This is a genomic window from Nonomuraea sp. NPDC050404 (assembly GCF_040655495.1).
Lineage (GTDB): Bacteria > Actinomycetota > Actinomycetes > Streptosporangiales > Streptosporangiaceae > Nonomuraea.
The window spans coordinates 57,236-114,906 of sequence record NZ_JBFAKB010000027.1; the positions used below are offsets into that span (position 1 = coordinate 57,236).

47 protein-coding genes (2 of these 47 running past the window's edge) are annotated in these 57,671 nt (G+C 71.1%); 25 read left to right on the top strand and 22 right to left on the bottom strand.

Annotated elements, in window-relative coordinates; translation table 11 throughout:
• Positions 1 to 1,973: the 3' portion of a SpoIIE family protein phosphatase gene (locus AB0I81_RS49170; RefSeq protein WP_360673573.1), read on the top strand. 70 nt of this gene lie to the left of the window's left edge; the window shows 1,973 of its 2,043 coding nt (coding positions 71–2,043); the start codon falls outside the window, past its left edge; the stop codon is at positions 1,971 to 1,973.
• 142 nt (positions 1,974 to 2,115) lie between these two features.
• Here AB0I81_RS49170 and AB0I81_RS49175 read toward each other — a convergent pair whose 3' ends face one another.
• Positions 2,116 to 2,694, bottom strand: a complete 579-nt coding sequence (locus AB0I81_RS49175) for an XRE family transcriptional regulator (protein ID WP_360673575.1) — start codon at positions 2,692 to 2,694, stop codon at positions 2,116 to 2,118.
• A 296-nt stretch (positions 2,695 to 2,990) separates the two neighbouring features.
• On the opposite strand from AB0I81_RS49175, the gene AB0I81_RS49180 reads away from it, so the two are divergent.
• The 3 genes from AB0I81_RS49180 (at position 2,991) to AB0I81_RS49190 (ending at position 8,406) form a co-directional block, all read left to right on the top strand.
• A complete protein-coding gene (locus AB0I81_RS49180) occupies positions 2,991 to 6,779 on the top strand; it encodes an NB-ARC domain-containing protein (protein ID WP_360673578.1) in 3,789 nt (1,262 codons plus the stop codon).
• Between the two features lie 488 nt (positions 6,780 to 7,267).
• Complete coding sequence (locus AB0I81_RS49185) at positions 7,268 to 7,873, top strand: class I SAM-dependent methyltransferase (protein ID WP_360673581.1); 606 nt, start codon at positions 7,268 to 7,270, stop codon at positions 7,871 to 7,873.
• A gap of 35 nt (positions 7,874 to 7,908) precedes the next feature.
• A complete protein-coding gene (locus AB0I81_RS49190; protein ID WP_360673584.1) occupies positions 7,909 to 8,406 on the top strand; it encodes a DinB family protein in 498 nt (165 codons plus the stop codon).
• A gap of 19 nt (positions 8,407 to 8,425) precedes the next feature.
• Here AB0I81_RS49190 and AB0I81_RS49195 read toward each other — a convergent pair whose 3' ends face one another.
• A complete protein-coding gene (locus tag AB0I81_RS49195) occupies positions 8,426 to 8,611 on the bottom strand; it encodes a hypothetical protein (RefSeq protein WP_360673586.1) in 186 nt (61 codons plus the stop codon).
• Positions 8,612 to 9,185: 574 nt separating this feature from the next.
• On the opposite strand from AB0I81_RS49195, the gene AB0I81_RS49200 reads away from it, so the two are divergent.
• The gene (locus AB0I81_RS49200) at positions 9,186 to 10,031 is read left to right on the top strand and encodes an NAD(P)H-binding protein (protein WP_360673589.1); all 846 of its coding nucleotides are present in this window, start codon (positions 9,186 to 9,188) and stop codon (positions 10,029 to 10,031) included.
• A 135-nt stretch (positions 10,032 to 10,166) separates the two neighbouring features.
• Here the strand turns inward: AB0I81_RS49200 and AB0I81_RS49205 are convergent, their stop codons facing one another.
• On the bottom strand, positions 10,167 to 11,075 hold the full coding sequence (locus AB0I81_RS49205) for an NADP-dependent oxidoreductase (RefSeq protein WP_360673592.1): 909 nt from the start codon (positions 11,073 to 11,075) through the stop codon (positions 10,167 to 10,169).
• A gap of 114 nt (positions 11,076 to 11,189) precedes the next feature.
• Between AB0I81_RS49205 and AB0I81_RS49210 the strand changes: the two genes are divergently transcribed.
• Both AB0I81_RS49210 and AB0I81_RS49215 read left to right on the top strand, forming a co-directional pair.
• Positions 11,190 to 11,630 (top strand): helix-turn-helix domain-containing protein, encoded by a 441-nt coding sequence (locus AB0I81_RS49210; protein WP_360673595.1) that lies wholly within the window; start codon positions 11,190 to 11,192, stop codon positions 11,628 to 11,630.
• An 88-nt stretch (positions 11,631 to 11,718) separates the two neighbouring features.
• On the top strand, positions 11,719 to 12,540 hold the full coding sequence (locus AB0I81_RS49215; RefSeq protein WP_360673598.1) for a MurR/RpiR family transcriptional regulator: 822 nt from the start codon (positions 11,719 to 11,721) through the stop codon (positions 12,538 to 12,540).
• 27 nt (positions 12,541 to 12,567) lie between these two features.
• Here AB0I81_RS49215 and AB0I81_RS49220 read toward each other — a convergent pair whose 3' ends face one another.
• The 13 genes from AB0I81_RS49220 to AB0I81_RS49280 form a co-directional block, all read right to left on the bottom strand.
• Positions 12,568 to 13,776, bottom strand: a complete 1,209-nt coding sequence (locus AB0I81_RS49220; protein WP_360673601.1) for an alpha-D-ribose 1-methylphosphonate 5-triphosphate diphosphatase — start codon at positions 13,774 to 13,776, stop codon at positions 12,568 to 12,570.
• On the bottom strand, positions 13,773 to 14,534 hold the full coding sequence (locus AB0I81_RS49225) for an ATP-binding cassette domain-containing protein (protein ID WP_360673604.1): 762 nt from the start codon (positions 14,532 to 14,534) through the stop codon (positions 13,773 to 13,775). Before AB0I81_RS49225 ends, AB0I81_RS49220 begins: the two co-directional genes overlap by 4 nt.
• Positions 14,535 to 14,543: 9 nt before the next feature.
• Positions 14,544 to 16,337 carry an alpha-D-ribose 1-methylphosphonate 5-phosphate C-P-lyase PhnJ gene (locus tag AB0I81_RS49230; RefSeq protein ID WP_360673607.1) on the bottom strand — a complete coding sequence of 598 codons (1,794 nt, stop codon included), beginning with the start codon at positions 16,335 to 16,337 and terminating at the stop codon, positions 14,544 to 14,546.
• The gene (locus tag AB0I81_RS49235; RefSeq protein ID WP_360673609.1) at positions 16,334 to 17,449 is read right to left on the bottom strand and encodes a carbon-phosphorus lyase complex subunit PhnI; all 1,116 of its coding nucleotides are present in this window, start codon (positions 17,447 to 17,449) and stop codon (positions 16,334 to 16,336) included. The genes AB0I81_RS49230 and AB0I81_RS49235 overlap by 4 nt, the downstream gene beginning before the upstream one ends.
• Entirely contained in the window at positions 17,449 to 18,084 is a 636-nt protein-coding gene (gene phnH, locus AB0I81_RS49240; protein ID WP_360673612.1) for a phosphonate C-P lyase system protein PhnH, read from the bottom strand. Before phnH ends, AB0I81_RS49235 begins: the two co-directional genes overlap by 1 nt.
• Positions 18,081 to 18,527, bottom strand: coding sequence for a phosphonate C-P lyase system protein PhnG (locus AB0I81_RS49245; RefSeq protein WP_360673615.1), 447 nt, complete (start codon positions 18,525 to 18,527; stop codon positions 18,081 to 18,083). Before AB0I81_RS49245 ends, phnH begins: the two co-directional genes overlap by 4 nt.
• A 47-nt stretch (positions 18,528 to 18,574) precedes the next feature.
• A complete protein-coding gene (phnE, locus tag AB0I81_RS49250) occupies positions 18,575 to 20,290 on the bottom strand; it encodes a phosphonate ABC transporter, permease protein PhnE (RefSeq protein ID WP_360673800.1) in 1,716 nt (571 codons plus the stop codon).
• 10 nt (positions 20,291 to 20,300) lie between these two features.
• Complete coding sequence (locus AB0I81_RS49255) at positions 20,301 to 21,107, bottom strand: phosphonate ABC transporter ATP-binding protein (RefSeq protein ID WP_360673616.1); 807 nt, start codon at positions 21,105 to 21,107, stop codon at positions 20,301 to 20,303.
• A gap of 7 nt (positions 21,108 to 21,114) precedes the next feature.
• Complete coding sequence (locus AB0I81_RS49260; RefSeq protein ID WP_360673618.1) at positions 21,115 to 22,056, bottom strand: phosphate/phosphite/phosphonate ABC transporter substrate-binding protein; 942 nt, start codon at positions 22,054 to 22,056, stop codon at positions 21,115 to 21,117.
• Between the two features lie 190 nt (positions 22,057 to 22,246).
• On the bottom strand, positions 22,247 to 24,772 hold the full coding sequence (locus tag AB0I81_RS49265; protein ID WP_360673621.1) for a family 78 glycoside hydrolase catalytic domain: 2,526 nt from the start codon (positions 24,770 to 24,772) through the stop codon (positions 22,247 to 22,249).
• 8 nt (positions 24,773 to 24,780) lie between these two features.
• Positions 24,781 to 25,608 (bottom strand): carbohydrate ABC transporter permease, encoded by an 828-nt coding sequence (locus AB0I81_RS49270; protein ID WP_360673624.1) that lies wholly within the window; start codon positions 25,606 to 25,608, stop codon positions 24,781 to 24,783.
• Positions 25,605 to 26,540: a sugar ABC transporter permease gene (locus AB0I81_RS49275; RefSeq protein ID WP_360673627.1), complete on the bottom strand. Its 936-nt coding sequence runs from the start codon at positions 26,538 to 26,540 to the stop codon at positions 25,605 to 25,607. The genes AB0I81_RS49270 and AB0I81_RS49275 overlap by 4 nt, the downstream gene beginning before the upstream one ends.
• Positions 26,534 to 27,847, bottom strand: a complete 1,314-nt coding sequence (locus AB0I81_RS49280; RefSeq protein ID WP_360673630.1) for an extracellular solute-binding protein — start codon at positions 27,845 to 27,847, stop codon at positions 26,534 to 26,536. Before AB0I81_RS49280 ends, AB0I81_RS49275 begins: the two co-directional genes overlap by 7 nt.
• Before the next feature lie 221 nt (positions 27,848 to 28,068).
• Between AB0I81_RS49280 and AB0I81_RS49285 the strand changes: the two genes are divergently transcribed.
• Together AB0I81_RS49285 and AB0I81_RS49290 are read left to right on the top strand one after the other, a co-directional pair.
• Positions 28,069 to 29,097, top strand: coding sequence for a LacI family DNA-binding transcriptional regulator (locus tag AB0I81_RS49285; RefSeq protein ID WP_360673633.1), 1,029 nt, complete (start codon positions 28,069 to 28,071; stop codon positions 29,095 to 29,097).
• Positions 29,098 to 29,209: 112 nt separating this feature from the next.
• Positions 29,210 to 31,477, top strand: a complete 2,268-nt coding sequence (locus AB0I81_RS49290; RefSeq protein WP_360673636.1) for a glycoside hydrolase family 3 C-terminal domain-containing protein — start codon at positions 29,210 to 29,212, stop codon at positions 31,475 to 31,477.
• Between the two features lies 1 nt (position 31,478).
• Here the strand turns inward: AB0I81_RS49290 and AB0I81_RS49295 are convergent, their stop codons facing one another.
• Positions 31,479 to 32,366 carry an AraC family transcriptional regulator gene (locus AB0I81_RS49295; protein WP_360673639.1) on the bottom strand — a complete coding sequence of 296 codons (888 nt, stop codon included), beginning with the start codon at positions 32,364 to 32,366 and terminating at the stop codon, positions 31,479 to 31,481.
• A gap of 246 nt (positions 32,367 to 32,612) precedes the next feature.
• Between AB0I81_RS49295 and AB0I81_RS49300 the strand changes: the two genes are divergently transcribed.
• The 3 genes from AB0I81_RS49300 to AB0I81_RS49310 all read left to right on the top strand — a co-directional run bounded on the left by AB0I81_RS49300 (position 32,613) and on the right by AB0I81_RS49310 (position 36,919).
• The gene (locus AB0I81_RS49300; RefSeq protein WP_360673642.1) at positions 32,613 to 35,417 is read left to right on the top strand and encodes a hypothetical protein; all 2,805 of its coding nucleotides are present in this window, start codon (positions 32,613 to 32,615) and stop codon (positions 35,415 to 35,417) included.
• Positions 35,418 to 35,422: 5 nt separating this feature from the next.
• A complete protein-coding gene (locus tag AB0I81_RS49305; RefSeq protein WP_360673645.1) occupies positions 35,423 to 36,310 on the top strand; it encodes a hypothetical protein in 888 nt (295 codons plus the stop codon).
• 147 nt (positions 36,311 to 36,457) lie between these two features.
• Positions 36,458 to 36,919: a hypothetical protein gene (locus tag AB0I81_RS49310; RefSeq protein WP_360673648.1), complete on the top strand. Its 462-nt coding sequence runs from the start codon at positions 36,458 to 36,460 to the stop codon at positions 36,917 to 36,919.
• A gap of 140 nt (positions 36,920 to 37,059) precedes the next feature.
• Here AB0I81_RS49310 and AB0I81_RS49315 read toward each other — a convergent pair whose 3' ends face one another.
• From AB0I81_RS49315 to AB0I81_RS49325, 3 genes are read right to left on the bottom strand one after another with little or no spacing between them, the layout of a single operon-like run.
• Positions 37,060 to 38,280, bottom strand: a complete 1,221-nt coding sequence (locus tag AB0I81_RS49315; protein ID WP_360673651.1) for a cytochrome P450 — start codon at positions 38,278 to 38,280, stop codon at positions 37,060 to 37,062.
• On the bottom strand, positions 38,277 to 39,509 hold the full coding sequence (locus tag AB0I81_RS49320; RefSeq protein WP_360673654.1) for a cytochrome P450: 1,233 nt from the start codon (positions 39,507 to 39,509) through the stop codon (positions 38,277 to 38,279). Before AB0I81_RS49320 ends, AB0I81_RS49315 begins: the two co-directional genes overlap by 4 nt.
• Positions 39,506 to 40,798: an FAD-binding monooxygenase gene (locus tag AB0I81_RS49325; RefSeq protein WP_360673657.1), complete on the bottom strand. Its 1,293-nt coding sequence runs from the start codon at positions 40,796 to 40,798 to the stop codon at positions 39,506 to 39,508. The genes AB0I81_RS49320 and AB0I81_RS49325 overlap by 4 nt, the downstream gene beginning before the upstream one ends.
• A 376-nt stretch (positions 40,799 to 41,174) precedes the next feature.
• On the opposite strand from AB0I81_RS49325, the gene AB0I81_RS49330 reads away from it, so the two are divergent.
• From AB0I81_RS49330 to AB0I81_RS49360, 7 genes are read left to right on the top strand one after another with little or no spacing between them, the layout of a single operon-like run.
• Entirely contained in the window at positions 41,175 to 42,395 is a 1,221-nt protein-coding gene (locus tag AB0I81_RS49330; protein ID WP_360673660.1) for a cytochrome P450, read from the top strand.
• Entirely contained in the window at positions 42,392 to 44,083 is a 1,692-nt protein-coding gene (locus tag AB0I81_RS49335; protein ID WP_360673662.1) for a fatty acyl-AMP ligase, read from the top strand. Before AB0I81_RS49330 ends, AB0I81_RS49335 begins: the two co-directional genes overlap by 4 nt.
• A gap of 16 nt (positions 44,084 to 44,099) precedes the next feature.
• On the top strand, positions 44,100 to 44,888 hold the full coding sequence (locus AB0I81_RS49340; protein ID WP_360673665.1) for a ferritin-like domain-containing protein: 789 nt from the start codon (positions 44,100 to 44,102) through the stop codon (positions 44,886 to 44,888).
• On the top strand, positions 44,888 to 45,370 hold the full coding sequence (locus AB0I81_RS49345; RefSeq protein ID WP_360673668.1) for a hotdog fold domain-containing protein: 483 nt from the start codon (positions 44,888 to 44,890) through the stop codon (positions 45,368 to 45,370). Before AB0I81_RS49340 ends, AB0I81_RS49345 begins: the two co-directional genes overlap by 1 nt.
• Positions 45,367 to 45,627 carry an acyl carrier protein gene (locus AB0I81_RS49350; RefSeq protein WP_360673671.1) on the top strand — a complete coding sequence of 87 codons (261 nt, stop codon included), beginning with the start codon at positions 45,367 to 45,369 and terminating at the stop codon, positions 45,625 to 45,627. The genes AB0I81_RS49345 and AB0I81_RS49350 overlap by 4 nt, the downstream gene beginning before the upstream one ends.
• Entirely contained in the window at positions 45,624 to 46,454 is an 831-nt protein-coding gene (locus AB0I81_RS49355; protein WP_360673674.1) for a class I SAM-dependent methyltransferase, read from the top strand. Before AB0I81_RS49350 ends, AB0I81_RS49355 begins: the two co-directional genes overlap by 4 nt.
• Entirely contained in the window at positions 46,451 to 47,290 is an 840-nt protein-coding gene (locus AB0I81_RS49360; RefSeq protein WP_360673677.1) for an acyl-ACP desaturase, read from the top strand. Before AB0I81_RS49355 ends, AB0I81_RS49360 begins: the two co-directional genes overlap by 4 nt.
• Before the next feature lie 48 nt (positions 47,291 to 47,338).
• Here AB0I81_RS49360 and AB0I81_RS49365 read toward each other — a convergent pair whose 3' ends face one another.
• A complete protein-coding gene (locus AB0I81_RS49365; protein WP_360673680.1) occupies positions 47,339 to 47,821 on the bottom strand; it encodes a PaaI family thioesterase in 483 nt (160 codons plus the stop codon).
• 180 nt (positions 47,822 to 48,001) lie between these two features.
• Between AB0I81_RS49365 and AB0I81_RS49370 the strand changes: the two genes are divergently transcribed.
• The 3 genes from AB0I81_RS49370 to AB0I81_RS49380 all read left to right on the top strand — a co-directional run bounded on the left by AB0I81_RS49370 (position 48,002) and on the right by AB0I81_RS49380 (position 51,575).
• Positions 48,002 to 48,904, top strand: a complete 903-nt coding sequence (locus AB0I81_RS49370) for a LysR family transcriptional regulator (RefSeq protein WP_360673681.1) — start codon at positions 48,002 to 48,004, stop codon at positions 48,902 to 48,904.
• 16 nt (positions 48,905 to 48,920) lie between these two features.
• A complete protein-coding gene (locus AB0I81_RS49375) occupies positions 48,921 to 49,826 on the top strand; it encodes a LysR family transcriptional regulator (protein ID WP_360673684.1) in 906 nt (301 codons plus the stop codon).
• 72 nt (positions 49,827 to 49,898) lie between these two features.
• Complete coding sequence (locus AB0I81_RS49380) at positions 49,899 to 51,575, top strand: AMP-dependent synthetase/ligase (protein ID WP_360673687.1); 1,677 nt, start codon at positions 49,899 to 49,901, stop codon at positions 51,573 to 51,575.
• A 48-nt stretch (positions 51,576 to 51,623) separates the two neighbouring features.
• Here AB0I81_RS49380 and AB0I81_RS49385 read toward each other — a convergent pair whose 3' ends face one another.
• Positions 51,624 to 52,154, bottom strand: a complete 531-nt coding sequence (locus AB0I81_RS49385; RefSeq protein WP_360673690.1) for a DUF4442 domain-containing protein — start codon at positions 52,152 to 52,154, stop codon at positions 51,624 to 51,626.
• 179 nt (positions 52,155 to 52,333) lie between these two features.
• Between AB0I81_RS49385 and AB0I81_RS49390 the strand changes: the two genes are divergently transcribed.
• The 3 genes in view from AB0I81_RS49390 to AB0I81_RS49400 are tightly spaced (at most 13 nt apart) and all read left to right on the top strand, a layout consistent with a single transcriptional unit that may run on beyond the window.
• Positions 52,334 to 53,512 (top strand): NAD(P)/FAD-dependent oxidoreductase, encoded by a 1,179-nt coding sequence (locus AB0I81_RS49390; protein ID WP_360673693.1) that lies wholly within the window; start codon positions 52,334 to 52,336, stop codon positions 53,510 to 53,512.
• Entirely contained in the window at positions 53,512 to 54,111 is a 600-nt protein-coding gene (locus tag AB0I81_RS49395) for an SGNH/GDSL hydrolase family protein (RefSeq protein ID WP_360673696.1), read from the top strand. The genes AB0I81_RS49390 and AB0I81_RS49395 overlap by 1 nt, the downstream gene beginning before the upstream one ends.
• Before the next feature lie 13 nt (positions 54,112 to 54,124).
• A protein-coding gene (locus tag AB0I81_RS49400) for an SDR family NAD(P)-dependent oxidoreductase (RefSeq protein WP_360673699.1) crosses the window boundary here: on the top strand, positions 54,125 to 57,671 show its 5' portion. Its footprint extends 3,203 nt past the window's final position; 3,547 of the gene's 6,750 nt are visible here — the first part of the coding sequence; its start codon is at positions 54,125 to 54,127; the stop codon falls past the right edge of the window.

Here is a 57,671-nt window from a genome sequence, read left to right on the forward strand (position 1 = left end):
TGGCGGTGACGCGGGGCCCTGAGCACCGGCTGATCTACACCAATGCCGTCTACCGCGCCAAGTTCAGCAGCCCGGGCGGTGAGGTGCCGCTGGAGGAGGCGTTCGCCGACTTCGTACAGCGGCATTATTCGCGGCAGTTCGATCGCGTGCACTCCACCGGCGAGCCGATCGTGACCACGGCGGAGCCGGAGCTGCCCATGAAGGGCAGGCCGAGCGAGGAGCGGTTCTTCACCTCCAGCCTGTCGCGGATCACCTTCGGGCCGGGCGACTACGGCGTGCTGGTGGTGGTGACGGAGACGACCGACCAGGTCACCGCCGTGAGCCGGGTGGCGCAGATCGCCGAGGAGCGCCGCCGCATCCTGCGGCGCTACGAGAGCCTGATGCAGGTCAGCGCGGAGATCTTCTGGGTGACCACCAGCGAGGGCTACGTGAACGAGCCGAGCCGGAGCTGGGGGCGGGTCACGGGCCAGTCGTGGGAGGAGTTCCGGGGTCAGGGCTGGTTGTCGATGGTGCATCCCGACGACCGCGCGGCGACGATGGAGTCCTGGTCGCGGGCGGTCAGCGACGTGACGGACATGTGGGAGCACATCTACCGGCTGCACACCGTGGACGGCGGCTACCGGCACTTCCTGCTCCGAGCCGTGCCGATCTGCGAGGACGGCCGGGTGCTGGAGTGGGTGGGCTCGTGCACCGACATCGAGCAGCAGTGGCAGGAACAGCGGCGTCAGACCCTGCTGGAACGTGCCGCCACCGCCACGGCGCAGCTCAGGAGCCCGCAGGAGATGCTCGGCGCGCTGGCCGACGTGATCGTGCCGGAACTGGCCGACGGCTGCGGCGTCTACCTCGTCACCGACCTCACCGACGAGCGGCACGGCGGCGCCCCGTTCGTCGTGGAGCGGCTGGCCACGGCCGCGCGTCCCGGCGTGGTGCGGCTGCCGCCCTACAGCGAGGAACGCCTCTCCGCCGGCAACGCCTTCGTCAAGGCCGTACGCCGCCGGCGGCCCGTGCTCAAGAAGTTCCCTCCCGGGTCGCCACCGCCCGACTCCTGTCCCGCGGGCACGCGGCCGTGGCTGGTCGCCAACGACGCCAACAGCATGCTGATCCTGCCGGTCATCGTGGACGGAACCGTGCCCGCCGTGGTCAACGTCGTGACGTGCGGCGACCGTGCGCCGATCAGCCAGGCCGACGTCAACCTGCTCAACCGCATGTTCGACCACGCCCACGACGCCCTCAGCAGGGCCATCCGCTACCAGCGCGCGCAGCAGATCGCGCTGGCCCTGCAGTACAGCCTGCTCGCCGAACCGCCGTCGCTGCCCGACCTGCAGATCGTCGCCCGCTACCGGGCCAGCCCGACCGCGGCGGAGGTGGGCGGGGACTGGTACGACTCCTTCATCCTGTCCGACGGCGTCCCGGTCCTGGCCATCGGCGACGTGGCCGGCCACGACCTGAGCGCGGCCGTGGGCATGAGCCAGCTGCGCAACATGTTGCGCGCCCTGGCCATGGACCGCTGCGAGCCGCCGGGGGAGATCCTCACCCGGCTCAACGGCGCGATGGACTCCCTGTCCGGGGAGGTCACGGCGACGTGCGTGTTCGCGCGGGTGGAGGCATCAGGTGACGGTTACCGGCTCTACTACGCGCTGGCCGGGCATCCACCGCCGCTGCTGGTCACCTGCGAGGGACAGGGCCGTTTCCTGAGCGACGGCATCAGCCCGCTGCTCGGCTCGCCCTACGACGGGCCACGCCTGTCGCACACGGAGCCGCTGCCGCCGCGCAGCACGCTCCTGCTCTACACCGACGGTCTCGTCGAGCGGGCGGGCGAGCACCTGGACCGGGGTCTCGAACGGCTGCGTGAGATGGCGGAGTCGCTGGCCGAACAGCCCCTGGACCGCTTCTGCGACCAGCTCCTGGCGGAGTTGCCCACCACCGGCCTGGACGACATCGCCGTAATAGCCCTGCGCCTTCCGGCGGGCTGATCCGTCCCGCTGCGCCCGCTGCGACCTCAGCGCCCGCTGTAACTTCAGCGCCCGCTGCGATTTCAGCGCCCGCTGAGCCTGCGCGGGACGGCTGCGCGGGTCCTCCGTGCTCGCTGTGCCGACTGGCGGGCCGCGCCGGGCCTCAGTGTCCGCCCGGTGCCACGTGGGCGCGCTCGCCCTGGGGTCCGAACAGGGCGAGCAGTTCCGCGGACCGGTCGTCGGCGCTGCCGATGCAGTGCGGGATGCGGGTGTCGAACTCCGCGGCCTCGCCGACGCCGAGCAGGAACTCCTGCTCCCCGAGCACGAACCTGACGTTGCCGTTGAGCACGTAGAACCACTCATATCCCTCATGGGTCTGCATCTTCATCGCGGCCGCCTCGCCGGCGGGCGGATAGATCACCTTGTAGGCCTGGACGCCGCCGGGCCGCCTGGTCAGTGGCACCAGCACCAGCCCGGATCGCCGTACCGGGCGCAGGTGGATGCGCGGGTCACCGGTGGGCGGCGCCGCCACGAGATCATCCAGCGGGACACCGTACGCCCGGGCCAGCGGCAGCAGTTGCTCCAGGGTGGGGCGGAGCTTGCCGTTCTCCAGCCGGGACAGGGTGCTCGCGGTGAGGCCGGTCTCGTTCGCCAGCGCCGCCAGCGTGGCGTTACGCGTCCGGCGCAGGGCACGCAGCCGCGGCCCCACTCCGGCCAGAACGTCTTCTGCGGGATTGTCCATGAGACCGATGATGCAGATCCGCAACTTTCCTTGCAAGTGGGAAAGGTCCCCCGTCGGTGGCGATCACCGGCGGAATGGGTGCTTACGTGTGCGCATGGAATTTGCGTCGCATATCTGGATTATTCAATCATGAAAAAAAGAGAGTGCGGAGATTCGCGTCTAAGATGATCGGCATGGTCCCTGATTGCTCATGTTCGCTGCGACCGCGGACACGCTAATATCGGCATTTCTGGGCCCGGCGTCAACCTTCCCCCTCGGGTTACGTCACACTTGATCTCTTGCTCACGGGAATGGTCATGTCGAATAAAAATTTCCGGCGGTGCGGAAACCTGCAGTCCGAATCCTCCACTTTCGTCGGGCGGGCCCGGCTGCTCGCCACTCTCGAAAAACGGCTCCACGACTCACGACTGGTGACAGTGACCGGCGTTGGAGGGGTGGGCAAGTCGCGCACCGTCCTGCGACTGGCGCACATGGTGCGTGCCCAGTACCCGGACGGCGTGTGGTGCGTCGACGTGGCCCGGCTGAAGGACGCGAGCGCGGTCGAGCAGGCGATCGCGGCAGCGCTCGGCCTCACTGATGGGTCCTCGCGGGCCGAGTCACCGTCTTTGCGGGAGTGGGTGGGCGAGCGCCACCTGCTGCTCGTCCTCGACACGTGCGAGCACCTGGTGCGGGGCTGCGCCCAGCTGGTGCACGAACTGTTGAAGGCGGCTCCCAAGATCAAGGTGCTGGTCACCTCGCGGCAACCGCTGCACCTCCCGTACGAACGAGTCGTGCCCGTGCCGCCGCTGGAAGTGCCCGGCAGGCACCCGGTGTTCGCCAACGAGTCGGTGCAACTGTTCGCGGCCAAGGCCGAGGACAGCGCGACCGGCTTCGTGCTCGACGAGGGCAACCTCGGGGCCGTGGCGGAGTTGTGCCGCCGGCTCGACGGCATCCCGCTGGCGATCGAACTGGCCGCGGCACGGCTGCGGGGATCGTCGGTCGAGCAGTTGCTGGCCGACCGCCGCAGCCTGCTGACCGGCGCCGACCGTGCCGAGCTGCCGCGCCACCAGACGCTGCGCGCCGCGATCGCCTGGAGCCACGAGCTGTGTGAGCCGGCCGAGCGGCTGTTGTGGGCCCGGTTGTCCGTGTTCGCCCGCGATTTCGAGCTGGACGCCGTCAGCTGCGTCTGCGCCGATGAGCGGCTGCCGGCGGAGTCGATCCCCGAGTTGCTGAGCGCTCTGGTGGACAAGTCGATCCTGATCTTCAGGAACGATCGGGCGGGCGGACGCTACCGGCTGCTCGACAGCCTGGCCGAATACGGCGGCGAATGTCTCGACGAACTCCGCCAGTCCGACGAGCTGCGCCGCCGCCACCTGGAGTACTACCTGAGCCTGGCCCGGCGCAGCGAGGACGCCTGGTCGGGGCCGCGCCAGATCTACTGGTTCGTGCGCATGCGCCAGGAGCACGGCAACGTCCGGGCGGCGATCGAGTACGCGCTCGGGTCGGCGGGCAAGGAGGTGCTGGCGCTTCGGCTGCTGTCCTCGTTGTGGTTCATGTGGGTGTGCTGCGGTTTCGCCCGCGATGGACAGCAGTACATCGAACAGGCATTGGCTGCCAACCCCGAGCTGAGCGAGGAACGCTGCAACGCCCTGTGGGTGCTGTCCTACGTCTACAGCGCTCAGGGCAACAGCGAGGGAGCGCAGAGCATGGCCGAGACCTGCAAGGCCGAGGCGGGTGAGATCGGCGACGCACGGGCGGCGACCCTGGCCGTCAAGATGCTGGGCACCGCGGCGTTGCTCCGTGGCGACCTGCGGGAGGCCCTCGAACTGCTGCGAACGGCGGTCGCGTTCACCCCCGACCTTTCCGAGCTCAATCCCGGCCTGGCGCCGGCCATTGTCGAACAGGCGCTGGTGCTGACGGCGCAGGGCGATCCGGCCGAGGCGGAGGCAGTGCTGCGGGACTGCCTGCGGACGTGCGAGGAGCGCGGCGAGTTGTGGGTCAGTTCCCACGCGTACTGGGCGCTGGCCGGCAGCGCGCTGGCGACCTCGCGGGTCGACGAGGCGCTGATGAACGTCCGGGCGAGCCTGCGTATCAAGCAGCGCTTCCATGACACGCTCGGAACCCTGCTGGCACTGGAGACGGCGGCACGGATCTTCCTGGCGCTCGGGCAACCGCCCCTGGCCGCCCGGCTCCTGGGAGCCCTGGAGGAGAACTGGCGTACGAACGGACCGCCGCAGATGGGCGCGCCGTGGATGACCGGGGAGCACGAGGCGTGCAGACAGGAGTGCCGGCGGCAACTGGGCGATCCGCTCTACGAGGCCACCTTCGAGGAAGGCAGGTCGCTCGGCCTTGACGAGGCCTCCGCGCTCGCGCTCGGCGAGTGGGACGTGCCCGAGTCCACCGCGCTGGAGATCAGGGTCACGGACGGCGACGATGGCGCGTTCGCCAAGGTCGAGGACGCTGTCGTGCAGGTCGCCGGCGCGTTCGGCTTCGAGGTGCCCACCGCGCACCGATCCCCCAACCAGCGCTATGCCATGAAATTTCGGGCCGCTGCCACGGAGGGGACGGTGGACGAGCAACTAGAGGAGATGGATCGAGCGCTGCGCGACGAAGCCCCGCGGGGCGGAATGGCCCAGTCCGGCGCCGTTGAGGCACTGATCACGGCCATGGAGGGTGTGGACCGCGCGGTGGTGCTGGTTGAGCAGACGCTCCTCGTCGCGGTGAGGGGCAAGATCGTGCGCAGAAGACTGCCGGCGGCCGAGCAGGCGTACCTGGACAACCATCGCTATCTCTTCAACGACCCGGACGACCTCCTGCATGAGCTCGATCAGCTGGAAGCCGACGGAAAAACGGATGAGCTCCGTCAGACGAGGCCCAAGCACCGTGAGACCATCGTGCGGGAGCTGGGGGAGCCGGCCGCACGGGCCCTGGACGACATGGCTGCCGCGCTGAACTACGAAATATCGGTGAGCACACCGCAGTGGGCGAAAAGCGGCCATACGGAGAGCCGGCTGCTCGCCTTGGTCGTGACGCCTCCGCCCAATGACGATGAGCCCGTGTGTAAAGTCGTTGCGAAGGTGTGTCCTCCCGGTCCTGCGTCACATGAACCCGCGCGGCATCACTCGGCGTTGACGGAGAGCCCGGAGAACTTCTGCAAGAACCATCTGGTCGGCCTCAAGCGGTATTCACCGGCCATTGGCGGTGCGGGAGGTTATGTCCTCCTCCAGGATGTCGCCGGCGGAAGTTTCACGGAAATGTGCCAGATGGCCGAGCTGGAGTCACCCCGAGAGATCATCAGTGCGTTCGAGGCGGTGTTTCGGGGGCTGATCTGCGAGTGGAACGGAAACCGGCCGAAACTCCATGCGGATATCGGCTCGGACAACTATCTGCGGAGCGAACTTCGCGAGAAGTTCCAGGAGCGGGGAAAGCTCCGCCTATGGGCGCAGGAGAAGGGGCTCCTCCGCCCGGACCGTCGCTGGATCGTGTTCATGGGCGAAAGAACCCCGCAACTCCTGCCGAATCCTCTGGCCATGGTCTCGGGGGATGTCGTGGCCCGGCACAACGTTCAGCACCTGCGCGGGCTGACGCACGGGGACCTGCATACGGGCAACATCCTGATTCCGCGCACGTGGAAGGGAGAACTCCTGCCCGAGCACTTCAGGCTCGTCGATCTGACCACCTTCGACAAGAGCGCGCCCCTGACCAGAGACCCGGCCATGCTCGTGCTCTCCATCGTCGCCAGGCACATACCGCAGGACCCACGCGCCGAGGAGGAGTTGTTCGACCAGATCGTTCGAGGCGGAGAGAACCATGACCTCTTCACGCCGCTGATGCTGCTCGCACGTGACGTCGGCGGCGAACTGATCACGCACGGTTTCCGTGATGACTGGCGCAACCAGATGTTGCTGTCGCTACAGGCGGCCGCGCTCCTGCACTGCACATTCGCGAATCTGGACCGGCACGCGCGCTGGTGGTTCTTCCGGCTGGCCGCCCGCTGCGGGGCGGAGTATCTCCGTTCCACCGATTCGTGGCAGTCGCCCAACGAGCAGCCGGGCCTGCTGCGGCTGGAGGACATGGGAGATTTCCACATGCCGCCCCGCTCATGACCGCGTAATTAAGGCGTCTTCGCCACGGTGGCGGCATGTGATCAGTGGCTATGAATGCGTGGCGAATTCCGTCGTCACCCTGCTCGCCGTCCTGGTAAAGCCGCCCCCTTTGCCGCTGCTGGGGCGCCGTGACACGGTGGAAGCGGCCGGCCGGTCTGGCGGTGGAAGTACATGAGGAGGAGACAGTGTCTTCCATCTTCGTGCCGGCACAACAGTAAGAACTACGGCTCCTCCGGGTGGCGCGCGGCCAGATCGCATGTCACCTGACAATGGACTCCGGAACCGCCTGCCCGCCCCCGCCGGTGAGTGCGAGGAGACACGGTGACGATCCCTGAGCAGTGGCTGCCGTAGCCCGATGATGCGGATCCGCAACTTTTCTTGCATGCGGGAATGAGTGGTGGCGATGCTGTCCGTACGCAGACCCGGACCGCGAAAGGGCCGATCAGATGCATCCCACCCATCACCAGCCACCCACTGACGATGCCGAAATGTTCTGGGAGCGGCACCATCGCGCCCGGCGCACCTGGGACGCGGGCGTCAACCCGCTGCTCGCCGAGACCGCCGCGCCGCTGCGCCCCGGCACCGCCCTGGACCTGGGCTGCGGCGCCGGCGGCGACGCCATCTGGCTCGCCCGGCACGGCTGGCACGTCACCGCCGTGGACATCTCCGCCACCGCCGTCGAACGGGTACGCGAACGCGCCCGCGACCTCGGCCTCGCGGACCTGGTCACCACCGAACGGCACGACCTGGCCAGAAGCTTCCCGGCCGGCCGCTACGACCTCGTCTCCGCCCAGTACTTCCACACCCCGTTCCCGCTGCTCCGCGCCCAGGTCCTGCGTACCGCCGCCCAGGCCCTGCACCCCGGCGGCCTGCTGCTGATCGTCGACCACGGCTCCACCGCGCCCTGGTCATGGAACCAGGACCCGGACGCTCACTACCCCACGCCCGCCGAGATCGCCGCCGAACTGGACCTCGACCCCGCACACTGGTCCGTCACCCGCGCCGACATGCCCCACCGCCGTGCCACCGGGCCCGCCGGCCAGACCGCCACCGTCATCGACAACGTCCTGCTCGTCCGGCGAGCCACCGGATGACCGTAATCAACCACACCTCGGAACGGAGCGACCCGATGACAGCCCACCCCAGAACGCGGGCGAAGGACAGCCCGCCCCCACGGACCGGCGCCGACGAGAAGGCCACCCTGCGAGGCTTCCTCGACTACCTGCGCAACTCGATCGCGGACAAGGTCGCGGGAGCACCGGAACCACAGGTCCGTACGGGCGGCGTACCCTCGGGCACGAACCTGCTCGGGCTGCTCAAGCACCTGGCCTTCGTCGAACGGTTCTACTTCCTCGGCGAGGACGTCGGCGACTGGCCCGCGACCATGCGCCCGACCGCGCAGGACACCATCGACGGCGTGCTCGCCGACTACCGCAAGACCGTCGAACGGGCGAACCAGGTCATCGACGCCTGCCCCGACCTGACCCTCCCCGCCCCGCGACCCCCGCGCCGAGGCCCGGCGCCGTCGATGCGCTGGGTCCTGGTGCACATGATCGAGGAGACCGGCCGGCACGCCGGTCACGCCGACATCCTCCGCGAGCAGATCGACGGTTCGACCGGCCGCTGATCCTGCCGGGGGAGCGGGGCTATCGGCTCGCTGGAGGCTTGATCGAGACCTTGGTGCCCCACGCGCTGTAACGGGTGTCGAAGCGGAGAATCGTGTCCTTGTCCCTGGCCGGGTAGATCGCGGTGGCCGGAATGGTGGAGACCGGACGAGTGGGCAGACCTTTCGCGTCCGTGCTCAACTTCCAAGTGATGGCGATCTTCGACATTTCGGACCTCGGAGGCCGTTCCATCTGCCGTGTCCGGAACGAATCTGCCGTGTCCGGAACGAAGGGGAGACCGCGTACAGCCGGCCCAGCGTGATTTTGCCGGTCGCCGGCTCCGGCCCTCGATGAGCGTGGTCCGCTCGACGAACTTGACCCCGTTGCCGGCCGCCATCTGCTTCTTGACGGCGGCGATCGGGTTCTTCGGTGCGGCTGCCCGGGCGGGGGCGAGTGTGGGTAACGCCATGGCCGTCGCCAGCGCCGTTCCGGTGGCAAGTCCTCTCACGATGGGTTCCTTTGCTTCGCGCTCGGTTCAGACGATGGGCGGGCCGGTGCCGCGCCTGGTCGCACGCCGGCGACCTTTCCCGCTCCGGCGGATCCGCCCAGGAGAACGGCCGGAAATTCGATGTACGGGCGATTGTTGACCGGCGTATTTCCGCAGGTCAGAGCAAATGTGAACGTGATGTTCACGTTTGCCGGGAGGCGCGCGGAAGAGTAAGAATGGGGCCAATTCCGCCGGGCTCCCCGAACAGGGGTCTGCCTCGGCGTGCGCGAATTCAACGGAAAGGGGCGGGAGACGATGACGATTCTGGTCACGGGAGCCACCGGGACTGTGGGGCGTAGCCTCGTACGGCAACTCCTGCAGGCAGGGCAGCAGGTGCGGGCGCTGACCCGCTCACCCGAACGGGCGGCGCTGCCACCGGAGGTCGAGACCGTGAAGGGGGACTTCAACGACCCCGCCGGCCTGGCCCGCGCGTTGCGCGGGATCGAACGCATGCATCTGGTGGCCATCGACGGCTACGGGCCGCTCACCACCGGCGCCGAGATCATCGAACTGGCCGTGCAGGCCGGGGTGCGGCGGCTCACCCACCTCGGCCACAACGATCCGAGCGCACCCGACGATGACCCGATGGAGGCCGACCACCGCGCACTGCACCGCGTCATCGAAGGCTCCGGCCTGGAATGGACGCATGTGTTCCCCGGCGAGTTCATGGCCAACACCCTGGAATGGGCGCCGTCCATCAAGGCTGGGAGCGAGGTGCGGGCGCCGTTCGGGGGCTGGACGAACGCCATGGTGCACGAGGCGGACATCGCCGCCGTGCTGAAAGTCGCGCTGCTGGAGGAGGGCCACGCCGGCCACACCTACTGGCCCACCGGCCCCGAGCCCGTACGGCGGGCGGACGCGGTACGCCTCATCGGCGAGGCGATCGGGCGGCCGGTCCGCTTCGTCGAGCTGACCCCCGAACAGGCCCGCGAGGAGTGGCGCGACGTCTATCCGCCCGAGGTGATCGAGTGGTTCCTGCAGCTGGGCGATTACCTGGACGACGCCGACGTGCCGATCTCGCCGGACGTGGAGAAGGTGACAGGCGCCCCCGGCCACACCTTCGCCCAGTGGGCCGCCGACCACGCCGCCGACTTCCGCTGACCCGCCCGACCACCCTGTCCGCCCTGTCCGCCCTGCCGCTTCGCTGACGCGTCCCCGCTGCACCCGCCGCCCCCGCCACCCCACGCCGCAACGCCCCCGCCGCCCCGCTGTCCTGTCGTCGCGCCGCTCCGCTGATCAGGGCTGCAGGACGTATCGCCCGCGTACGCCGCCCTTAGCGACGGCCCGATGGGCGGAGGCGACCTGGTCCAGTGGCACGACGGCGTGCACCCGCGCCGGCAGGTGCCCGCTCGCGGTGGCGTCGAGGAGTTGCGCGAGCCGGGCCCCGTCGGGCCGCGTCAGCACCACGTGGACGGTGATGCCGCGCTCCGCCGCCGGCGCCGCGCCCGGTTGCACGCCGGCGAACAGGCCGCCGTCCCGGACGAGGGCGAGCCCCTGCTCCTGGAGCACGCCGCCGTCGGCCACCGCGTCCCAGCCCGGCGTGGCCCGGGTGGTGAAGCCGGCGCCGAGGCCGCGTACGAACTCCTCGTCCCGGGCCCTGGCCAGGCCGGTGACCTGCCAGCCGCGATCCTGGGCGAGCGTGACGACATACCCGCCGACCGCGCCCGCGGCCCCGGTCACCAGCAGCCGCCGGCCGTCGCCGTCGCCGAGCAGGTCGAGCAGCTGGGCCGCGGCCAGCCCGTTGGTCGGTACGGTGGCCGCCGCGATCAGATCGAGCCCGGCGGGCACGAGCGCGATGTCGGCCGCCGCCACGACGAGCTGTTCGGCGTAGGTGCCGAAGTCGCGGTCGAACCCATCGACGAGCCCGGCGACCCGGCTGCCGACCGGCAGGTCCACGCCGGGCCCGGCCGCGACGACGGTGCCGGCGAAGTCCCAGCCCAGACCGGTGTGGTGCGGCTGGTCGACCAGCCCGCGCCCGTGGAACACCCCGGCGGCGACGGCCAGGTCGACGGGGTTGACCGCGGCCCCGGCGATCTCGACCCGCACCTGGCCGGGCCCAGGCTCGACGACGGGCACGTCGATGATCTCGATGGAGTCGGGGCCGCCGGGGGTGCGGACGACGGCGGTGCGGAATGTGGTGGACATGGTGCCTCCTGTGGAGAAATCGTTACCGATGCACCACAATGGAGGGGTAACTCTCCAATAGGAAGTACGCACTTGGAAGTGCGTATGCCACCGAGCGGTAAGAAGGAGCTCCGGATGCCGACGACGACGGCGGCCCAGCAACGGGCCCAGGAGAAGCTGGCGTACGACGCCTTCCTGGCGGGCTGCCCCAGCCGCCGCCTGCTGGACCGCATCTCCGACAAGTGGGTGTCCCTGATCCTGGCCGCGCTCGGCGGCGACGGCCCGCACCCGGGCGGGGAGTGCGGCGGCGGCAGCCCCGGGTCGATGCGCTACTCGGAGCTGTCGCGCAAGCTGGCCGGAGTCAGCCAGAAGATGCTCACCCAGACGCTGCGCGCCCTCGAACGCGACGGCCTGCTCACCCGCACGGTGACCCCGACCGTGCCGGTCACGGTGACCTACGAGCTGACCGACCTCGGACGGTCGCTGCACGACCTCATGCGCGGCATCAAGGCGTGGGCGGAGACACACATGGACGAGGTGCTCACCAACCAGGAGAAGTACGACACTCGCGGGTGACCTGGAAGGAAATTCCGTCACCGGCTGCTCACTTGAACGCCCATTCCGCTTCCGCGGGGCTTCGCGGGCTCCGCCTACCGTCCGCACCATGGAACTCTCAAAGCCCGCAGCCGGGGACGTGCTCGAATCCGTCAGGTCCCGGCTTCCCGGGTTCTCCCGGGCGGAGCGGCGGGTGGCGGAGGCCGTACTCGAAGCGCCGTGGGAGGTCGTGCACATGTCGGCCGCCCGGCTCGCGGAGGTCTCGGGGAGTTCGGTCGGGTCGGTGGTGCGCTTCTGCCACGCGCTCGGCGTTCCCGGCTACCAGGATCTCAAGATCCGGCTCGCCCAGCGCCACAATCCGGCATGGAGCTCGCCGGCCGTCAGATCGGTGGACGGCGGCCCGCCCGACGCCGGGCAGCAGGTGTTCGCGGACATGGCCGACGCCCTGTTCGACACCGCGCGCGTACTGGATGCCGCGCTGCTGGAGCGGGCCGTCGGCCTGCTGATCAACGCGCAGCGCACGCTGATCGTCGCCACCGGGACGTCCTCGCCGTTCGCGGCGGACCTCGCCTACCGGCTGACCGCCATCGGCCTGCCGGTGTCCTACCCCACCGAGGTGGAGACCCAGCAGGCCGCCGCGCGGCGGCTCGGGCCGCAGGACGTCTGTTTCGCGATCAGCAACTCCGGGACGACCTCCTTCACCATCGAGTCCATCCGGGCCGCGAACGGCAACGGGGCGCCCACCGTCGCCCTGACCAGCTTCGCGAACTCCCCGCTGAGCAAGCTCGCGGACGTGGTGCTGGTCGCCGGCAGCCGGCAGGGCGCGTACCGCTCGGAGGAGATGGCCAGCCGTCTCGTGCATCTGGCCGTCCTGCACACGCTCTGCGTCCTGATCGTACGGCGACGGCAGAACCCCGCCCGGAGCGGCTGAAACCGCTCCGGGCAGGGTTCAACCAGGTCAGCGGGCTGATTTCATGGTCGCCACCACGCGAGGCCAGCGCGTGCGGTCGTCCACGAGCGCGAAGTCCGCGGCCAGCCCGGGCGCGATCCGGCCCCGGTCACCGAGCCCGGCCACGGCGGCCGGACCGGCGGTGACCAGGCCGACCGCCTCCGGGAGGGAGGCCAGACCGCGCCGGACGAGCACGGCGACGCTGCCCAGCAGCCCCGCCGGGAGATAGTCCGAGGCCAGCGCGTCGACCAGACCGTGGGAGATCAGCTCGGTGGCGGCGACGTTGCCCGAGTGCGACTCGCCGCGCAGCACGTTCGGCGCGCCGGCGACGATCAGCAGCCCGGCCTCACGGGCGCGCCGTGCCGCCTCGACCGTGGTGGGGAACTCCGCGACGCTGCCGCCGCGCCCGGCCAGCGCGTCGATGGCCTCGGCGGAGTCGGGGTCGTGGCCGAGCAGGCGGACCCGGCCCTCGCGCGCCAGCTCCTCGACCCAGGCGAGGTTGGCCGCCCGGACCTCATCGGTCAGGTGGGCCTCGGCCATGCGCCGCTCGACGTGCGCCGTCGCCTCCGCACGATCCTGCCCACCGGCCACCAGGGTGTCGATGAAGTGCCCGACGTCCGCGTACTGGCCCTGGCCGGGGGTGTGGTCCTCATGCGAGAGCAGCAGCGGCCCGGCGTCCTGGGCGCGCGCCCGCAGCCGTTCGCGGAGCAGGTTCGCGCCGTCCGCCGAGCGGATGGTGAAGCGGTGCAGGACCCGGTGGTCGACCTGGACGCTCTGATGCCGGTCGATCGTCTCGCAGACGTCCAGGGCGGTGGCGGGGGTGCGGGTCACGCCGTGGCCGCTCTTGGTCTGGAACGCGGCCCCGTGGAAGACCGTCGTCACCCCGGCGCCGACGAGCTTGCCCTCCAGCGAGGCCAGCGCGAAGTCCCACGGAAGCACCGCGCTGGGCCGTGGCGCCCGCTCCTTCTCCAGGGCGTCGCTGTGGACGTCGATCAGCCCCGGCATCAGCAGCAGGCCGCCACCGTCGGCGTCGCCGACCGGCGGGTGCGGCCGCTCGACGACCTCGGCGATGACGCCCCGCTCCACGGCGACGCTCGCCGGATCGCTCACCCGGTCGCCGAGGACGACGCGGACGTTGGACAGCACGTACGACTCCGGGGCGGGGCCCAGCGTCCACGGCAGGTGGTCCTGGGACGGCAACGACAACGTGCCGCTCACGCGTACACCTCCTCCAGGCCCCGATGCCCGCCGCCGAGCACCTCGTCAGGCGTGCCGTCGGCGACGATCGCGCCCCGGTCCATCAGCAGCACCCGGCCGGCGACGCGGCGGATGATCGCCAGGTCGTGGTAGATCGCCAGCACGCTCACGTCCTGGTGCCGCAGGTCCTCGATGACGGTCAGCGCGAGTGCCCGGTTAGCCGGATCGAGCGCCGACACCGGCTCGTCGAGGAGCAGGAGACGGGGCGGGCTGACGGTGCCGGCGGCGAGGTTGACCCGCTGGCGTTCGCCACCGGACAACACGCCGCAGTCCACGTCCCACAGCCGCTCCTCCAGGCCGAGCTTGGTCAGCGAGGCGGCGGCGGCCTCGGCGGCCCGCGCCGGCGACAGCCCGCGCCGTCTGGCGGCGTTGGTGACCAGCTTCAGCGGCCCCTGGCGCGGGGGCGCGTCGAGGAACTGGGAGACATAGCCGAAGTCGCGGCCACGGAGCCGGACCATCGTGCGGTCGTCGAGCGCGGTCAGGTCGGTGGTCCGGTCGCCGTCGTGCAACAACACGGTGCCCTCGTCCGGCAGGTAGTTGCGGTAGATGCAACGCAGCAGGCTCGACTTGCCGGCCCCGCTGGATCCGACGAGCGCCAGGTGCTCGCCGGCGTGCAGGGTGAGCGACACCGACCGGAGCGAGACCACCTCCCGGCCGATCGCGTGCAGGGTGAAGGTCTTGCTCAGGTCGCGTACGGTCAGAACTGGGGTGTCGGTCATGGTCGCCTCTCAGCCGCGCGCCGCGGCGACGAGCTGCTGGGTGTAAGGGTGGTGGGGGTCGGCGAAGAGCTGGTCGGTGAGCCCGGCCTCGACGATGCGGCCGTCGCGCATGACGATGGCCCGGCCGGTCAGGGCGCTGATCACGGAGAAGTCGTGACTGACCACGACGACGGCGATCTCCCGCTCGGCGAGCAGCTCACGCAGCAGGTCGAGTACGCCGGCGGCCACGGAGGCGTCCAGCCCGGTCGTCGGCTCGTCCAGGAGCAGCACCTGGGGATCGGTGGCCAGGGCCTTGGCGATCTGCACGCGCTGCCGCATGCCGCCGGAGAACTGGCCCGCCACGTCGTCCATCCGGTGCCGGGGCACCTCGACGCGCTCCAGCAGCTCCGTGGCCCGCCGTCGGATGGCGTGGTAGGACCGCCAGCCCGCGGCGGTCAGCCGGTCGGCGATGTTGCCGCCCGCGGAGATCCGCAGATCCAGACCGGCGGCCGGATCCTGGTAGACCACGCCGATCGTGTCCGTGCGCAGCCTCCTGCGCTCGGAGGCCGTCAGGTCCAGCAGGTTGATCCGGCCCTGGCCGACGGCGCCCACGTAGACCTCGCCGGAGGAGGCCGCCTCGTCGCCGATGAGGCAGCGCAGCACGGTCGACTTGCCGGATCCTGATTCCCCGATGACGCCGAGCGCCTCGCCGGGCGCGACGTCGAAGCCGATGTCCGTGGCCGCGCGCACCTGCGACGATCCCCTGCGGCCCGGGTAGGTCTTGCTCAGTCCGGCCACCTTGAGCGACCAGTCCCGGCCGGGCGCGGTGACGCCGCGCGCCGGGGCCGGGGCGAGGTCCGGCTGCTCGCTGCGCGCGCGGGCGCGGACCCGCCTGGCCGGATCGGGCAGGTACGCCAGCGGCGCCAGCTCCCGGTGCCTGCCGAGATCGGCCCGCCCGGCCCGGACCTTCAGGCACCACTGCACGTCGGAGCAGATGAAGTCGCCGGCCGACGTCTCGACCATGAAGGTGTCGGCGCTGCCGCACTGCGCGCAGCGGGCGCCTTCGGCGTACTCCACCTCGAACGGGACGTCGGTGAACGTGAGCGGCTCCACCTCGGTGTACGGCGGCACCGCGTAGATCTTCTTGTCCCGGCCGTGGCTGAGGATCGTCAGGTGGTCGCTGTCGTGCAGCCGGGGGATGTCCCAGCGCGGGATCGGGCTCGGCGCCATCAGGTAGCGGCCGTTGACCATCACCGGATGACCGGCCCCGCTGTTCGACACGCCGTTCTGCGCCAGGTCCTCGTACAGCTTGACCCACATCTTGGCGTAGTCGGCCTCGGCATGCCGGCGCTTGCACTCGTGGACCGACTTCTCCACGGCACGCAGCGGCTCCGACTGCGGCACCTGAAGAACGAGCAGCTGATCCTCCCGCAGCTCCTCCTCGGGCACGCGGTGCCGCGACTGGACGATGGTCGACTCCTCGGTGTCCGCCGTGGCCGCGCAGCCGAGCGTGTCCTTGATCAGCCGGCGGAGGTTGACCGCGTTCACGCCTTCCTCGTCGCCCTGGTCGATCACCTTGACGGTGTCGTCGGGGCCGCCGATCGCGAGCGTGACCTGCAGCCCGCCGGATCCCCAGCCGCGCGCGACCGGCATCTCGCGGGAGCCGAACGGGACGATGTAGCCGGGCACGCACACGCCGGACAGGACGGCGCGGCGCACCTCCCGCTTGGCCAGCTCGTCCATGACGACGGGCCGCCCGGCGTTCTCCTCGGGCTCCAGGAACCTGCCGAGCACGGTCTCGGCCTGCTGTTGGTGCGTGGTCATGCGGTCGTGTCCACCTTCTCGTTCTCGGTCAGCAGGCGTTCCAGCTCGTTCTCCTGCTCCTGGCGTGCGGCGACGGCCCGGTCGAGCTGGGAGCGGAACGTCACGTAGTGGGGGAGTTTGAGATGCTCCAGGAAGCCGCACGAGGCCAGCCCGTCGGTGGTGTGCAGCAGGATCTGCTCCAGCCGCCGGCCTTCCTCAGTGCCCTTGAACCGGTGGGCGGCCAGGTCCAGGCACGCCGTGGCGATGGTCTTGCGCTCGTTCTGGCCCAGGGCCATCCCGTAGCCGACGTCGAACCTGGACGCGTCCTCCCCGCGCGCCCCGAGGTGGGTGATCGCCTCGGTCTCGGAGACCCGCAGCCGCCCGATCTGGACGGGCTCGCCGCTGTGCGGGTGGGCGACCCGCAGCGGCACCCGGCCGTGCCGGACCTCGCCGAGGGTGACCGACTCGCCGGCGTGGCCGTCGGGGCCGAGGATCGAGTGGTACCAGATGTTGATCAGGCCGCCCGTCTCGGCCAGCGCCATCGCCGACAGCAGCGCGGAACGGTGCGCGGGCAGCTGGGGCGCGACCATGGCCAGGTCGAACGGCTCCTCATCCGTGGCGGGCCCACGCCCGGCGAGCACGTCACGTCCGGCCAGGTAGTCGCGGTAGCGCTGGAACGGCTCGTCCGCCGGGTGCTCCAGCGGGCGGTCGTCGTCCACCTCGATGGGCAGCGCCGCGGAACCGTCGTGCAGCAGCCGGGCGGTGTAGTCGACGGTCTCGCCGAGCAGTTGCGGGCCGTCGGGCCGGCGGTGCGCGGGCACGATCCTGCGCAGGATCTGCATCTCCCGTGGCCGTACGGGCTCGCTGAAGGCCAGCCGGGGCAGCGTGGAGCGGTGCGCGCGCAGCAGGTGGACCGCCTCCGCGGGATCGCCGTTGGCCTGCAGGAACGCGGCCGCCGCGGTGGGCGGGTCCCACAGCCCGCCCTCGCCCATGATCCGGTCGAGGGCGAGAGGGAAGCTCTCGATGACCGACTCGGCGCTGATCGCGCCGTCCAGCAGTGCCCGCCGTTCGAGTACGAGCTTCTCAGCGGCGACGATGGCCTCGGTGCCGCCCTTGTTGGTGCCCGCGTACATCAGCCCACCTCAATCCGGGTCGTACGGGGCAGCCCCGCGACGTCCCCGTCATCGGTGACCAGCAGGATGTCGACGCCCGCGGGGAAATCGGCGGTCAGCCCGGCACGGAGCTCGAAGAAACGCGGCGTCGGCCCGGCGACCGTGAGTTCCGCACTGTCCTTCACGCCGGGGCCGGTCAGGCGCAGCCGCAGCGGGTGTGCCCCGGCGTCGGAGAGCCCGGCGACCCGCCGGCACAGCAGCGCGCCGCGTTCCGGCGACCAGTGGGAGCCGGGCGACAGGTCGGCCAGCTCCTCCGACTCTCCGAAGGCCAGCGCGAACCGGGCGCGGCCCGGCTCGGCGTACTTCGCGCCGGTCACCCTGCCGACGAGGTCGGCGGCCTCACGCGCGCCGGGGGCGTCGGCGGACTCCAGGCCGGTCAGCGGGGTCATCAGGTCGGTGAGGGCGAGCATGGGCGCGACGACCGCCGGGACCTGCTCCGGCAGGCAGCCGGCGGGCAGCCGGGTGATCGTGCCCGGCCGGGACAGGGCCGTCAGGCAGGCCCGGAAGATCCGCTGGGACGTGGCGCCGGGCAGGGCGCGCAGCGCCGGCCAGCCGCCCGGCGCGGTGAAGGGTGGTGTGGCGGCCGTGATGGTCACGGGATCTCCTCGAACTCGACGATGGTGGGAGAGAGCCGCTCCCACTCGGCGGCGCGCTCGTCCTCGCGGCGTCGCCGGCCGGCCCGGCACAGCGCGACGACCTCGGTGGCGAGGGGGCCGTCGCCCTCGTACTCGGCGGCGCAGATGGCGGCGGCGAGCGTGGCCAGCCGGTCCGAGCCCATCCGCATCGCCCAGCCCTGGTGCCCGCGCAGGGTCACCTCGGCCTGGCAGGCCAGTACGTCGGCGAGGATGAAGCGCTGCTCGGCGACCGGCTCGCGCACCTGGGTGACCACGGTGCCGACCGTGGGCGGCCGGGTGACCACGAGGTCGCCCCCGTCGCCCACGCAGGCCGCGGCCAGCGCGATCACCTCGGCGGATTCGAGCTGGTTCAGCTCGGAACAGACGTCTTCGCGGGTCATCCCGCCGGACATGGGCGCGGACATGCGCACCTTCCTTCTGAATGGGCAATGGGGAAGTTTGAGGGGGCGGGTCACTTGACCTCGCGGCGCGTCCACAGCGCCAGCCCTTCGACCAGCAGGACGACGGCCAGGATCAGCAACAGGCAGGTCGTGACGACGCCGAACTCCAGCACCCTGGCCGCGTTGAGCAGGTAGAAGCCGATGCCGCCCGCGCCGATGACGCCCAGGCCGGTCGCGCCGCGCAGGTCGTTGTCCAGCTGGTGCATGGTGTGCGCGGCGAGGGACGGCGCCACCTGCCGCAGGGTCGCGGCCACGAAGACCTGCCTGCCCCGGGCGCCGGTGGCCCTGATCGCCTCCTGGACCCGGACGTCGGTGTCCTCGATCGAGTCGGCGATGATCTTGCTGAAGAAGCCGATCGCGCCGATCGACAACGCCAGGGCGCCGGCGGTGGCGCCCAGGCCGGTGATCACGACGAAGCAGATGCCGATGATGATCCCGGGGATCGCGCGTACGCAGACCATGAAGATCCGGAAACCCGCCGCGACCCGGGGCGGCGCCACGTTCCTGGCCGCCAGGACGCCGATGGGAGTTGCCAGGATCAGGCCGAGCAGCGTACCGGCCAGGGCCATCTGAACCGTCTCCGCCATGGCGGCGAGCAGCTTGTCGCCGATCTGCGCCGTCTCCGGCGGGAAGTACAGGCCCAGCGTGTGCAGTGCCTTGCCCAGCCCGCCTTCGAGCTGCGCGACCGTGACCTGCGCGCCGATCACGGACGCCACCAGGATCGCGAGCGCGGCCCCGGCCCAGAGCGTGCGCCGGATCCGCGCGCCGTTCCACGGCGGCGAGACCCGATCCGGGTCGTACGCCGGCCGCCGCGTCGCGCCGGTTCGCCGTGGCGTGAGCCGCCGCCCCAGCCGCGACATCAGGGTCGCGTGCGCGGGCGCGTAGTCCCTGCCGAGCAGCGCGGTTCTGATGACGCCGGACAACAACTCGGTGACCAGGCAGAGCAGGAGCAGGATCGCGGTGAGCCCGAGCCCCAGCCGGTAGTTCAGGGTGGTCAGCGCCGAGGAGATCTCCAGCCCGATGCCGCCGACCCCGACGAAGCCGAGGATCACCGAGCCGCGCAGGTTGATGTCGAAGCGGTGCAGCGTGGTCGCGACCATCGCCGGTCTCAGCGCGGGGATGACCGCGCCGGCGATCTGCTGCAGGTCGCCCGCCCCCGCCGCCCGCAGCGCCTCGCGTGGACCGGGGTCGAGCTCCTCGATGGCGTCGGTGAACAGCTTGGCCATCATGCCGATCGAGCCCAGGCCCAGCGCCAGGATGCCGGGCAGCGCGCCGAGCCCGAAGACCCGCAGGAAGAACATCGCCATGATGAGCTCGGGCATGGCCCTGGCCACCACGATGAACACGCGGGCCACCATCCGCACGCCCCGGTTGACCGTGGTGTTCTCCGCGGCGAGCAGCGCGACGGGAACGCTGAGCACGAAGGCGAGCACGGTGCCGAGGACCACGATCGCCAGCGTCTGCCCGACCATCGACCAGATCTCGTCGAGCGGCGGGAAGCGCAGCGGGACCGTACGTCCCAGGAAGTCCACGGCGTTGTCGTAGCCGTCGATGAACGTGGCCGCGTTGATCCGCAGCTCCATCACCGACCAGACGGCGGCGGCGGCCAGCGCCAGCAGGACGGCGGTGTTGCCGATCTTGCTCAGTGACGGCGACGGCCGAGGGGGGAACCGGAGTCCCGCGGGCAGTTCGCCGGCTGCCCGCGGTTCGCTCCCGAGCGCGGTGATGAGGTCCTCCTTACGGGACGAGGGTGGGGGCGGGGGCGGCCGTCGCGTCCGTGTCGCCGCCGGCCCCGTACACCGTCATGGCCTGGGCGCGGCTGATCCTGTCCGCGAGGTCGTCCAGGACGACCCGGCCGTGCCGGAGGCCGACGATCCGCTCGGCGAAGCCGAGCGCCAGGTCCACCTGGTGCAGGCTGCACAGGACGGTGAGGTGGTCCTCGACGCTGATCTTCGTGATCAGCTCCAGCACCTGGGCGCTGGACTCCGGGTCGAGCGAGGCCACCGGCTCGTCGGCGAGCAGCACCGACGGCCGCTGGATCAGCGCGCGGGCGATCGCCACCCGCTGCTGCTGGCCGCCGGAGAGCGTGTCGGTGCGCTGGAACGCCCGGTCGGCCAGGCCGACGCGGTCGAGTTGCACCAAAGCCTGACGCCGGTACGACCTGGGGTACATCCACAGGCCCAGGCGCGGCCCGCGCAACGAGCCGAGCAGGCCGGTGCACACGTTCTCCAGGGCCGTGATGCTGCCGACGAGATGGAAGTTCTGGAAGATGAAACCGACGTGGCGCCGCAGGTCACGTACGCCGCGTCCGGTCAGGCCCCCCACGTCCCGCCCGAGCACCTCGATCGTGCCGCTGGTCGGCCGCTGCAGCCCGTTGACGTGCCGCAACATCGTCGACTTCCCCGATCCGGAGAGCCCGAGCAGCACGACCCGCTGGCTCCTCGGCACGGTGAGGGTGACGTCGTCCAGGCCGAGCACGCTCTCGTTGAAGCGCTTGGTGACGCGGGCGAAGGCGATCGCGGGGGTGTCCCCGAGTGTGGTCATCACGGGCTCAGGCGTTACAGGAGTCGGACTTCGTGGTCTCGCAGACCACGCGGATGCCGCTATAGGCCGAGTCCTCGATCGGCTTGTAGCCCCACTCCACGGGCAGGCCGCAGTGCTCCTTGGCCGTGTCGCAGCCGCCGCTCTTCTTCAGCGCGTCGACGTTCAGCTTGGTCAGGAAGATGTCCTTGATCTGCTTGCGCAGCTCCGGCGACAGGCTCGTGCTCATCGCCAGCGGCGAGGGCGGGATCAGCTCCGACTTCCAGACGACCTTGACGTCGCCCTTCTTGAGCTGGCCGGTCTCGATCAGATCCTGCGTGGCCATCGCCTCGGTGCTGAACCCTCCCTCGCACTGCCCGTCGGCGACGGCCAGGACCGAGGCGTCGTGGCCGCCGGCGAAGACCGGCGTGAGGCCGTCCTTGGGGTCGATCCCCTCCTTGAGCAGGCCGGCCGACGGGAACAGGTAACCCGAGGTCGAGGTCGGGTCCACGAAGCAGATCTTCTTGCCCTTGAAGCCCTTCAGGTCGGCGATGGCCGAGTTCTTCGGGACGCTGGCGACGGACTGGTAGCCGCCCGGGCTGTCGGCGCTCTCCGCCCCGAAACCGATCAGTTCGATCGGCACGCCGCTGTCCTTGGCGACGACGTAGGAGAAGGGGCCGTACGCCGCGATCTGCACCTTCCCGGCCCGCTGCGCCTCGATCACCGCCGCATAGCTGGTGACCTGCTGGAAGGCGACCTTCTTGCCGGTGTCCCGCTGGATGACCTCCGCGATCTTCGCGTAGGTCTCGTCGAGTTCGGTGCGCTCCTCGCTGGGAATGTGCGCGATGGTGATGGTGTCGGGCCCGGCGCCTCCGGCGTCGTTTCGCTGGGCCGCGCTCTCGCCGCAGCCGGTGACGGCCAGCGTGCCGGCCAACAGGGTGAGACCGACCATCTTGATCGGGTTACGTGCCACGGTGTCGGGTTCCTCTCCTCGCGGATGAGCGTCGTGAGGCGGCTGAGCACTCGCAAGGACGCTAGGAAAAGCTCGCGAACAGGGACGAAACCGAAACAAGATGGAATGGACGTTCCAGTAAATACTCGGTGCTGGAAGAATCTTCCACACTGGGCCCCGCCCGGCGGCCATGGCCGGACGGGGCCGTTTCTCACATGCGGGTGGTGAACTCGTGCGTGCCCGGCCCCACCTCCCGGGGGGCGTCCCGGGGCAGGTCCACCAGCGCCGTCGTGCCCGGCGGCACGGTGGCGCGGACCGTGAGGGTCTCCTCGGCGATGCTCCAGGAGACCGCGGCCTCTCCGTACGGGGTGTCGAGGCGGGCCGAGGCGTGGGTGAGGTCGCCGCCGGGGCGGGGGGCGATGTGCAGGCGGCGGTAACCGGGTTCCGCGGGGGCCAGGCCGGCCACGGTGCGGTGCAGGAAGTCGGCCACCGCGCCGAGGGCGTAGTGGTTGAAGGAGGTCATCTCTCCTGGGTTGATCGTGCCGTCGGGGAGCATGCTGTCCCAGCGTTCCCAGATGGTGGTGGCGCCCATGGTCACCGGGTACAGCCAGGACGGGCAGTTGCGCTGGGTGAGGAGCTGGTAGGCGGTGTCGTGGGCGCCGACCGAGCAGAGGGCGTCGCAGATGAGCGGGGTGCCGACGAAACCGGTGCCGATGCGGTGGTCGTCGGCCTCGACGAGTTCGACCAGGCGGCGGCCGGCGCGTTCGCGCTGCTCGGGGGTGTCGAGCAGGTCGAAGGTGAGGGCCAGGGCGTAGGCGGTCTGGGTGTCGCAGGCCAGGCGCCCTGATGGGGTGACGAACTCGCGGCGGAACGCCTGCCGCACGTGCGCGGCCAGGTCGGCGTAGCGGGCCGCGTCCCCGGAGTGGCCGAGCAACTCCGCCGTCTCGGCCAGGACGCGGGCGGACCAGGCGTGGTAGGCGGTGGCGACCAGCGCGTGGTCGGTGCGGGCCTTGCGCGGGTCGTCCGGGGGCGCGGCCGGGTCGAGCCAGTCGCCGAACTGGAAGCCCTCGTCCCACAGGTGATCTCTGGTGAGCGAGCCGACCTGATCCACCCACGCGGTCATGCTCGCGTACTGGGTACGCAGCAGCCCGAGGTCCCCGGTGCGCTGGTAGAGCGTCCACGGCACGAGCACGGCGGCGTCGCCCCACGCGGCGGTGGCCGAGACGTCGAACCCCAGCGACACCCACGGCACGTAGTGCGGCACCGTGCCCACCTCGGCCTGTTCGGCGCCCAGGTCGGCGAGCCAGGAGGACAGTGGTCCCACGCAGTCGTACAGGAAGGCGGCGGTGGCGGCGAAGACCTGGATGTCGCCGGTCCAGCCGAGCCGCTCGTCGCGTTGCGGGCAGTCGGTGGGCAGGTCCACGTAGTTGCCCCGCATGCTCCATCGCACGTTCTCGTGCAGCCGGTTCAGCAGCGGGTCGGAGCACTCGAACGTGCCGATCGGGCGCAGGTCGGTGTGGCAGACGACGGCCTGGACGTCGGCCGGGTCGAGAACGCCGGGCCAGTCGTCGATCTGGGCGTAGCGGAAGCCGTGCGTGGTGAAGCGCGGCTCGTAGGTCTCGCCGCCGCCGCGCAGGGTGTACTGGTCGAGGGCGGCGGCGTGGCGCAGGGGGCGCAGGGCCAGTTCGCCGTGTTCCAGCACTTCGGCGTGGCGCAGGGTGACGGTGTGCCCGGCGGGGCCATGGACGCGGATACGCAGGCGGCCGGCGATGTTCTGGCCGAAGTCGAGGATGGTCTTGCCGGACGGGCTGGTCAGCACTTCGACCGGGCTCAGGGTCTCGGTGCGGCGCACGGGCGGGCCGGTCGGGGCGACGAGCAGGGCCGGGTCGTGGGGGAGCGCGTCGGCGGGCAGCCATTCCCGATCGCCGAAGCCGGGCTCGGACCAGCCGTCCGGGTGCAGGCGGGCGTCGTGCTTCTCGCCGTCGTACAGGCCGGCCGCGGTGACGGGGCCGGAGGAGCAGCGCCAGGTCTGGTCGGTGACGACGGTGTCGGTGGTGCCGTCGGCGTAGGTGATCTCCAGCTGGGCGATCAGGGCGGTGCGGTCGCCGTACAGGTCGGTCTTGCCGCCGAGGAAGCCGAGTCGGCCTCGGTACCAGCCGTCGGCCAGGGTGGCGCCGATGGCGTTCGAGCCCTCACGCAGCAGCCCGGTGACGTCGTGGGTGCGGTAACGCAGGCGGTGACGGTAACTGCTCCAGCCGGGGGCGAGCACGTCGTCGCCCACGACCCGGCCGTTGATCTCGGCCTCGTACGTGCCGTGCGCGGTGACGTACAGGCGGGCCTTGGTGATCGGGCCGCGCACGGTGAAGTCGCGGCGCAGCAGCAGCGCGGGACCGTCGGGCACGCCCAGCAGCTCCAGCGGCGGCGCGGCGGCGGAGGCCCGCCAGTCGGCCGGTTCCAGCAACCCGGCCTCCACGTAAGACCAGGGACTCCAGTCGCCCCCGTGCACGCGCACCCGCGCGCCGCGCCGCTCCCGGGAGGTCAGCGGGGCGCCCGGCCAGGGCACGAGGACCGAGTCGGTCGATTCGACGCGGCCGGTGGTGGTGCCGTCGCTGAGCTCGATCTCGTAGGCGGTCTGCTGCGAGCCGGTGGTCACGGTCCAGGACAGGCGGGGTTCGGGTTCGCCGATGCCGAGGGGGTCGCGGTGGTGTTCGAACGTGGGCGCGGTGACGTGTGGCAAGGTGCTCCTTAGCCCTTGATGGCGCCGGCGGTCATGCCGGCGACGATCTTGCGGTTGAAGAAGACGAACAGCAGCAGCGGCGGGATCGTGATCAGCACGATGTCCATGAACAGCAGGTTCCACTGGGTGTTGTACTGGCTCTGGAAGTTGTAGAGGGTGACCTGGACGGTGGCGTTCTCGTCGCCGGGCAGCAGGTAGAGCGGGTTGACGAAGTCGTTGAAGATGTTGACCGAGCTGACCAGGATGACCGTGATGGTGACCGGCCGCAGCAGCGGGAAGATCACCCGGAAGAACAGCCGGAAGCCGTTGCAGCCGTCGATCTGGGCGGCCTCGTCCAGCTCGCGCGGGATGGCCGCGATGAACGCGCGGAAGAGCAACATCGCGAACGACAGGTGGAAGGCGACCTCGGCCAGGATCATCCCCGGCAACGTCTTGAACAGGCCGATCGCCTGCAGCAGCCAGATCGTCGGCACCACCGCGGGCGGGATGATCAGCCCGGACAACACCAGGAAGTCGGCCAGCTTGGCGATCTTGCCGGGCCGGCGTTGCAGGACGAAGGCGGCCATCGCGCCGAACACCACGAGCAGCGCGACCGAGCCGACGGTGATGATGGTGCTGTTGACGTAGGCACGCAGCAGGATGTAGTCGCGGGCCTCGATGACCGCCATGAAGTTCGCGACGACCGGCCAGTTGGTGGGCCAGGCGAAGTCGAGGTCGGTGGCCTGGGTCTGGTCCTTGACGGCGGTCAGCAGCATGAGCGCGAACGGGACCAGGAAGATCACGGTGGCCAGGACCAGCGCGACGACCTCACCGCCGGCCCTGCGAAGTGCTGTCATGCGGCGACCGACCTCCTGCCGAGGAAGTAGTTGAGCGGCACGGCGATGGCCGTGACGATGAGGAACAGCAGCACGTTCCCGGCGGTGGACAGACCGAAGAAGCCGGCCTGGTACTGCTTGTAGATGATCGAGGCGATGGTGTCGCTGGTGAAGCCGGGGCCGCCGCGGGTCATCGTCCAGATCAGGTCGAACGAGCGCAGGCCCCCGATGAACGACAGGATGATCACGGAGTAGGTGGCGGGCCAGGACAGGGGGAGGGTGATGTGCCGGAAGCGGTGCCAGGCGCCGCCGCCGTCCACGGCCACCGCCCCGTAGTACTCCTGCGGGATCGACGCGATGCCGGCGATGTAGATGACGGTGGCCAGGCCCACGCCCTTCCACACGTCCACCAGGGCCACCGACAGCAGCGCGGTGGTGGCGTCGCCGAGCCAGTCGCGGCCGTCGATCCCGACCAGCGCGAGGGCCTGGTTGACCAGGCCGGTGTCGGGTTTGAGCAACATGCTGAAGGTGATGCCGACGGCGACCGTGGAGACGAGCGTCGGGAAGAAGACCACCGAGCGCAGGAAGCCGCGCAGCCGCAGCTTCGAGGTGAGCAGCACGCCGAGCAGCAGCCCGAGCACGACCTTCAGGCCGCTGGTGACCACCGCGTAGATGATGGTGTTCTGGAAGCCGATGCGCAGGTTCTGCTCGGCCAGGAAGTCGCGGAAGTTGTCCAGGCCGACGAAGGTGCTGTCGAACAGGGTCCAGCGGGTGAGGGCGAAGTAGAAGGCCATGACCGTCGGGACCAGGAAGATGACCACGAACACGACGGCGGCGGGCAGGTACAGCGCGTACGGGTAGGCCGCGTTGCGCCTGCGGCGGGCGGCGCGGGCGTGCGCCGGTGCCGGGCCGGGCCCCGTGCGGGGCCCGGTGTCCTGCCTGGTCGTCACCATCCGGTGAGTCCCAGCTGCTTGGCCTGCTTCTCCACGTCCTTGTCGTACTGGGCGGCGCCCTCGGCGGCCGGCGTCAGCCCGGAGCCGACGGCGACCGTGATCTGCTCAAGGGACGGGCCTTTCACCGGCGAGACGAACTCCAGCGCCGGCGCCGTGGCGCCCTCGTCCACGTAGGTCTGAATGTCCTTGGCGGCCTGGATGGCGTCCTCGGGCAGCTTGGCCCCGGTGATCCGGTACGGCCCCGTCGGCGGCACGGCCTTGCTGACCGCGTCCGCCGCGGCCGGCGTGGCGATGAAGGCCAGGAACTTCTTGGCCGCCTCCACGTTCTGGCTGGTCTTGGCGATGTAGACGCCCGGCGGCTCCCAGACGGTGGCTCCGTGCTTGGCCGCGTCGGTGCCCGGGATGCCGAAGAAGCCCACGTCGGTGGCCGCCTGCGGCTGGGTGGCGATCACCGGCGGCAACGATCCGCTGAGCATCGCGTAGTGCGCGCCCTTGCCCTCGGCCAGCATCTTGATGCCCTGGTCGTTGGTGGCCGAGCCGAAGCCCTCGTTGAGGTAGCCCTTGGCGTGCACCTCGGCCAGGTGGTCGAACCCGGCCTTCGCGGCGGGCGTGGTGGCGAACTTGGCCTTGTTGGCGGTGTAGTCCTGTGCGAAGGCCGGCGTCGCCGCCTGGACGTTGTAGAAGTCGCCCAGCACGAACAACTGCGAGGTCCAGGTGTCCTTGAACGTCGAGATCACCGGCGTGATCCCGGCCGCCTTGATCTTGTCGTTGTTGGCCATGAACTCGGCCCAGGTCTTCGGCACCTCCAGCTTGAGCCGCTCGTAGACCTTGCGGTTGTACAGGATGCCGCCGCCGGTCAGCGTGCCCGCCGGGACGCCGTACGCCTTGCCGTCCTGGCTCACCACCGGCAGGTAGTCCTTGGCCACGTTGGCCAGCACAGGGTCGCCGGTCAGATCGACCATGGTCTGCGCCGGGTTGAGCGCCTGCAGCAGCGATCCGGAGTTGTACCAGAACACATCCGACATGTCGCCCGTAGAAAGCCGGGTCTTGACGATGTTGTCGCCCTCGCTGCCGCCCGGCCGCGTCTCCGTCTCGATCTTGATCTTGGGATTGGCCTGCATGAACGCGTCCACGAGCGCCTTGGCCGTGCCCGTCGTCCCGAGGCTGTTGTCGATGAGGAATTTCAAGGTGGCCGAGCCGTCGGCGGCCGGTTCGGAGCCAGAGCCGGAGCCCGAGCCGCACGAGGTCAGGGCCGTCATCGCGAGAACGGCCAGGGCCGCTCCCATCATGCGGTGCGAGGTCTTCACAACGCCCCTCCGGGTTCGTTGAAACGTTTTAAGCGTCCCCCGATGCGAGTTAACGTAGGCGTCACCTGGCAGGGCGTCAAGGGTGCTATTGGGGAACGGTTCCCAATCGTGACTCGCAACCTTTCCTCCTTGTGGGCCGCTGGGCTGGGTATCGTTACCCATCGCGTACGGCGGGCCGGGCTCGTACAATCAGGCGGCGTACTGTCGAGGGAAGGCGGCACATGGTCACACGAGACCGGCAGCGGAGGGTGACCATCACCGACGTCGCGCAGCACGCCCAGGTGTCCACCACCGCCGTGTCGAAGGTGCTGCGCAACGCGTACGGCGTCAGCGAGGCCATGCGGGCCAAGGTGCGGGCGGCCATCGACGAGCTCGGCTACCGGCCGCACAACGCGGCGCGGGCCATGCGCGGGCGTACGTTCACGATCGGCGTGCTGCTGCCGCACATCAGGAACCCGTTCTTCGCCGACATCATCGACGGCCTGACGGAGGAGCTTTCCGCCAGCGGCTACCAGGCGATCATGGTCCAGAGCGGCGGCCGGGATCCCGTGGCGGAGCGCCGCGCCAGTGACGCGCTGGTGGACCGGCAGGTGGACGGCATCTTCTGGGTCGCCCCCGCCTGCGCCAGGGCGCAACTGGAGCAGATGGCCGGGGACACCCCGCTGGTGGTGCTCGGCCGCCACGACCGCTCCGCCCTGTACGACTGCGTGCTCGACGACGACGAGATCGGCGCCGAGCTGGTGGTCGAGCACCTGATCGCGCTCGGGCACCGCCGCATCGCGCACATCACCGACTCCACCCGAGGCCGCTCCACCGCCCTGCTGCAGAGCATCAGGGCCACCACCTACGAACGCGTGATGACCGAGCACGGCCTGGCCGAGCACATTTCCATCGCCGCCACCTCCTACTCCGAGGAGGGCGGCTACGAGGGCGCCCGCGAGCTGCTGGCCCGCGATCCGCGCCCCACCGCCATCTTCGCCGGCTCCGACCAGGCCGCCTTCGGCGCGCTCGCCGCCGTCCACGAGGCGAATCTGACCGTGCCCGGCGACGTCTCGGTGGCCGGCTACGACAACGCGCGGGTGACCGGGCTCGCGCACATCGCGCTGACCAGCGTCGACCAGGACGGCGGCCTGATGGGCAAGACCGCCGGCCGGTTGCTGCTCGAACGCATCGGCGGCCGGAGCGCCGCGGTGCGTTTCTCCGTCACCCCGACGCTGGTCACCCGCCGCTCCACCGCGCCGCCGCCGTAGTCGCGACAGGTGCATTTCGTGCTAGCTCTGGCGTACTCCGGCCTAGCCGCGATCACGGCCACGACGCAGGATTTGCCTTGGCGGAACCCCGCACAGCCCGGAAGGCACGCCTGTGAACACACGTTTCTTACCCGCCGGACGCCGTCGCCTCGCCCTGGTCCTCGCTCTCACGGTCCTGACCCCCGGGGTACAGGTGATCGCCACCGGTACGGCGAGTGCCCGCGCCGAATGCGCGGACCTGCCGTGGATGGACACCGCCAAGTCGCCGGAGCGGCGCGCCCGCGCGCTGCTCGCCGCCTCCACCCTGGACCAGAAGCTGCGCTGGCTGGACGAGCAGTCGGCCAACGACCCGGCGCGCACCACGTTCACCACCGCCGCCCCGCGCGAACTGCCGCCGGGCGAGTTCGTGCCCATCACGTTCACCATGCCGCCGCAGGTGCCGTGCACTCCGACGATCCAGTACACCGACGCCCCCTCGGCGATCGCCGGCGCGGGCGCGGGAGTGACGGTCTTCCCGGCCAACGTGTCGCTCTCGTCCTCGTGGGACCGGGCGCTGGCGCGGGAGAAGGGCGCCGCGATCGGCCACGAGGCGTGGCGCAAGCAGCGCAACGTGCTCCTTGGCCCCGGCATCGCCAGTGGCCGTGATCCGCGCAGCGGGCGCACCTCCGAGTACCTGGGCGAGGACCCGGTGTTGTCGGGCCTGCTGGCCGGCGCCTACAGCAAGGGCGTCGGCGCCAACGACGCCGAGCCGGTGCAGGCGCAGCTCAAGCACTTCGTCGCCAACGAGCAGGAGACCGACCGCAACAACAGCTCCTCCAACGTGGACGGCCGCACGCTGCGGGAGATCTACACGCTCCCGTACGAGATCGCGATCGACCGCGGCGACGTCGGCTCCGTCATGTGCTCCTTCAACCAGGTCAACCACGACTGGGCGTGCGGCTCGGAGCAACTGCTCGGGCGGATACTGAAGCGGGAGATCGGCTTCGACGGCTGGGTGGTGACCGACTTCGGGGCCCGGCACTACCTCACCGAGGACCCGCCGTCCCTCAGGGCGGGCCTGGACCAGGAGCTGAACGCCTGGCGCTACTGGACGCCGATGGCGATCAAGGAGCAGATCGCGCGGGGCCGGCTCAGCGAGGCCGACGTGGACGCGGCGGCGTACCGGATCGTGCGCGCGCACCTCGCCTCCGGCCTGTTCGACGTCCCCCGTCTGAGCGCCCCCGACGCCGACGTCTCCACCCCGGCCAGCCAGGCGCTGGCCCGCAGGCTGGCCGAGCGGGGCTCCGTCCTGCTCAAGAACGCCGACGTGCTGCCCCTGACCGCCCGTTCGGCCGGGAAGATCGCCGTCATCGGCCCGACGGCCGCCAACACCCCCGCCGCCGGCGACATCGACGCCTCCAGCGTCTGCCTGCACACCGCACCCAACATCCCCTGTACGGCCAAGGCCCCGCTCGACGCCATCACCGCCCGCGCCCAGACCACCGGAGCCACGGTCACTTATGCGGACGGAAGCGACCTCGCCGCCGCCGCGGCCACTGCGGCGGCCGCCGACGTGGCCATCGTGTTCGGCCACTACCGGGAGGGAGAGTTCGCCGACCGCCCGAACCTCTCCCTGGACGCCGGCGGCGACGCCCTGATCGCCGCGGTGGCCGCCGCCAACCCCGACACCGTGGTCGTGCTGCAGACCGGCGGCCCGGTGCTCATGCCGTGGCTCGACTCGGTGAAGGGCGTGCTGGAGGTCTGGTACGCGGGCGAGGAGATGGGCCCGGCGATCGCCGCGCTGCTGTGGGGCGACACGGCGCCCAGCGGCAAGCTCACCCACTCCTTCCCCAGGTCCGAGGCCGACCTGCCCACGGCAGGCGACCCGCGGCGCTACCCCGGTACGTTCTCCGACGGCTCCGTCGTGCGCCCGCCGGGCAACACCGAGCCGCGGCAGGTCGAGTACGGGGAGGGACTGCAGGTCGGCTACCGCTGGTACGCGGCCCAGGGCATCGAGCCGCTGTTCCCGTTCGGCCACGGGCTCACCTACACCACCTTCGCCTACGACAGGCTCCGCGTCACCGCGCACCGGGACCTGGAGGTGAGCTTCCGCCTGGCCAACACCGGCAGGCGGACGGGCACCGAGACCGCGCAGGTCTACGTCGAGCTGCCGGCCGCCGCGGACGAGCCGTCCAAGCGGCTGCTGGGCTGGGAGAAGGTCACTTTGCGGCCGGGCGAGTCGCGTACCGTGCGGATCAGTATCAGCGCGGCCGACCTGTCGGACCTGCACCTGCTGCAACACTGGAAGGACGGCAGGTGGAGAACGGCGAAGGGCGCCTACGAGATCAGTGTCGGCACCTCCTTCGACACCTCACTGCGTGAACGCCTCACCGTCCGCTGACTCATGAGCGCGCCGGCGTGCCGAACTGGGTCCGGTACGCCGACGCGCTCATCCCGTAATGCGCCCTGAAGCGGCGGGCGAAGTTGTTGGCGTCCGGCCAGCCGACGGCCTCGCCGATCTGGGTGATGGACTGGTCGCCGTGCAGCAGCATGACCGCCGCCAGCTCGACCCGGAACCGCGACAGGTACGCCATCGGCGGCAGCCCGGTCTCCGCCTTGAACCGCCGCACCAGGTAGCCGCGGCTCAGGTGGAGCCGGTCGGCCAGTTCGGCGAGCGTCCAGGCGCGGGTGGGATCCGCCTCCATCAGGCGCATGGCGCGTACGACCATGGGGTGGCTGTGCCCGCCCGCGCCGCCCGAGGTCTGCGCGACGAAGCGGGCCAGACGGCCGAGGAACTGGATGAGCCGGGCGATGATCTCGCTCCGGTACAGGCTCAGGGGCCGTAACCGCAGCCGGTTCAGCGCGTCGAGCGGCTCGACGCACTCGCTGAGCGCGGCCGGGTCCAGCCGGGCGGTCAGCATGCCACGACGTTGCGACGAGTACGGGCCGGCCCACAGCAGGTGGTTGAGCAGCGGGTCCTCCCTTGCCCATGCCAGCTCGCGGCGCAGCAGGTCGCTGGAGAAGCAGCAGTTGAACACGTCGAGCCGGCGGCAGCTCTCGTAGCCGTGCCAGACGCCGGGGCGGAGCAGGACGACGTCGCCGGCGGCCAGTGGCCGTCGGCCGGCCAGCGACACGTGCACCCCTTCGCCTCCGGTCACCACGGCCACCTCGATGAAGCTGTGCGTGTGCACCTCATGGTCGTGCTCGTGCAGGTAGTGGCCGGCGTAGGCCAGCGTGCCCTCGGTGAAGTGCAGGAGCGCGCCGGCACGGTCTACGGGTGGCTCGTTCATGCCCGGACTGTATCCGCTCGCCAAACCGGTCAAGCGAAATAACGACATTTCCTGAAATTGTCTTTCGCGTTTTCGGCCTGGGGAATAATTGCTGGTTATTGCCTTGACCTTGCCTTTACGATGGCACCGCCAGATCATCCAGGGCTTGACCGTGACAACGGCCAGGGGCATCAAAGGGGAAATGTAATGACGCGGCCGGTGCTGGACAATTCGGCGAGAGAAGTTCTCAAAGGCACGCTCGTGCCGGTGGAAGTGTCCGCACCGGGCGAACAGCACGGGGCCGGCATCGTCAAACTCGGCGCCCTCCGCCAGCTGGCGCTCGCCCCCGGCGACGTGGACGCGGTACTCACCCGCCTCACCACCCCCGCCCCCGCAGTCGCCACCGACGCCCCCGCTCCCGCCGACGCCTCTGCTCCCACTCCCGCCGACACCCCCGCCTCCTCCTCCGCCGCCTCTTCCTCCGCCGACGCGGCCGGTTCGGGGGCAGTGGGCGGCGCGGCCGACGCGGCCGGTGTCGTGCTCTCCGCGCGGACGCTTGACGTGCTGCGGGCGTTCGAGGAGGCGCTCGTGCCGTGCCAGCGTCCGGACGTGCCGGCGATCGCCCAGATCCCCGCCGCCGAGCTGGAGCTGTTCGCGCAGTCGTTGATCGACCTGCGGGCCGAGCGGTTGCGCGGCGCGCGACAGGCCTGCACCGCCGCCAAGAATCCCGAACCGCAGGATCGCGCCGGTGAGAACCCTGGGCTGCAGAGCCCCGCTGGTGAGAACCCTGGGCTGCAGAGCCCCGCCGCCCAGAGCCCCGGCCTGCAAGCCCGCGCCGTCGAAGAGGCCGGACGGGCCGCGCAGGCGCTCAACACGGCCGTAGTCGCCCTGCGCGGGCTCACGCTCAACACCGGCAGCCCGCCCATTGGCATGCTCAACCTAGAACGCATCGAGATGGTCCCGGTCGGCATCGAGCGGGGCGAGCTGATCTCGACCATCCCGCTGGCGCCCGGCGAGGAGACCGCGGTCACGCACAAGGAGTGGTCGGTCACCTCCCAGGAGTTCACCACGATCGTCACCGACGCGCTGGAGGAGGTCAGCGAGACCGGCGTGACCGACAACACCGACCTGTCGCAGTCGACCACGTCGCAGAGCCAGCACTCCAACCAGTTCAACATCACTGGAACGGTCCAAGGCGGCATCCCGATCATCTCCGGCTCCAGCACCAGCGGCTTCACCTCGCAGGGCTCGACGTCGGAGTCCGCCAACGAGAGCATCAAGCACGCGCACGCCACCACGCAGAAGGCCTCGTCGCGATCGCGTCGCGAGCACAAGGTGACCATCTCGACGACGACGGTGACCGGCGAGTCCGAGACCTCCACGCGCGTGCTGAAGAACACGCAGAAGGACCCGATCCGCATCGACTACTTCAGCCTCATGCGCAAGTGGCGGGTGCGGCTCTACCGCTACGGGCTGCGGCTGACGTACGACCTGGTGGTGCCAGAGCCCGGAGCGGCGATGCGGCGCGCGTACGCGGAGCTGGACGTGCTGCGCGCCCAGCAGGGGCCGTTCGTGTTCGGCATCAAGCCGTCCGAGGTCAGCACGGAGCTCGTCGATGCCAACGGCAAGCCCGACGTGAACGGCAAGCCGCGCTACGTCTGGCTCGCCGAGCGCTACAACGTGGTGGTGCGGCCGTACCCCGGCGAGCCGGTGCCGGTGCCGGCGAGCACCCATGTCGTCAGCGGCGGTGGATGGCACTTCCTGGACCTGGAGTTCGAGGTGCCCGGCGGTACCCAGATCCGCGACATCCTGCTGAACGCGCAGATCGGTCATGCCGACGGCGACGACGAGATGAACTTCGAGGTCATGGGCGCCCACGGCGAGCGCGAGTGGGGCGGCCTGAGCGGACCGCTGTTCATCCGCGACTACCAGCTCAAGGCGATCGGCGGCGTGAACAAGTTCCTGGCGGGCTACACCGGCCGCCAGAAGATCACCTTCTTCTCGCACCACGCCGCGGACATGTTCGTCGGCCTCACCGTCAACCGGGACCTGACGGCGGAGGCGATCGAGCAGTGGCGCACCGAGGTCTGGAACACGCTGTTCAACGCCGCGCAGGCCGCCTACTACGCGCGCCAGGAGGAGATCGGCGCCCGCATCGCGGGCATCGAGGAGCAGCTCACCGGCGTGGACACGCTCTCCCTGCGGCGCGAGGAGAGCGACGAGATCATGAAGAGCGTCCTGAGGTTCGTGCTCGGGAGCGACTTCGACTTCATGCCGGCGGAGGTGCTGGCCGCGTTCACGGCGGCGGGCGTGGACCTCGTGCACGGCGTCGGGTTCGACGGGCCGAGCCTCGGCCTCAACGCCGAGCAGTGGTCGATCCTGCGCCAGCACGAGGATCTCATCCGCTTCATCAACCAGGCCATCGAGTGGGAGAACGTGGTCACGTTCCTGTACTCCTACTTCTGGGACGTGCCGCCGAGCTGGCCGTTCATCCGCCGGCTGCGGCACCACGACCCCAACCGGCAGGCGTTCCTGCGGGCCGGCAGCGCCCGGATCGTGCTCACCGTGCGCAAGGGCTGGGAGGAACGCTGGATGCGGTACGCCGAAGGCGGCTCGATCGGCGCACCGATCCCGCAGCCGTACCTGACGATCGCCAGGGAGATCGCCGCCTACGACGACCGCAACTATCCGGGCATCCCGCCCGCGAACCCGGGGCGGTCGGCGGTGCATCTGCAGGACGAGGCGTACACGACGTTCAAGGTCGACGCCGGCCCGAGCGACAGGCCGGTGAATCTCAAGGTGGCGAGCAGCGCGGGCTTCGTCGAAGGGCTGCCGGTCGTCATCGACGTCCAGGACGGGCGCGGGATCCAGGAGGCGCAGGTGGTGATCGACATCCCCGACTCCACGCACCTCACGGTGGCCCGGCTCGACCACGCGCATCGGGGCACGGCGGCGGCGGTGCCGGTCGTGCAGCCGGGCGAGAAGGGCGCGCTGATCGCGGAGTGGAACGAGTACACCCCGTCGTCCGGCACCGACATCGCCGTCACCTCCAACCTCACCACGATCGCGTAACGCGCATGGGGTACTTCAGCTACGAGAAGAGTCCGCGCGTGCGCCTGCCGAAGCTGACGCTGTTCGTCGGGCAGGAGGCTCCGCCGATCATGTGGCAGGACGACCGGCCGGGCGAGAACCCGTTCACGGCCATGCTCTTCCAGCAGGATTACACGCACCTGCGGGTGGAGGAGATCAGGCCGGTCGGCGGCCAGTCGAGCACCAACCGGCTGCTGCAGTGCACGGGCACGGCGCCGGGTTCCGGGCGCGTCGAGGCCATGGACGTGCCCAGGACGGGCGCGGACCAGCCGCTCGGGCGGCTCGACTACGAGGTCCTGGACAACCAGACGGCCGACCTGGTCTACACGGGCAAGCTGATCCACTGGCGCAACTCCGTGCCGGCCACGCTCAAAACACCGCTTCCCCTGCTGTTCTCCGCCTCCTCCGGGGCGGAGGGTCACCAGTTCGGGCGCCAGCAGTTCCTCGAGAACGAGGGGCCGCTACCCGAAGGGCTCTACACGTTCCTCACCCATGTGGACCCCGAGCAGAACTCTGTCAAGGCGGCGAACAAGCTCGGCGAGCGCGCCGTGACGAACAACTACCGGCAGGGCATCCAGTTCCTGCCCATGGACGGGAGCGTGCCGAAATATCCGGCCTGGGGCACCATGCGGGTCCGGCTGACCCAGATCAAGGGCGACACGCTTGGGCGTCCCGGTGGTTACTTCCTGCACAACTCGCAGAAGGGCTACAGCCATGGCTGCATCGAGGTCGGCAAGACGGCCGGCGGGGTGGACTTCTTCAACGCGCTGCTGATCCACGCCCGCAGCCCGGCCCGCAGACCCAAACTGACGGTGCTCGTCACCTACAGCTACCCCGAGCAGTCCACCAGGGGAAAGACAAAGGTGTCCGAGTGAGGAGTCAGCCGCCGCTACACGAACCTGCCGGGGAAGGCGACCTCGCCTCCCCTCACGCGGAGGGCCAGGTCGGCCGGGCGGGAGGCGGCGTGCGGGCGTCACAGTTTCCCTCACGCGGGGGTCCAGGTCGGCCGGGCGGGAGGCGGCGTGCGGGCGTCACAGCTCCCCTCACACAGGGCCCAAATCGGCCGGGCGGGGGCGGCGCCCGGGCCCCACAGCTTCTCTCACGCGGGGCCCAGGTCGGCCAGGCGGGAGGCGGCGCGGGAGCGCCAGAGCGGTTCCTCCAGCAAGACGCTCCTGCTTCGGCGGGCCTTCGGCAGGCTGCGTGAGGGGGAGGAGGCCGAGTTGCGCGCCGCCGACCCCCGCGACCTGCGGGCCGGGCGCTGGTTCCGCTGGGTCTGGCTGGGCGGCCTGCTCGTCGTGGCCGCGTGGCTCGGCTTCTTCGTCCTGCCGGTGCTGGCGGGGCTGCTGCAGTGGGCGGCGGCGGAACTGGCCTCCGGCGTGCGGTTCTGGCACGCGGTCGCCGGCGCGGGCCTGCTGGTCCTGCCCTGGCTGGTCACGACCGGCCTGTGGCTGAAGGCCAGGCGAGCCACCGGCCGACCCGCCTGACCCCACGAAGGCCGATCCGCCCGCCTGTGACTCCACGAAGGCCGATTCGCTCGCCTGACTCCACGGAGGCCGATTCGCTCGCCTGACCCCACGGAGGCTGCCGGTCGATCCGCTCGCCTGACCCCTCCAGTACCGGAAGATCAGGACAGGGTGACGGGCAGGGAGAGCAGGCCGCGGTGGATGAGGCTGGGCCGGTAGGAGACGGTCTCGGTGGCGAGGGTGAGGTCGCGGGTGCGGTCGAGGAGCGTGCGCAGTGCCGTCTCGGCCTCGATGCGCGCCAGCGGAGCGCCCACACAGAAGTGCAGGCCGAGGCTGAATCCGAGGTGGCGCCGGGCGGGGCGGGTGCCGTGGTAGCGGGTGATGTCGAAGGTGTCGGCGTCAGGGTAGACGCGGTCGTCCCGCCCGGCCGAGGCGGTCAGCACGATCACGCCCTCGCCCCGGCGGAAGACCCGCCCGCCGACCTCGGTGTCGGCCAGGGCGACCCGGAGCGTGAACTGGGTCGGCGCGTCGTAGCGCAACATCTCGTCGATCGCGGCCGGGATCAGCTCGGGACGCCCGCGCAGCAGCTCCTGCTGGGCGGGGTTGCGCAGCAGCGCCAGCATGCCGTTGCCGATCAGGTTGATGGACGTCTCCATGCCCGCGACCAGCAGCAGCAGGCACAGCCCGAGCACCTCGGGGCCGCTGAGCGAATCGCCGGACTGCTCCGCCGCGATCAGGTCGCTGAGCAGGTCAGGCGTCGGGTGCGCGCGCTTGCGGGTGATCAGCGCGGCGAAGTACTCCATGACCTCGCGGGCCGCCACCGAACGTTCGGCCATGGCCTCGTCGTCCAGCAGCGAGTCCGGGTCGCTGCCCCGCGCGATGGCCAGCTGCCAGCGCCGGAAGAGCTCCCCGTCGGCGGGGTCCGCGCCCAGCAGGCGGCCGGGGATCATCGCGACGGCCAGCGGCACCGCCAGGTCGTTCAGCACGTCCAGCTCGCCGCGCTCCATGGCCGCGTCCACCAGCTCGGTGACGACCCGGTCGGCCAGCGGCACCATGTCCGCGACCGTGCGCGGCGTGAACGCCTTGTTCACCAGCCCGCGCAGCCGGCCGTGCTCCGGCGGGTCCATGCGGACGAACGAGCCGGGGATCGCGGCGACGGCGTCGCGGAACGGGCTGATCCCCGCCGCGTAACCGTGGCCCCAGTCGGCGCCGGTCAGCACCGCCGCGCACTCCTCGTACCGGGTGATCAGCGTGACCGGCACGTCCCCCAGGGAGAAGGGGAGGAGCGCGCCGGCGTCCCGCGCTTTGCGGTAGACCGGGTACGGGTCGGCGCGGTGGGCCGGGTCGAAGGCGTCGAAGGTCGTCTCGGCGGTGGTGGTCATGACGGATCCTCTCGGTGGCCCCGGATGTGGACGTGCAGCTCGGACACGCCGCGCACGACGAGGTTCGGACGGTAGGGCGGCGGGTCCTGGCGCAGGGTGAAGGAGGAGACCCGCCGGGCGATGGCCCGCAGCGTGACCTCCATCTCCAGCCGGGCCAGCGGCGCGCCGAGGCAGTAGTGCAGGCCGAGCCCGAACGACAGGTGCCGTCCCGCCCGCCGGCCCGGCGCGTACCGGCCCAGATCCAGCCGGTCGGGGTCGGGGAAGGCGGCGGGGTCGCGGTTGGCCGAGGCCAGCAGCACGATGACGGCATCCCCGGGGGCGAAGGTCTGGCCGGAGACGGTCAGCTCCTCGCGGGCGGTGCGGGTGGTCAGGTGTACGGGCGCGTCGTAGCGCAGGATCTCGTCGGCCGCCGAGACGGCCAGCCCGGGATCGGCCCGCAGCCGGTCGAACTCGGCCGGGTCGCGGATCAGCGCCAGCACCCCGTTGGCGATCAGGTTGACGGTGGTCTCGTGCCCGGCCACCACGAGGATGAGCAGCGTGCCCAGCAGCTCCACCGGCGTCATGCGCACGCCCGCGGCCTCCGCCTGCACGAGCGCGGTGATCAGGTCGTCGCGGGGCTCGGCCCGCCGCCGGTCGGCCAGGTCGCCGAAGAAGGCGTTGAACTCGTGCACCGCGCGGGTGCGCGCGTCCAGCTCGGCCGGCGACAGCAGCAGGTCCGGGTCCAGCCCGCGGGCGATGGCGCCCGACATCTGCCGTACCGCCTCGTGCTCCTCGGCAGGAACGCCCAGCAGCTCGCACACCAGCGTCAGCGGCAGCGGATAGGCCAGCGACTCCAGCAGGTCCACCTCGCCCTGCGCGAGAATCTTGTCGAACAGGTCCTCGACCAGGTGCTCGGCCCGCCCGCGCAGCCCTTCCACCGTCCGGGCGGTGAACGCCTTGCTGACCAGGCCGCGCAGCCGCGTGTGGTCCGGAGGCTCCATCCAGAGGAACGAGCCGGGCAACTCCACGCCGCTGTCGGGGTGCAGCAGCTCGGACTCCTCGGCGTGGCTCCACCGCGAGTCCTGCATGATCGCCTCGGCCTCCCGGTGGGAGGGCACGAGCCGGGTGCCGAGCGGCCCCGGCACGAAAGGCCCCGCCGCGCGCAGCACCTCATATGCGCGGTACGGGTCGTGCCGCCATTCCGGGGAAACGCTGTCGATGACCGCCTGCTGTATATCTTCCGCATTCATGGGAAACTCCGGTAAATAATTCGAGCCGCGGTCGCGGGACGGAACAACACGGCCGGCGGATCCACCAGATTGGCCACCCGCATGAAGGTCCTGGAAACCACGGCATCGGTGTGCGCCGCCCGGTGGGCCAGCCCGACGAAGGCGTTGCGCAGCCGGATTCCGGGCTTGCGCCGCCCGGCCACGCCGGGATGGTTGAGGTCGGAGCTGATGGACATGCCCCAGGCCACGTCCACCAGGGCCGCCGCGGCGGCGTAGAAGCGGGCGGCCAGCCTTTCCGTCCCGCCGTCGGACAGGCACTCGCGCAGCGCCATGGCCTGCTGGGCCGCCACCGTCATGCCCTGCGCGTACAGGGGGTTGAAGCTGCACAACGCGTCGCCGAGCACCAGGAAACCGGGCGGCGGCGCGGCCAGCGCCTCGTAACGGCGGCGCACCGAGGCGCGGAAACGGTGCGGCACCGGGTCGTCCAGCGGTTCGGCGTCGGCGACGATGCCGTGGATGTCCGGCACCGGCAGCGTCTTGGCGAACGCGGTGAAGCCCTCGTGGTCGGTCGGCGGGTGGTCGCCGAGCATGCCGCCCAGCGTGACGTGCCAGCGGTCGCCCTCCACCAGCACCGCGCCGCCGCCGCGGCTGCCCGCCATGGTGGAGACCACCACGGCGAGGTCGCCGTCCAGGTGCTCGGGGCGGCGCCGGTACGTACGCGAGGAGTAGCCCAGGTCGATCTCCACCCGCTCCTCAGGCGGGGCCGCCACCCCGAGCCCGGCCAGCCAGTCCGTGGCCCGCGAGGCCCGGCCGGTCGCGTCCACCACCAGGTCGGCCGGGATCGTCTCACCCGCGACCCGCACCCCGGTGACCCGGCCGCCCTCGACGGCCAGCCCCTCGGCCGCGGTGCGCGGGCGCACCTCCACGCCGGGCAGCGCGGACGTACGGGCGCGGATGGCGTCCTCCAGCAGCGGCCTGCTGGCCAGCAACGTGGTCAGGCCGGTCGGGGTGGGGCGGGCGCGCAGGCCGCTGAGGTACCACCGGGAGCCGACCAGCACCTCGGTGACCGGCGCGCCCCGCCCGGCCACCTCGGCGGTGAGCCCCGGATAGAGCTCCTCCATGATCGAGCGCCCGCGTTCCATCAGCCCGTGCAGGTGCCTGGCCTGGGGTGCGCCCCTGCGGGGCGCCGCCCCGTCCAGCGTGTCGCGCTCCAGCACGGTCACGCGCGGGAAGGCGTCGGCGAGCACACGCGCGGCGAGCATCCCGGCGATGCCGGCGCCGATGACGACGGCGTGTTCACGGCGGCTCATCGGGCTTCCGGATCCGCTACGAGAAGGCTGTTCATCAGGCGTCCACATCCGCTGCGAGAAGGCTGTTCATCGGGCTTCCGGATCCACTGCGAGAAGGCTGTTCATCGGGGCCCTTCGGATCTGTGGCAAGAGGCGGTCGCGGCCATGCTGCGATCCGGTGCACGGCCGCCACAACCCGCGAAAGGCTGCTCCTATCGTGCGATTGGGAAAACGCGCTTATCCGCCTTATCGGCGACGCTGATCGGTCCATCGGCGGGCTTTATCGAGGAGGGCTGTTAACGACGCATTCATGTCGCTGTCGCACACCGCTGCTGTGCTTCTCGGCATGAATTCCGCAGGCTATTCCCAGCTCCCTGAAAAGGCGCCGGAAACGGCAATGGCCAGGCTGTTCCTGCCGGAAAACCGTGCCGACCCCTACACCCCCGTCCGCGAGTTGCGGGAGGCCGGCGCCGTCCACCGCACCCCGCTCGGCCTGCGGCTGCTCACTCGGTACGCCGACTGCGCGGCCGTGCTGCAGAACAGCGCGTGGAGCCACGCCGACGAGGCCGAGATGCTCCATCCGAGCGTGGACACCGAGCACGCCTCGGAGGAGTTGCCCACGTCCTTCCTGTGGATGGACCCGCCCGACCACACCCGCCTGCGCGGCCTGGTGTCCAGGGCGTTCACGTCCGGGATGGTGGCCGGGCTGCGCCCGCGGATCGAGGCGCTGGCCGCCGAGCTGGTGGGCAAGGCGCTGGCCGCCGGCGAGTTCGACCTCGTGGACCTGATCGCCTACCCGCTGCCGCTGACCGTGGTGTGCGAGCTGATCGGCGTGCCGGCCAGCGAGCACGACGCGGTACGGCGCTGGTCGCAGGATCTGGCCCGCGGTTTCGACCCCGACCCGCTGATGACGCCGCAGGCGCAGGAGGCGCGGGCCACGGCGGCACGCGAGTTCATGGCCTTCTTCCGCGACCTCATCGACCGGCGGCGCGCCGACCCGCAGGACGACCTGCTCAGCGCGCTGGCCGCGGTGGAGGACCAGGGGGACGTGCTCACCGAGACCGAGCTGCTGAGCACGTGCGTCACGACGATCGTCGCCGGACACGAGACGACCGTGAACCTGGTGTCCGGCGGCCTGCTGGCGCTGATGCGCGAGCCGGAGCAGCTCGGCCTGCTGCGCGCCGACCCGGAGCTCATCCCGAGCGCGGTGGAGGAGCTGCTGCGCTACGACCCGCCCGTACAGCTCACCACGCGTTCGGCGAAGCAGCGCATGACGGTCGCGGGAGAGGTGTTCGAGCCGGGCGACGGTGTCGTCGTGCTGATCAACTCGGGCAACCGGGACGAGAGGGCCTTCGACCGGGGCGATCGGCTCGACGTGACCCGCTATCACGACCGGCGCGAGCCCCCGCCCCGGCACCTGGCCTTCAGCCTCGGGCTGCACTACTGCCTGGGGGCGCCGCTCGCGCAGCTGGAGATGCGGGTGTTGCTGGAGACGTTGCTGCGGGAGGTGGCGGTGCTCGAACCGCTGGTGGACGAGCCGCCGTACAAGCCGAACCTGGTCGTACGCGGGCCCGCCGCCCTGCCCACCCGGTTCCAGGCGCGGAAGAACCCGCGATGACCGGCAAGACCCTGACCGCGATGCTCGACCGGTCGGCGGCGGAGAGTCCCGAGGTGGCCGCCCGGTTCTGGAGCGAGTCCGAGACGATCATCTACCGGGAGCTGGCGGAGCGGGCCAGGAGCATGGCGGGCGGCCTGCTGCGTGAGGGCGTGCGGCGCGGTGAGCCGGTCGGGGTGTTGTGCCCCAACGCGCCGGAGTTCCTGGTGGGGCTGTTCGCCGTCCTTTACGCCGGTGGCGCGGCCGCTCCGCTGCCGTTGCCGCTGTCGGGCGGCGGCCGGCAGGCGGCGAGCTATCCCGGCCGGTTGCGGGCGGTGGCGCAGGCGTCCGGGATGAGCCGCATCCTGCTCTCCCACCGCTTCGGCGGGCTCGCCGGCGACCTCGCGGACGGCCTGCCCGGCATCACCGTGCTCGCCACCGACACTCTGGGGAGCGAGCCGGATGGGTTGCCAGCGGCGACGGCACAGGGCGGGTTGCCGGAGGTGACGGCGCCGGACGGGTTGCCGGAGGTGACGGCGCAGGATGCCGCGATCGTGCAGTTCACCTCGGGGAGCACCGCCGCGCCCAAGGGTGTGCGGCTGACGCACGGCAACGTCGTGGCGGGCCTGGCGGCCATCAGTGAGGGGATCGCGCTCGGCCCCGGCGACGGCGGCGGCTTCTGGTTGCCGCTCTTCCACGACATGGGCCTGTTCGGCACGCTGTCGGCGGTGCTGTCCGGCATCCCGGCGCACGTCTGGTCACCGCTGTCGTTCGTCCGCAACCCGGCCCGCTGGCTGGGCGAGTTCGCGGGCAGCGGCGCGACGATCACCGCCATGCCCAACTTCGGCTACGACCACCTGCTCGCGGCCGTCACCCCCGAGGAGGCGGCGGACTTCGACCTGCGGCACTGGCGGATCGCGTTCAACGGCGCCGAGCCCATCTCCCAGGAGTCCGTGACCGCCTTCGTCGAACGCTTCGCCCCGGCCGGGCTCAGGCCCGAGACGGTGTTCGGCGTGTACGGCATGGCCGAGGCCACGCTCGCGGTGACGTTCCCGCCGCTGGGCCGCGAGCCGCTGTTCGAGTGGGTGGACAGGGACACGCTCTCCGGTACGGGCCGCGCGGTGCCCGCCGAGCCCGGCGCCCAGGGCTCGCGCGCGGTCGCAGGGGTGGGCCGGCCGGTGTCCGGCCTGCGGCTGCGGGTGGCGGACCCGATGACCGGGCAGGAGCGCGAGGAGGGCGTGGTCGGCGAGATCCTCATCCAGGGCGACCCCGTCACCTCCGGCTACCTCACCGCGGAGCCGGGCGCGGACGCCGACGCCTTCATCGACGGCTGGCTGCGTACCGGCGATCTGGGATACCTGCGCGGCGCCGAGCTGTTCGTGACCGGCCGCCGCAAAGAGATGATCACGGTGCGCGGCGCCAACTTCTACCCGCAGGACGTCGAGGCCGCCGCCCGCGACACCCCCGGCCTGTTCCGCGGGCGCTGCGTGGCCGCCGCCGCGCCCGACGGGTCGCAGAGCATGCTCCTGATCGCCGAGACCACCCTGACCGGCGCGGACGCCGAGGCGCTGACCACCGCGCTGCGCACCAGGATCGGGGCGGAACTCGGCCTGTCCGAGGTGTCCGTGCACCTCGTGGCGCCCCGCTCCATCCCCCGTACGAGCAGCGGCAAGGTGCAGCGCCTGGCCGCCAGAGAACTTCTCGTTTCCTGAACAGATTGGAGCCACCGTGCACAGCTTCGACGTCTTCCGCCACTACGAGCGCAACCACTGGCGCCTGGCCGACCTGAACCTGGACGAGGTGGACCGCAGCCTGGTCCGCCCCGAGTACGTGACGCTCGCCAAGAGCGCCACGATGGGCGAGTCGAACGTGATCGCCGCCGTCCACGGCTTCCTCAACGAGTTCCTGGACGACTACGACTTCTCCACCTTCGCCGTGGTCTGGGGGTATCAGGAGGTCCAGCACCACTACGCGTTCCGCGCCTGGCTGCAGGCCGTGGGCGAGAGCGTGGACGACCAGGTTGTGACCTCGATGCGGGAGCCGTACGCGCCGGGCACCACCCCGTCGGCGACGCTCGCCACCAACATCATCTCCGAGCTGACCGTGAACCACGTCTACCGCGCGGTCTCGAACTGGGTCGAGGAGCCGGTGCTGCGGACGCTACTGCTCAACGCCTCCCGCGACGAGGCGGGACACGCCCGCGAGTTCATCCACTACGCCACCGAGCGCCTGGAGCGCAGGCCGCAGGAGCTGCCGTCGGTGCTGGAGACCCTGTACGTCTACAGCTCCGAGGCCAAGATCAGGCACCCCGTCAGCACGTTCAAGTCCGGCATCAGCGAGCTGGGCGACCACGAGACCATCGACACCGGCTTCGAGCTCTTCCTGGAGAAGGTCGCGGCGGAGGGCGAGCTGGAGGTCCTCTACGGCAAGATCCGCCGCACCTTCGGCGGCATGACCGGCCTGGAGCTCGGCAGCAACGCCAAGGTGCGCCGGGCGCTGGCCGAGGCGCTGGCCTGATGAGCATCGAGGTGCCCTGGTCGGTGCTGCCCGACTACCACTGTTTCGGGTGCTCGCCGCACAACCCCGGAGGGCTCGGCCTCACCTTCACCCCGCACCCGGACGGGGTGCAGGCCGTCTTCAGGCTCGGCCGGGCCTTCGAGTCCTACCCGGGGGTCGTGCACGGCGGGCTGGTGGGGGTGATCTGTGACGAGACCATGGGCAACCTGATCGTCCTGGAGCGGCGCACGGCCGCGTTCACCGTGTCGCTGCGCACCCGCTTCCTCGCCCCGCTGCACGTGGACCACGAGTACACGTGCGTGGCCCGGCTGCGCGGCGGGGAGGGCGAACTGATCCAGGCCGAGGCCGACGTGCTCGGCGCGGACGGCGCGGTGCACGCCACCGCCTCCGCCGGCTACCGGCCCTTCTCCCTGCACGACGCCCGCACCGCGCTCACCCTTGCCGACGACGAACTCGATCTGCTCACAAGGAGACTCTCATGACCGCTCACACCTATGACGACATCCTGCGCACCCTCACCGACATCGCCGTCGCCGAGACGGGGCTGCCCGCCTCGGAGCTGGGCCCCGAGGTGGACCTGCGCGGCACGGCCGGCATCGACTCGGTGCGCGTGCTGCGCATGATCGCCAAGATCGAGCGCGCGTACGACGTGGAGCTGGAGGACGAGGACGTCTTCGGCATGTCGACCATCGGTGACGTGGCCGTGGTGGTGGACAAGGCGCTGCGGGAGAACGCGTGACGATCGCCGACACCAACCAGCACTACGACCTCGACCCGGAGATCTTCGGCCGGTTCCTCGACCCGCTGCGCAAGTACAGCTCCGCCCTCTACCTGTCCGACTCCGACTCCCTGGCCGAGGCGCAGGAGCACAAGCTGCGCTTCGTGGCCGGGCGGCTGGGTCTGACCGGCGGCGAGCGGCTGCTCGACGTCGGCTGCGGATGGGGTGCGCTGCTGCTGTTCATGGCCCGCGAGTACAAGTGCGCCACGCTCGGCGTGAGCCCCGCGCCGCGCCAGCACGACTACATCGCCCAGCGGGCCCGCGAACTCGGCGTCGAGGACCGGGTCAGCACCATGGTGGGCCATTTCGAGCAGCTGGAGCTGCCCGGACGTTCCTTCGACGCCGTCACCATGCTGGGTTCGATCGTGCACATGCCGGACGCCGACGAGGTGTTCCGGCGGGCGCGTGCGCTGCTGCGCACCGGGGGATCCCTGTACGTCTCGGAGAGCTGCTTCCGCAACCACGCCGCCCGCACCGCGTACGACGAGCGGGCCGGCACCGACTTCGTGCGCAGGGACATCTTCGGCTGGGGCGACATGCGGCCCCTGTCGGAGCTGGTGGCCGCCGCCGAGCGGGCCGGGTTCTCGATCGTGTCCGTGGACGACCTGACCGTCCACTACCGGCGCACCATCGAGGACTGGCTGGTCAACGTGGACGCGCAGGCGGACGCGCTGGACGGGCACGAGCCCGGCCTGGCGGGCAAACTGCGGCACTACCTGGAGATCGCCAACGCCGGTTGGGGCTACACGACCAAGCACTACGCGCTGGTCTGCCGGAGGTCCCGATGAAGGACGGTTATCTGGCCGCCGGGGACGTCGCCGACGCGGTTGACGGATATCTGGCCGCCGCGCCCGCCACCCGGGCGTGGGACGTGGAGACCGCCTTCGACTGGCAGGCCGCCGACGCGGGCAAACTGACCGAAGGTCAACGATCGGCCGTGCAGTTCGTCACGCTAATCGAAGACCATTTGCCCGGATATTTCGATATTTATCATCGCAACTTTCCGGTGGATGGCACGGTGGATCCCGCGATCTTCGTGCACAACAGGGAGCTCTACCACTTCACCGTCCGCTGGGCGGCCGAGGAGGACACGCACGCCCGCGCCCTGGCCCGCTACCAGGAGGCCTCCGGCCTGGCCGGCCGCGACGCGCTGCGGGAGGAGCTCGCCGTCGAGGGGCGCAAGCCCTTCGACCTGCCCTACGACCACCCGGTCCAGTTCTTCGCCTACGCGCTCGTGCAGGAGAAGGCGACCCAGATCTACTATCAGCACCTGCGCGAGGTCGCCGGCGACCCCGTGCTGCGCGAGGTGCTGCTGCGCCTGTCCCGCGACGAGGCGCGGCACTTCAGCTTCATGGCCGATGTCGTCACCCGCTACCTACGCGTGTACGGTGACGCCGTCGCCGGCCCGATCAGGGACGTGATCGCGGCCTTCCGCATGCCGCTGGCCGACACGATGCGCGGCTACTGGCGGTGGGCGCTGAAGATCGCCGACGTCGCGCGCTACGACCACACCGACTCCTACGAACACCTCATCAAGATCGTGGACCGGGCGGTGGACACGCGTACCGAACCCGTGGACGAGCTGATCAGCTTCATCCGCCGCTCGCGCACGCTGCCCGGCTGACCGGCCCCGGGGCGCCCGGCCACACGGCCGGGGCGCCCCGGCGGCGGGTCAGGGGTGCAGCACCAGGCAGGTGCAGGTGCCGTGCGCGACCAGCCGCCCCGACGACGCGTGCTCCACCCGGGCCTCCGCCGTGGCAGTGCGGCGTCCGACGTACACCGTTCGCGCGCGGCACACCAGCCGCTCACCGTCCACGGGAACGGAGCGGATGTAGTTCACCTTGAGCTCCAGCGTCGTGTACGCCACCCCGTCGGGCAGCGTGGTGAACACCGCGCTGCCCATCGCCGTGTCCATCAGCGTCGCGATCACGCCGCCGTGCACGGTGAACATGGCGTTGATGGTGGCCGGGTTCGGGTCCAGCACGTAGACCGCGCCGCCCTCCTCCAGCGACTCCACGGTGATGCCCAGTGACGCGCCCACCCCGAGACCGTCCCGCATGCCCTGGTCAAGCAGCGTACGCAACTCGTGGATGCGGGTCGCCACCGTCGTCGGCTCCTGCGTGCCGTTCGCGCTCATCCGATGCCCTCTCTCCAAGAAGTTCTCCCCGGATTCGAGCAAGGCGCGGTGGCCACGGGATGAACAACCCGGCGGTGATTGGCGGTTCCGATCGCACGATCGCGCCCCGACGGGCATTTCACCGACTGTTCGCCCCGCTTCGCCCCGCCGTTTCGAGCCTTGCGCCAGCCTGGATCAAGGATCTTCGGGGAGGTCGGGTTGGAGTTCCGTTACCTTGTTTCGTTCCTCGCACTGGCCGAAGAGCTGCACTTCGGCCGGGCCGCCGCCAAGCTGCACCTCACCCAGCCGTCCTTGAGCCAGCAACTGCAGCGCCTGGAGCGCCGCCTGGGCGTCACGCTGGTCCTGCGTTCCTCGCACGAGGTACGGCTGACCCCGGCGGGCGAGGAGTTCCGCGACCACGCGCAGGACATCGTCCGGCGCGTGGAACGGGCGGCGCAGGCCGCCCGCGAGGCCGCCGACGGCCGGTTCGGCACCCTGCGCGTCGGCTACAACTTCTCCAGCTGGCAGGCCGTCCTGCCGGCCGCCCTGGCCCGCATGTACGAACGTTTCCCGCACATCGTGGTGGAGCTGTCGGAGCTGCGCTCGGGCCCGCAACCGGACGCGGTGGCCGACGGCGAACTCGACATCGCCTTCGGCCACGGCCGGCCGGGCACCAAGGGGCTGCGGCAACGCCCGCTGATGCGGGTGCCCGTGGTGGCCCTGGTCGGGGCCCTGCACCCGTGGGCGCGCCTGCCCTCGGTGGGCTTCGCGGAGCTGGCCGGGCAACGCTGCGTGTTGTTCAAGCGGGAGCAGAGCCCGGTCATGTACGACGCCATCACCGCCACCGCGGAACGGTGCGGCATCACCCTCGACGTCGCCCACCACATGGACGACCTGAGCGCCACCTCCCTCGTGGTCGCCACCCAGCAGGTGGTCGGCTTCGTCTCGCTGCACCGGGGCCGCCACGAGGCGGCGGGTGGCCTGGGCCTGGCGGCGGTGCCCTTCCACGGCCCCGCCCCGGTCATGGACCTGCACGCCATCTGGCGGACCAGCGACTCCCCGCCTGCCGTCAACGCCCTGCTGAGCTGCCTGGACAAGAGACATCCCGCTCAGACCGCATAGCCAACGGGAGGCCCCGATGGAATTCCAGCTGATGGACGCGTTCGTCGCCGTCGCGGAGGAGCACAACTTCGGCCGGGCGGCCCGCCGCCTGAACGTGGCACAGTCGTCGGTCAGCCTGCGCCTCAAGAGGCTGGAGCGGGAGGTGGGCGTGGAGCTGGTGTCCCGCTCGTCCCAGCCGGTCCGGCTCACCCCCGCGGGACAGGTCTTCCTCGACGAGGTCAGACAGGTCCTGCAACTGGCCGGCGAGGCGGCCGAGACGGCCCGCGCCGTCGCGGCCGGCCGTCGCGGCACGCTGCGGATCGGCTTCAACTTCGCGGCCGGCGCGCTCGTCCTGCCCGCCGCGCTGACCCGCCTGCACGCCGAGCGGCCGGGGCTGCGCGCCGAACTGCTGCGCCAGGACAGTGGCCCGCAACTGCGCGCCCTGGCCGAAGGGGAGCTGGACGTGGCGCTGGTGTTCGGCGCGCAGCACCGCCCCGGCTGGCGGACCATGCTCGTGCACCGCGTGGACCTGGTCGCCCTCGTGGACCGGCGCCACTCGTGGGTACGGCGCGAGTCGGTGGGCTTCAAGGAGCTGGCCGAGCAGCGGTGCGTCATGCCGCGCCGCGAGTTGTGCCCGGCGATGTACGACGAACTGCACACCGTGGCCCGGCGCGCGGGCACGCCGCTGGACGTCGTGGCGGAGCTGCGCGACCCGCTGGCCACCGCGGTCGCCGTGCGTACCAGGCGGGTGGTCGGCTTCACCACCGCGCCCCGCCTCTACCAGGGCACGGTGGCCGGCCTGCACACCGTCCCGCTCACCGGCCCGACCCCGAGCCTGCCCGTGTACGCGGTGTGGCGCGGCGAGGAGGTCTCCGCTCCCGTACGTGCCTTCGTGAACTGCCTGCGCGCGATCGGCCCCGCCAATCGGCCGGTTGGACCTTGACCATTGCCGGTCGGGGACGGCCGCGACGACGATCGTTCATGGTGATACGTCTGACGGAGTGGAGAGCTGACGGTGCGCGAGTTCACGGTCGACGCCCTGGTGGAGATCGGCGACGACGACACGCTGACGGATGCGTTGTGGGGCAGGGCCGCCTCCGAGCCGGCCCGCGTCGCCTTCGCCGCGCCCCGGGACGGGACGCCCGAGTTGCTCTTCGGGGAGCTGGCCGGCCGGGTGCGCGGGCTGGCCCTGCGGTTGGTCGCGGAGGGCGTGCGGCCCGGTGACCGGGTGGCGATCATCGGGCCGACCTGCGCGGACTGGGTGATCGCCGACCTCGCGGTGCTCAGCGCCGGCGCGATCACGGTGCCGATCTACCCGACGGCCTCGGCCGAGCAGATCACGGCCGTGCTGCGTGACGCCGCTCCCGTCCTCTGCTTCGCCGCACCCGGCATGGACGTGCCGGGCGCGGAACGTGTGTGGAGGTTCGGCGAGTTCCCCGCCCCGCTGCCTGAGGACGCGGGGGCGGCGGCCGAGCTGGCGGAGCGGCTCGCGGCGGCGCGTGCCGACGACGTGGCGACGATCGTCTACACCAGCGGCACCACGGGCGTCCCCAAGGGATGCGTGCTGACCCACCGCAACATCCTCGCGGCGGCGGGCAACGTGGTGGCCCTGCTGCCGGAGCTGTTCGGGGATCAGGAGGAGAGCACCGGGAAGCCGTCCACGCTGCTGTTCCTGCCGCTCGCGCACGTCTACGGCCGCGTGGTGCTCTTCGGCTGCCTCCGGGCCGGGACGCGGACCGGGCTGGTGGCCGACGCGGCCGGCCTGATCTCGTGCCTGGCCGGGTTCCGCCCGACGTTCCTGGTGGGCGTCCCCTACGTGCTGGAGAAGATCCGCAAGGCCGCCCGGCGGCAGTTCGACGAGCGCGACCTCATCGCCCGCGGGTCGGCCATCAGGCATGGACGCCCGGGGCGGGAGCGGGGCGGCGAGGAGTTGCGGGCCTGGCTGCAGGGGCTGTTCGGCGGCCGGCTGACGCACATGATCTGCGGCGGCGCCTCCCTTGACGCGGCCACCCTCGACTTCTTCGCCGGTGCCGGGCTGACCGTGCTCGGCGCGTACGGGCTGACCGAGACCGCCTCCACCGTCAGCATGAGCGCCCCCACGGCGAACGTGCCGGGCGCGGCGGGCCGGCCGGTCCCCGGCACCACCGTGGCGATCAGTGACGACGGCGAGATCCTGGTACGCGGCCCCCAGCTCGCACCCGGCTACTGGCCGGACCACGCCCACCCCGCCGGAGACTGGCTGCGCACCGGCGATCTCGGCCACCTCGACGACGGCGGCTTCCTGCACGTGACCGGCAGGCGCAAGGAGATCCTGGTGACCAGCGGCGGCAAGAACGTCGCGCCCGCCCCGCTGGAGGACCGGCTGCGCTCCTGCCCGCTCGTGTCGAACTGCATGGTCGTGGGGGAGGGCCGCCCGTTCGTGATGGCCCTGATCACCCTGGACCCGGCCGCCGTCTCGGCCTGGGAACGGGAGACGGGCACGACGGACGCCGCCGCGCTGGAGCGGGAGCTGGAACGCGCCGTGACGCAGGCGAACGAGCCGGTGTCCAGGGCCGAGTCGATCCGCGCGTTCCGGGTGCTCGGCGAGGACTTCACCGTCGAGCGCGGCCACCTGACACCCTCGCTGCGGCTGCGGCGCGCGGTCATCGAAAAGGAATTCGCCGCCGAGATCGAGGACGTGTACGCGAGCTGACCAAAAAAGCGCCCCGGCCTCAACGAGAAGGCCGGGGCGGCGAAGTGTTCAGACGCCTTTCATCCAGCACACGTAGTCGAAATCGACCTTGCCGACGAGCGTGCCCTCGTCATTGTGCAGCAGCGCCTTTCCGGGCAGTTCGTAACGCCCTTCGTCGGTGTCCTCAAGAATGGTCTGTACGACCTGCGCGGCCAGCGTGCCGGTGGCCCGGATGCGGCCGGTGGCCGGGCGCAGGAAACTGACCCGGCTCTCCCGCAGCACGAAACTCTGCACCTGCGCGAAGCGCGGCGCGACCGCACCGGAGAAGGCGCCGGCGCAGGCCACCTCGGCGGCCAGGAACATCGCGCCCGCGTGCACCGTGCCCAGGTGGTTGCGCATCTCGGCCCGGTCGGCGACCTCCGCCACGGCCTGGTCGGGACCCAGTTCGACGATGCGCACGCCGACGTGGTTGTTGAACGGCACCACCGAGTCGACCATGCGGCGGATGCGCTCGTAGTCGGGCCGGCCGTCCACCAGCGCGGTGGCCAGCAGCTCTTGAGCCTGCGTGATTTCGCTTGAGAATTTGCTTTTCGGAGGCATGCGACAATGAGGGCACGTCATTCCTAACAACGGGTTAACCGGCGTCGCCGGGAATCGGAATAGCGCCTTATCCGATGCGTTCCCCAATGGTGCGATAGGAACGGTCGATCCATTGTTGACGCCTCGTCGGCGACCTCCGTAAAACGGAAAAGTATGCACTCGAATTTGGAGGTCAACCGATGTACGACGCAATTGTCGTCGGCGCCAGGTGCGCCGGTTCCCCGGTGGCCATGCTGCTGGCCAGGGGCGGGCACCGCGTGCTGGTCGTGGACCGGGCGACCCAGCCGAGCGACACGGTCTCCACGCACTACGTGCAGCAGTACGGGCTGGCGAAGCTGAAGGAGTGGGGCCTGCTCGACACCCTGGCCGCCACGGGGGTCACCCCCATCCGCCGGATGACGATCTCCTACCGTGACGCCTTGATCGACGGCTTCGCCGACCCGCTGGACGGCATCGACTTCACCTACGCGCCGCGCCGTACCGTACTGGACCCGATCCTGCTCGACGCGGCGCAGGGCGCCGGGGCCGAGGTGCGGCAGGGCTGGACGGCGCGGGAGCTGATCGTCGAGGACGGCGCGGTCGTCGGCGTCCGCGGCGGGGACGGGACGGAGGAGCGGGCCAGAATCGTGATCGGCGCGGACGGCTCGCAGTCGTTCGTGGCCAAGGCGGCCGGGGCCGAGATCTACGAGAGCATCCCGGCGGCCTCGTTCGTCTACTACTCCTACTGGACGGGCCTGGACACCCACTTCCACAGCCGGATCGGCGTGGACCAGCAGGTCGGCGTCTGGCCGGTCGGCGGCGGTCAGACCCTGGTGGCGATCATGAAGCCGACCGGCCGGTGGGAGGAGTTCCGCACCGACGCCGAGGCGAACTTCCACCAGGTCGTCAAGGACATCGTGCCGGAGATCGCCGAGCAGATCGCCGACGGCGGCGAGCGGGTGGAGCGCCTGCACGGCATGCGCTACCCGGACAACTTCTACCGCCAGTCGTACGGGCCCGGCTGGGCGCTGGTCGGCGACGCCGGCTACCACAAGGACCCGATCACGGGGCAGGGCATCAGCGACGCGTTCGTGCACGCGGGGCTGCTGGCCGAGGCCGTGTCGCAGGCGCTTGAGGGCGAGCGGCCGATGGAGCAGGCCCTGGCCGAGTACCAGCGGGTCCGTGACGAGCGCAGCGCCTCGGCCTACCGCTTCGCCGCCACGATCGGCGCGCTGCGGCTGCCGCCCCAGCTGGAGGCGATCTTCCACGCGCTGGCCCGCAACCCCGAGCACGCCCGCGACTTCTTCAACGTGATCGCCGGCGCCATGACCGGTGAGCAGTTCTTCGCCCCCGACAACGTCGCCCGGATGATCGGCTGATGGAGGCCACGCGCATGCCCGTCAGCATGATGCTCATCGGGGACAGCTTCGCCGAGGGCCGCGGCGGCGAGCCGCTGCCGGGCGGCGGCTTCCGCGGCTGGGCGCCTGACCTGGCCGAGCGGCTCGGCATCCCCGCCCGGGAGTGCGTCAACCTCGGCTCGTACGGCGCCACCACCCAGGACGTGCTGGACCACCAGCTCGCCCAGGCCCTCAGCGCGTCGGCCGCGCTCTACGGCGTCACCGTGGGCGGCAACGACCTGGTCTCGCGCGACTTCGACGCCGCCCGCTTCCGGCACAACCTGCGGCACATCCTGACCACCCTGACCCTGCGCGGCGCCCGGGTGTTCACCATCACCTGGCCCGACATCCCCGGCAAGCTGCCCGGCCTGGCCGAGGACAAGCGGCGCGCGCTGCGGACCCGATTCGCCGAGGCCAACGACTTCATGGACAAGCTCACCGCCGAACTGGGCGTGATCGCGTACGACATGGTCGACGCCCCCGTGACCAGGGACCCCGGCATGTGGGCCCCCGACGGCATGCACCCGAGCCCCGCCGGGCACCGCGTGATCGCCGCCGAGCTCGCCACGCTGCTCGGCTGAGAAGGGATCGTAAGTGAACGACCACTCCATCGCCATCGTGGGCCTGGCGGGCCTGTTCCCGAAGGCGCGTACCCACAGAGACTTCTGGCAGAACGTCGTGGACGGCGCCGACTGCATCGAGGAGGTGCCGCCCTCCCGCTGGCTCATCGAGGACTACTACGACCCCGACCCGGGCGCGCCCGACAAGACCTACTCCACGCGCGGCGGCTTCGTCCCCGACGTGCCGTTCAGCCCGCTGGAGTGGGGCCTGCCGCCCAACCAGCTCGAAGTGACCACCGTCGTGCAGATGCTCAGCCTGACCGTGGCCCGGGAGCTGCTGTCGGACGCGGGCGCGCCCGGCTCCTCCTGGTACGACCCGTCCCGTACCGGCGTCGTGCTGGGCGTGGCCGGACCCACCACGTTGTCCCACCCGCTCGCCGCCCGGCTGAGCACCCCCGTGCTGAAGGCGGTCGTGCGCGGCTGCGGCCTGAGCGAGCAGGACGCCGAGGAGATCGCCGCCCGGTACGTGGAGGCGTTCCCGCCGTGGGAGGAGAACTCCTTCCCCGGCCTGCTCGGCAACGTCATCGCCGGCCGGGTCGCCAACCGGCTCGACCTCGGCGGCATGAACATGACGGTGGACGCGGCCTGCGCCAGCTCCCTGTCGGCCGTGCACGTCGCGATCGGCGAGCTGCTCTCCGGCCGGGCCGACATGATGATCACCGGCGGCTGCGACACCGAGAACTCGATCTTCGGCTACATGTGCTTCAGCAAGACGCAGGCGCTGTCGAAGTCGGGCCGCATCCGGCCCTTCGACGACGGGGCCGACGGCACGCTGGTCGGTGAGGGCATCGGCATGCTGGCGCTCAAGCGCCTGGCCGACGCCGAGCGCGACGGCGACCGGGTCTACGCGGTCATCCGCGGCGTGGGCTCCTCCAGCGACGGCCGCTACAAGAGCATCTACGCGCCGCGCGCCGAGGGGCAGGCGCTGGCGCTGCGGCGGGCGTACGAGGACGCCGGCTTCTCCCCGGCCTCGGTCGGGCTGTTCGAGGCGCACGCCACCGGCACCGCCGTCGGCGACAGGACCGAGCTGACCGCGCTGCGCGAACTGCTCGCCGAGGCCACCGACGAGCGGCGCTTCGCCGCCATCGGCAGCGTCAAGTCGCAGATCGGCCACACCAAGGGCGCCGCCGGCGCGGCGAGCCTGATCAAGTTGTCGCTCGCCCTCTACCACAAGGCGCTGCCGCCCACGATCAACGTCGAGACCCCCAACTCCGCCATCGACTTCGCCGACGCCGGCTTCTACCTCAACACCCACACCCGCCCGTGGATCACCGACCCGCGCCGGCCGGTGCGCCGCGCCGCCGCCTCGGCGATGGGGTTCGGCGGCACGAACTTCCACGTGGTGCTGGAGGAGACCGCCGCCGGCCGCGCCGCCGTGCGCACCCGGCACCGCACCGCGCGGGCGTACCTGTGGCACGCTCCCGACCCGGCCGCGCTGCTCGGCCTGCTCCGCTCGGGGGCGGAGCCCGCGCGCGGCCCCATCCCCGACGATCACTGCCGCATCGGCTTCGCCGCCACCGGCGACCCCGCCACCGGCGACCCCGCCCCGCTGCTCGCCGCCGCCATCGAAGGGCTCGCATCCGCTACGGAAGAGCCCTGGTCCCATCCCCTGGGCGTGCACTACCGGCCCTCGGCCGTGCCCGGCCTGCGGGTGGGCGCGCTGTTCGCCGGTCAGGGCAGCCAGTACGTCGGCATGGGGCTGACCTCCGTGCTCAACAACCCGCTCGTCGGCTCCGCGTTCGACGAGGCCAACGCGGTGTTCGGGGACCGTACGCTGGCCGACATCGTCTACCCGCCGGCCTCGTTCGACGGCGAGAGCGACGCCGACCGCGAGCAGACGCTGCGCCGCACCGAGCACGCCCAGCCCGCCATCGGCGCCCTGGCCGCCGGGCAGTTCCGCTTCATGCGGGCGCTCGGCCTGGAGTGCGCGGCCTTCGCCGGGCACAGCTTCGGCGAACTGACCGCCCTGTGGGCGGCCGGGGCGCTGGACGACGCGACCTACTTCGAGCTGTCGCGGGCCCGCGGCCGGGCCATGACGCCGCCGCCGGGCCGGGACTTCGACGCCGGCGCGATGCTGGCCGTCCAGGCCGACCGCGAGACCGTCGCCGACGTGCTGCGCGAGCACCCCGAGGCGGCCATCTGCAACCACAACGCGCCCGACCAGATCGTGGTCGGCGGCGCGACGGTGGCGGTCGTCGAGGCGTCGGCGGCGTTCAAGCGGCGCGGCATCGAGGCCACGCCGCTGCCGGTGGCCGCCGCGTTCCACACCGAGCGGGTGGGGCACGCGGTGACGGCCTTCCGCGAGGCGCTGGCCCGGGCGGAGGTAGGCGAGCCGCGGCGGCCCGTCTTCGCCAACACCCGGGAGGCCGTCTACGGCTCCGACGCGGAGGCGAACCGCGACGTGCTGGCCCAGCAACTGCGCAGGCCGGTGGAGTTCGTGGCGGTGCTCGAAGCCATGCGCGAGCAGGGCTGCGACGTCCTGGTCGAGTTCGGGCCGAAGCAGGTGCTCTCGCGCCTGGCCGAGCGGACGCTCGGGGACGCCGTCATCGCGATCCCGACCGACCTCGGGCCCAAGGTGGACGGCGACCTGGCGCTCAAGCGGGCCGCCGTACAGCTCGCCGTGCTCGGCGCGCCGGTCAGCGACATCAACCGGTACGACGACGAGACGCCCGCCGCCGAGCCGGTCACCGGCATGACCGTGACGCTGAACGGCCGCGACCACGTGCCCGACAGCAGGCGGGCGGCCTACGAGGCGGCCCTGGACGGCTCCTACCGGGTCACACTTCCCACCCACCCCGCCGCGCCGCTTTCGGAGACCGCGCCGCTTTCGGAGGCCGCGCCGCTTTCGGAGGCGAACGGCACCCGTACCGATGCCTCGTCCGGGGCCCCGGCCTCCAGGCCCGAGCATGTGGCACCCGCCACCTCGCTCGCGGTACCGGCCACCTCGGCCGTTTTCGTGCCGGCTTCGGGCGCGGCTTTCCACCAGATCGCCGCCGACCACCTCGACCTGCACTCCCGCTATCTGGAGACGCAGAGCCGGATCACCGACGGCCTGGTCGAGGCGCTTAGCGGGTCGCCCGCCCCGTCGGCGCACGCGGCCGTCGAGGCCGTCGCCGGGCACAGCCTGGCCATCGGCGAGGCGCACACGCGCGTCAACGAACTCCTGGCCGGCCTCGCCGAACTCGAACTCCGCCACAACAACGCCGCCGCCACCCTTCCGCCGGCGGCACCCTCCACCCGGCCCGCACCGGCGGCGTTCCACCCGCAGCCGGTCCCCACCCAACCCCCACCGGCGGCATTCCGCACGCAGCCGGTCCCACTCACCATCCCGGACGCGCTCGCGCCGGAACCCGAGCCGACTGTCCCGCCCCTGCCCGCCCCCTCCCCGGCCGGAACGTCGCAGACCGACGTCATGCCGGCGCTGATTCGGATCGTGGCGGAGAAGACGGGCTACCCCACTGAGTTGATCGCTCCTTCGATGGATTTGGAGGCGGATCTTGGGGTGGATTCGATCAAGCGGG

Coding starts and splice junctions, on each gene's coding strand:
- AB0I81_RS49175 (WP_360673575.1), bottom strand. CDS start 2,694: ATGGACAATCCCGCAGAAGACGTTCTGGCCGGAGTGGGGCCGCGGCTG.
- AB0I81_RS49180 (WP_360673578.1), top strand. CDS start 2,991: ATGTCGAATAAAAATTTCCGGCGGTGCGGAAACCTGCAGTCCGAATCC.
- AB0I81_RS49185 (WP_360673581.1), top strand. CDS start 7,268: ATGTTCTGGGAGCGGCACCATCGCGCCCGGCGCACCTGGGACGCGGGC.
- AB0I81_RS49190 (WP_360673584.1), top strand. CDS start 7,909: ATGACAGCCCACCCCAGAACGCGGGCGAAGGACAGCCCGCCCCCACGG.
- AB0I81_RS49195 (WP_360673586.1), bottom strand. CDS start 8,611: ATGTCGAAGATCGCCATCACTTGGAAGTTGAGCACGGACGCGAAAGGT.
- AB0I81_RS49200 (WP_360673589.1), top strand. CDS start 9,186: ATGACGATTCTGGTCACGGGAGCCACCGGGACTGTGGGGCGTAGCCTC.
- AB0I81_RS49205 (WP_360673592.1), bottom strand. CDS start 11,075: ATGTCCACCACATTCCGCACCGCCGTCGTCCGCACCCCCGGCGGCCCC.
- AB0I81_RS49210 (WP_360673595.1), top strand. CDS start 11,190: ATGCCGACGACGACGGCGGCCCAGCAACGGGCCCAGGAGAAGCTGGCG.
- AB0I81_RS49215 (WP_360673598.1), top strand. CDS start 11,719: ATGGAACTCTCAAAGCCCGCAGCCGGGGACGTGCTCGAATCCGTCAGG.
- AB0I81_RS49225 (WP_360673604.1), bottom strand. CDS start 14,534: ATGACCGACACCCCAGTTCTGACCGTACGCGACCTGAGCAAGACCTTC.
- AB0I81_RS49230 (WP_360673607.1), bottom strand. CDS start 16,337: ATGACCACGCACCAACAGCAGGCCGAGACCGTGCTCGGCAGGTTCCTG.
- AB0I81_RS49235 (WP_360673609.1), bottom strand. CDS start 17,449: ATGTACGCGGGCACCAACAAGGGCGGCACCGAGGCCATCGTCGCCGCT.
- AB0I81_RS49245 (WP_360673615.1), bottom strand. CDS start 18,527: ATGTCCGCGCCCATGTCCGGCGGGATGACCCGCGAAGACGTCTGTTCC.
- AB0I81_RS49255 (WP_360673616.1), bottom strand. CDS start 21,107: ATGACCACACTCGGGGACACCCCCGCGATCGCCTTCGCCCGCGTCACC.
- AB0I81_RS49270 (WP_360673624.1), bottom strand. CDS start 25,608: ATGACAGCACTTCGCAGGGCCGGCGGTGAGGTCGTCGCGCTGGTCCTG.
- AB0I81_RS49275 (WP_360673627.1), bottom strand. CDS start 26,540: ATGGTGACGACCAGGCAGGACACCGGGCCCCGCACGGGGCCCGGCCCG.
- AB0I81_RS49285 (WP_360673633.1), top strand. CDS start 28,069: ATGGTCACACGAGACCGGCAGCGGAGGGTGACCATCACCGACGTCGCG.
- AB0I81_RS49295 (WP_360673639.1), bottom strand. CDS start 32,366: ATGAACGAGCCACCCGTAGACCGTGCCGGCGCGCTCCTGCACTTCACC.
- AB0I81_RS49305 (WP_360673645.1), top strand. CDS start 35,423: ATGGGGTACTTCAGCTACGAGAAGAGTCCGCGCGTGCGCCTGCCGAAG.
- AB0I81_RS49315 (WP_360673651.1), bottom strand. CDS start 38,280: ATGACCACCACCGCCGAGACGACCTTCGACGCCTTCGACCCGGCCCAC.
- AB0I81_RS49320 (WP_360673654.1), bottom strand. CDS start 39,509: ATGAATGCGGAAGATATACAGCAGGCGGTCATCGACAGCGTTTCCCCG.
- AB0I81_RS49325 (WP_360673657.1), bottom strand. CDS start 40,798: ATGAGCCGCCGTGAACACGCCGTCGTCATCGGCGCCGGCATCGCCGGG.
- AB0I81_RS49330 (WP_360673660.1), top strand. CDS start 41,175: ATGGCCAGGCTGTTCCTGCCGGAAAACCGTGCCGACCCCTACACCCCC.
- AB0I81_RS49335 (WP_360673662.1), top strand. CDS start 42,392: ATGACCGGCAAGACCCTGACCGCGATGCTCGACCGGTCGGCGGCGGAG.
- AB0I81_RS49345 (WP_360673668.1), top strand. CDS start 44,888: ATGAGCATCGAGGTGCCCTGGTCGGTGCTGCCCGACTACCACTGTTTC.
- AB0I81_RS49350 (WP_360673671.1), top strand. CDS start 45,367: ATGACCGCTCACACCTATGACGACATCCTGCGCACCCTCACCGACATC.
- AB0I81_RS49360 (WP_360673677.1), top strand. CDS start 46,451: ATGAAGGACGGTTATCTGGCCGCCGGGGACGTCGCCGACGCGGTTGAC.
- AB0I81_RS49375 (WP_360673684.1), top strand. CDS start 48,921: ATGGAATTCCAGCTGATGGACGCGTTCGTCGCCGTCGCGGAGGAGCAC.
- AB0I81_RS49385 (WP_360673690.1), bottom strand. CDS start 52,154: ATGCCTCCGAAAAGCAAATTCTCAAGCGAAATCACGCAGGCTCAAGAG.
- AB0I81_RS49390 (WP_360673693.1), top strand. CDS start 52,334: ATGTACGACGCAATTGTCGTCGGCGCCAGGTGCGCCGGTTCCCCGGTG.
- AB0I81_RS49395 (WP_360673696.1), top strand. CDS start 53,512: ATGGAGGCCACGCGCATGCCCGTCAGCATGATGCTCATCGGGGACAGC.